A 55,089-nucleotide genomic window follows, 5' to 3' on the forward strand; every position below is an offset into this window, starting at 1 on the left:
TGCTCGTCGGCGCGGCGGCCGCCGCGGTCGCGCTGGTCGCGGGCGGCGGCTCGCTGCTGTGGCTGAACGGCGGCGCCCCGTCCGCCCTGGACCGGCGCACGCCCACCACCTCGACCGCCTCCGTCTCCCCCGTCTCCCCCGTCTCTCCCGGGGACCCGGGCGCGGGCCTCACGGAACTCCTCCCCGAGCTGTCCGTGGGCACCGGCAGGCCCAGCGACACCGTCGACGTCCCCGCCGAGTTCGCGGGCACCTGGACGGGCACGGTCGACGGCGAGGCCGCAGGCAAGCAGTTCGAGAACGAGCCGGTCACCCTGATCCTGCGCGCGGGCGAGCCCACGGGCGTCTGGGACTCCCCCGGCGACGCGCAGAGCGACCCCGGCTGCGGCAAGGGCACCCTGTACGCGACCGAGGTCAAGGACTCCACCCTGCACCTCACGCTCGCCGACCTCGGCGGCGTGTGCGCGTACCTGGGCGGCACCGGCAGCGTCAAGGTCACCCTGGAGCTCAAGGACGACGACCAGGCCGACTACGAGCTCACGATGCCCGTGGGAAGGAGCGAGGGCGAGCTGACGAAGACCGGCTGAAAACGCAAACCCTTCGACAACCCGCCCCGCAAACTGTGATCATTGGAGCCATGTCTGTGATCAGGGAGGTGCCGTTCCCCAGCCAGGATGCCACCGAGCTCCCCATGAACATCTGGATCGACGACTCCGACTCCGCCGTCGACGTGATCGACGCGCTGGCGCTGTCGCCGTTCGCCACGGGGGTGCAGCCGTGGTCGCGCCTGGTCAACCTGGAGCGCGTACGCCCCGACGCCCCGCTGCGCCCGGCGCACGGCAGCGTCGTGCGGACGGCGCAGGTGGAGGACGGTTCGGAGTCGCGGCTGATCTGCGGCGACGGCTGGACGCTGCGGGTGATCCGGCACCGCAACCGGTCGGCGACGGTCAGCGTGACGGCCACCAGCGAGGAGCTGGCCCGGTCGGTGCTGAAGGAGACCGTCGACGGCGCCGAGGAGCCCGAGCCGGAGACCGACCACGTCGACATGGGCTTCTGGTGGCGCGGCTCGCACGGCGGCACCCGTTCGGAGAAGCCGATCACCGCGCAGCCGTGGCCCGAGATCAGCGGCAACTACTCGGCGGAGGCGCGCCGCTCGCTCGACTCCCTGATGGCCGTCACCCCGGCCGACGTGAACGGCCGTCTCATCCTGCTGCACGGCCCGCCCGGCACCGGCAAGACGACGCTGCTGCGCTCGCTGGCCAAGCAGTGGCAGGACTGGTGCCAGGTCGACTGCGTGCTCGATCCGGAGCGGCTGTTCGACGAGCCCGGCTACCTCATGGAGGTGGCGGTCGGCTACGACCACGACGAGGACGAGCAGCAGCGCTGGCGGCTGCTCGTGCTGGAGGACTGCGACGAGCTGATCAGCGCCTCGGCCAAGTCGCAGGCCGGCCAGGGCCTGTCCAGGCTGCTCAACCTGACCGACGGCCTGCTCGGCCAGGGCCGTGACGTGCTGGTCGCGATCACCACGAACGAGGACCTGGCCCGCCTGCACCCGGCCGTCGTCCGGCCCGGCCGCTGCCTGGCGCAGCTGGAGATCGGCCCGCTGTCGCGGGACGAGGCGGTCGCCTGGCTCGGCTCGCCCCAGGGCGTCGGCCCGTCGGGGGCGACGCTGGCCGAGCTGTACGCGCTCCGCGCCGGGCGGTCGCTGACCCGCACGGCGAGCACCGAGGGGACGGGCCTCTACCTGTAGGCCCTCACCCGCCGAGGACGCCAGGGCGGCAGCGCCAGACGAACTCCAGCCACGGCGGCGCCACCGACGTGAAGTGCTCCCAGCTCCCCGGCTCCAGGCCGGGCCGGTCGCTGCGCACCTCGGCCAGGCGCTCCAGCAGGAACCCCGCCCCGGTCAGGCCGTTGACGATCCGGCTCATCGTCTGCCGGTATTCGCGGGGCCCGCTGATCTCCCGGCCGGGCCGCCGCTCGTACACCCACGCCTCGACGAGCGCCTCCCAGCGGGCCTGGTTGTAGTGGTAGGCGTCGTCACGCATGACGATCACCCTGGCGGCCGGGGGCGCCCCGGCCGCCAGGGCTCAGGCGAGGAGGGCGTGCAGGCGGCGGGCCTCACGGACGAAGCCGCTCGTCGCCTTCCTGGCCGCGATCCGCGCCACGCACGGCAGCTCGCCCCCGGCCCGCGCCCATCCCGCCGCCCGGACCGCGAACGTCAGCATCTGCGTGTGCCCCGAGTGCGCCCGCTCACCCGGCCCCGGCAGGTAGACGGGCAGGAACCCGGTCAGCACCCGCCACACCTCCGCGTGGGCGCCGCGCCGGGCCGCCGTCTCCAGCGCCTCGCGCATGGCCGCCGGCTGATGCCAGGTGCGCCGCAGCAGGAGCCCGAGCTGCCGCCCGGTCTCCTCGGCGGGCAGCTCCCCCCGCGCGGCCAGCTCCAGCAGCGGACGCACCCCGTCGTCGCGCCGCCACCACTCGCGGTGCAGCAGGAAGTACGCCACCAGCAGCGCCACCGCCTCCCCCGGGGGCCCGCCGGCCGACGCCACCGCCTGCACCTCGGCCAGCCGCACGTGCGACCCGTGGGTGCGGCAGAGCAGCCGCGGCAGCAGGTGCAGCGCCGCGACCTCCCGGTCGTGCGGAAGCACGGCGGGCCAGTCGACGGGATCGTCGCCGTCGGCCTGCCAGCGCGACGCCCGCGGATCGGACAGCAGCCGGTCGACCAGCTCCAGCCCGGTCGCCTCCCCCCGGATCCGCGGAACCAGCGACGGCTCCCGCCCCTCCCCCGTCCCTCCGCTCGCCTTCCGCGCCCCGGACGCGGCCTCCGCTCCGGGGGCCGCGCGGTCGCTCGCGTACGGGACCCCGCCGTCGATCCAGTCGATCCCGGTGCTGATCGAGGGCCTGTCGCGCATCCACGCCGCAACGGTCGCGCCCGCCCCGGAACGCAGCCGCGCCGCCCGCGCCACCACCCCGGGTTCGATGTCGCGCGGCAGCCGGAGCAGCGCCTGCTGCAGATCGGCGTCCAGCGCCTCGGCCCCGGCCCGCTCGTACCCCGCCACCCTCTCCACCAGCTCGGCCGCGCCGACCCCGCCGTCGCCGGTGGTCGGCGTGGCCAGCAGGTACGGCGGCAGCGCCCCGGACCCGGCGGCGGCATGCACCTCGGCCAGCCGGCGCAGCAGCATCCAGTGCGGCGCCGTCACCCGCGACGCGTCCGGCAACCGCCCCCGCCGCCGCCCATGCTGCTCAGCCCCGAGCACCGGCCCAGATGCGGGTCCGGCTGCGGGTCCGGCTGCGGGTCCGAACGCTGGGCCGGGCGCTGGGTCGGATGCGGGCGCGGGCTCGACCGACGCGCCCCCGAGAACGGGAAGCACCCCGAGAGCGGCGGGAAGCAGAGCGGGCCCCGGCCGGGGCGGCGGCTCGGCCCCCGGGTCGACGAGCCGCCGCGCGATCGCCTCGGCCCACTGGCCCGGATGCTCCCACTCGCGCTCCTTGTACAGCCGCGACGGCTCCCCGGTCAGCGACTTGAGCACCACCCGGAGCGCCTCAGGATCCTCCGCGTGCAGCCGCACCACACCGTCCAGCCACCGCTCCAGCTCCTGCCACCCGACCCGGTAGGGCAACGCGGTCAACTCACCGGGCGCACCGACCGGCGGCGGCAACGCCCCCGCCCGCGCTACCCGAGGCAACGCCCGGCGCACGAACCCGTCCCCCTGCCTGAGCTCCGAGCCCGCCCCAGACGCGGAGACGCCCCCAGCACGCCCCGCCCCAGCTTCGGAGGTGTCCCCCACTGCACCAAGCCCGGAGACGTCCCCCGCCGTCCCAGGCCCGGAGGCGGCCCCCGGCGTCCCAGGCCCGGGCACGCCCTCCGCCACGCCAACCCGGGAAACGTCCCCCGGCGTCCCCGGCCCGGAGGTCACGGGCACACGTCCGAGTCCCCTCGACCCGGCACCAAAGGCGCCCGCCACCGGATCCAGCCCGGCCGTCCCAGGTCCCGCAGGGGTCGCCGCCGTATGGACCGCTTCCGCCTCCCCAGCGCCGGCGGGCACCGGCGCGCGGGCCACGTCCGTCTCCCCGCCCTGGTACGCGGTCCCGCTCGTGGAGGTCGTCGGGCCCGGGAAGGCCGTGTTGAGGCGGGCGGCGAGGTCCGGGGGAAGCTGTGCGGCGGCCTCCCGCAGGGTCGTCGCGCCTGCCGCGCCGAAGCGGTCGGCGTGGCGCAGGGCGAGGCGTACGGCACGGGCCTGGACGTCGTACGACCGGCAGGAGAAGGCCTGGGCGAGCGCCGGCGCGAACTCGTCCAGAGGGCCGCGCCGCCCCCGTACCGCCTGGTCGAGCCAGCCGAGCCCGCCGTCGACGAGCTTGCGCTCCGGCCGGAACAGGGCGGCGTGCAGCCCTTCCACCAGGTCGTCGTGGCCGAGCCGGCCCGCTCGGCGCAGGTGGCGCAGCGCCAGGTCGGCCACCGAGGTGGGCGCGGCCGGGAGCAGCCTCAGGTAGTCGGCGGCCCGCCGGGCGGACTCGGCGTCGGCAGGGTCGAGCAGGTCGTGCAGGCGTACGAAGAAGCGCAGGTCAGGGCCGGAGCCGCCGCGCAGGAACCGGCGTACGCACCCGTCGAGCAGCAGGTCGCGCGACACCCGCCCGGTGTCGGCGAGATCCTTCAGGGCGGCGAGCCAGGTCGGCGGCCGGGGCTCGTGCCCGGCACGGCCGCCGTCCGGGGGCTGCTCGTGGCGGAGGACGCGGCCGACGCCGTCCGCCTCGAACAGGCGCGGGAGCAGATGGTCGAGCAGCGGGTCGCCGCCCAGGCCCGCAGGCGATCCTGCGGCCCAGGCGACGGTCAGCGGGTCGTGGCCGGGCGGGGTCGCGCCGGTGCGGCGCAGCATGGCCAGGGCCAGGGCGCCGGAGACGCGGGCGTCGCGCTGCGTGCGCAGGCGCAGGGCGGCGCGTACGGCGAAGTCCACCTGCCAGCGGTGCGGCCGGGCGGCGAGGACGCGTTCGACGAGCCCGGTGTGGTCGAGGCCGCCCCAGCCCTGGAAGTCGCGCCGGTGCAGCCAGGCCACCACCGCCGCGGCGCCGCCGATCGTGCCCGCGCCCGCCACCCGCATCGGCCCCACCCACGCGTCGACCCGCGCATGCTCCCACCCCGGGCCGCCCGCCTGGCTGCCGCCCGCCGCCACCCCGTAACGGCCGGCGCCACCGTGACCGCCGACGCCACCTTGGCTCTCGGCACCGCCTGGGGCGTTGGTGCCGACCTGGGCGGCTGTGCTGCCGGTGGGTGTCACGCGCTCCTGCGTGCGGCGGGCCTGGCGGCGGCGTCGCTCCCGGTCCCACGCCCGGTTGCGCGCCACGGGGATGTGGCCGGGCAGGGCGGCGGCCACCTCGCGCCGCCCCGCCTCGTCCAGGGCGAGCACCAGCTCGGCCACCCGGAGCTCGTCCCCCGCGTCGATCGCCGCCTCGACCTCCGCCCAGGCAGTCCCCTCCCCCACACCATCCCCTCGTTCGGGAGTCCCCCTGGAGGCCCCTGCGCCGCTGCCGGGCCCACCCGACGCTCCTGTGGACGACCGACCGGGAGGCTGCCGTGCGGAAGTGCCGCCTGATGCCGGGGCGGCGCTGTCGCGGGCGTCGGACGCGACGGAGGGGCCGCCACCGGAGGCGCGCGGGACGACGGCGCGCTCGGTGGGCGTCCGCTCCCGGGCATCGGCAGACGTCCGCCCGGAACCTTCGCCGGGCAACCGGCCAGGGCCTCCGCCGACCACCCGTACGGGGCCGTCCGCCGCCCGTACGGGACCGTTGCCGGATGGCCGGGAGGGGCCGCCGCCGGGCATCCGGTCCGGGCCGCCGTCGGGTCCTGCCCCACGGGCGGGGGCGGGAGCGTGGACGGAGGCGGTGGACCGGACGCCCGGGTCGGCCCGCCGGGAGCCCGGGCCCGCGGGCCAGGCACCCGGGTCGATGGGCCAGGGGCCCGGGTCGGCGGGCCGGGAGCCCGGGTCGGTGGGCCAGGGGGTGGGGGGTGGGGTGGGGGTCATAGGAGGGCGTCCGCGGTGTGGCGGGAGGCGATGCGGGCGGCGAGGACGTGCTTGCAGGGGCCGCGGGAGCCGCGGTGGTCGAACCACCACTCGCACGTGCAGCTCCCGTCGGCGATGCCGACCTGGCGGGTGCCGCCGGAGGTGGTGACGCGGGCGTGGTCGCCGTCGAGGGTGACGGCGCCCGCTTCGACGAGCGCCCGGGCGGCCGTGAGGCGCGGGTTGAGCTGCGCCACCTGGTCGCGGTCGTAGGGCAGCTCGCGGTGGAAGTGGCCCGCCTCGTACAGGTCGTAGCCGACGCGCCCGGCGGTGCCGAGCTGGGTGAGCGCGGCGCGTACGCGGTCGACGGGGAGCCCGGAGCGGTCGGCGAGCAGGCCGATCTCGACGGCGGGCTCGAAGTTGAGCAGCATCCCGATCACGTCGGCGTCGCCGGCGGCCTCGTCGGTGGCGAGGTCGTCGAGGACGGCGCCTTCGCCGGAGAAGCCGCGCCACGGCTGGGGCGAGACGGCGAGCGTGTAGCGCATGCCGGGCAGTTCGAGCTCCCAGGCGCTGGCCTGGTGGCCGGCGTCGGCGCCGGCGGGCGGACCGTAGACGCGCAGGGCCTTGGCGAAGCGCAGCAGCGGCATGAGGGTGGCGACGCGGCCGGCGCCGGACAGGCAGACGGAGCCACGGCCGGGCCCGGCGGCCAGGCGCAGGTCGCCGCCGGCGGGAACGGCCCACACGGTGGCGGACGCCTTGCGCGGCAGGGAGCGCAGGAAGCGGACGGCCTGCGGCCCCTTGAGCTCGGCGCGCAGGTCGAAGCCGGCGGCGATCACCTGGACCTCGGCGAAGCCGCGCAGCCACCGGCTGGGCAGCGGCACCTTCTTCTCGACGACGGCGCCGTCGAGGGTGGTGACGGTGAGCTCGTCGGGGCCGACGCCGAGGTGGAGGGGGTCGCGTCCGCCGACGCGGGCGAGCGACTCGCGCAGCGGCCCGTTGACGTCGACGTTGGTGGTGCCCCGGTCGAGCACGTCGCCGTCGAGGGCGAGCACGTCGAGGCGGGCGTAGACGCCGCCGCAGGCGGAGAACGACTCGAACCTGAGCCGGTCGCCGTCGCAGGTCACCACCGGGTCGCGGGTCCAGCCGGGGCGGGGCTGGTGGTAGCGGGCCATGGCCACGTCGGCGACGGCCAGCAGGCCGGCGGCGGCGGGGGCGGCCTGGGTGAGGAGCCCGCTGAAGAACCGGGGATGGGTCTGGGGGCCCGACAGGGCCGTGCCGCCGGAGGTGGACAGGCCGAGCCGGCCGTCGGCGAGCACGGAGGGCCCGGCGTAGGAGTACGCCTGCACCGCTTGAGTCATGGCCCGGACGATAGTGATCACCACCGACACAATCGGGTCCGGTACGTAAAACCTCCGATGCGCGGGGCGGGAGAGGGTTCCACAATGAGCCTGGTGCTCACCGTCGACCTGGCCCGTGTCTGTTTCGCCCGCTTCTCCGTGCCGGCGGGCCAGGCGTCGTGGACCAGTGCCGAGCACCCGATCGGCTTCGCGGCGACGCAGCTCGTGGCCTCGTGGACGGCGCGGACGCCGCCGGGCTCGTGGATCGAGGTGGAGCTTCAGGCGACGACGGCGGCGGGTTCGCGGACCAGGTGGTACGTGATGGGCCGCTGGTCGGAGCACGGCGAGCCGCGCACGTCGGTCCCGGGGCAGGGGGACGAGGACGGGGACGTGGCGGTCGACACGTTCGTGGCGCGGCGGCCGGTGACGGCGTTCCGGGTGCGGGTGACGGCGCACGGCGCGGGGGCGCGCGTGCACGGGCTGGGCGTGATGGCCTCGGCGCTGCCGGCCCGGCCCGCGCCGAGCGCGCCGGGGCCGGGCGGGGCGTTCCATCTGGTGGTGCCGGCGCATTCGCAGCACGAGCACGCCGGGCACCACCCGCAGTGGGACGGCGGCGGCGCGAACTGGTGCGGCCCGGCGGCGGTGGCCATGGTGCTCGCCTACTGGGGCCGTGGCCCGGCGGCTGACGAGCTGGGCTGGGTGGGCGCGGGCGACCCGTGCCCGGCGGTGGACCACGCGGCGCGCGGCGCCTACGACACCAGCTACCAGGGCACCGGCAACTGGCCGTTCAACGTGGCGTACGCGGGCACGTACGGGCTGGCCGGGCTCGTGACGAGGCTGCGGTCGGCGGCGGAGCTGGAAGTGCTGGTGCGCGCCGGGATCCCGGTGATCACGTCGCAGTCGTTCAAGGAGCACGAGCTGCCGGGCTCCGGCTATTCCACGGGCGGGCACATCATGGTCGTCACGGGGTTCACGGCCGCGGGCGACGTCATGGTCAACGATCCGGCCGCGCCGGGCGACGCGCAGGTGCGCCGGGTCTATCCGCGTGCCGCGTTCGAGCGGGTGTGGCTGCGGAGCTCCGGCAGCGGCGGGATCGCGTACGTGCTGCACCCACCCGAGATGTCCTTGCCCCCGTCAAATGGCAATTGGTGAAATATGAGTATTCGACCGATCGATGTGGCCCGGACCGACGGCGGCCCCCAGTGGGTTGAGGCGGTGGCCACGCCGGAAGGCGTCGAGGTGTGGTGGGACGAGCCGCGCCCGCACGAGGGCGGCCGGCGTTGCGTGGTGCGGCGCCTGCCGGGCGGCGAGCGGGTGGACGCCCTGCCGGACGGCTGGAACGCGCGCAACCGGGTGATCGAGTACGGCGGCCGTTCGTGGCGCCCGCTGCCCGGTGGCGGCCTGGTGTTCACGAACTGGGCCGACCAGCGCGTCTACCGGATCGGCGGCGGCGACCCGGTGGCGCTGACGCCGGCGGGCCCGGCCCGTTACGCCGACCTCTACCTGCCGCCGGGCCGCGACGAGGTGTGGGCGGTGCGGGAGCGCGCGGACGTGCGCGACCTGGTGGCGATCCCGCTGGACGGCGGGCCGCTGACGGTGATCGCCGAGGCGCAGCGTTTCCTGATGAATCCGCGTTTGTCGCCCGACGGGCGGCATGTCGCCTGGATCGGCTGGGACCATCCGGCGATGCCGTGGGACGGCACCGAGCTGTGCGTGGCGCCGCTCGGCCCCGGCGGGCAGGCGGGGCCGTACGAGGTGGTCGCGGGCGGGCCGGACGAGTCGGTGGTGCAGGCGGAGTGGCGCGACGACGACACGCTGTACGCGATCACCGACCCGACGGGCTGGTGGAACGTGCACCTGATCGGCAGGGACGGCACGCAAATCCGCAACCTGACGCCGGTCGAGGCGGAGTTCGGCCACGCGGCGTGGAAACCGGGCTCGGGCTGCCTGGCGGTGGCCGGTGACCGGCTGGCGGTCGTGTACGGCACGCCGGACCGGCGCAGGCTGGCCGTGCTGGACCCGGGCGGCGGCGAGCTGCGCGACATCGGCGGGGAGGCCACCTACTGGGCCTCGACGGTGTCGGCGGCCGGGGGCAAGGTCGCGGCGGTGTCGGCGACCCCGTACACGCCTCTGGAGGTGATGCTCGTCGACCTCGACGGCGGCGGGCACGAGGTGGTGTCGGCGCCCAAGGAGCTGCCGGAGCGGGACCTGCTGCCGGTGCCGGAGGCGGTGACGGTCGAGGGCGTGCACGCGCACCTGTATCCGCCGGCGGGGACGCGCGGCCCGGCCCCGTACGTGATCTTCGTGCACGGCGGGCCGACCGGCAACCACCCGGTGATGCTGGACCTGGAGATCGCCTACTTCACCAGCCGGGGGCTGGGCGTGGCGGTGGTCAACTACGGCGGCTCCACCGGCTACGGCCGCGCCTACCGCGAGCGGCTGCGGCACCAGTGGGGCGTGGTCGACGTGCAGGACTGCGCCAAGGTGGCGCGCGGGCTGGTGGAGCTGGGCCGGGCCGACGCGGCGCGGATCGCGATCCGGGGCGGCAGCGCGGGCGGCTGGACGACGGTGGCGGCGCTGGTGCACAGCGACGTGTTCGCGGGCGGCGTCGCCCATTACGCGATCACCGACCCGGAGAGCTGGGCGGCCGAGACGCACGACTTCGAGTCGCGTTACCTGGACGGCCTGATCGGCCCGCTGCCGGAGACGCGGCAGCGCTACAGCGAGCGCTCGCCGCTGCTGCACGCGCACCGGGCGTCGGGGCCGTGCCTGATGCTGCACGGGCTGGAGGACGCGATCGTGGACGTCGGCCAGGCCGAGCGGTTCGTCGCGGAGCTGGACAGGAACGGCAAAGAGTGGGCCCTGCTGACCTTCGAGGGCGAGCAGCACGGCTGGCGCAGGGAAGAGACGATCGTGGCGGTGCTGGAGGCCGAGCTGGCCTTCTACGGACTGATCTTCGGGTTCGAGACGCCCGAGGTGGCGCCGCTGAAGCTGGAGGGCAGGAAGTGAAGAGCGTCGCCGAGATCTGCTCGGACCTGATCAGGTTCGACACCACCAATCCGGGCTCCGGGGAGCGGCCGGCCGCCGAGTACGTGGCCACGCTGCTGGCCGACGCCGGGCTGGAGCCGGAGGTGTTCGAGTCCGCGCCGCGCCGCACCACGGTGGTGGCGCGGATGGCGGGCGACTCCCCGGACGCGCTGCTGGTGCACGGGCACCTGGACGTGGTCCCGGCCGACCCGGCCGAGTGGCGGATGCACCCGTTCTCGGGCGAGATCGTCGACGGGTGCGTCTACGGCAGGGGCGCGGTCGACATGAAGGGCTCGTGCGCGATGACCCTGTCGGCGGTGCTGGGCATGCGGGCGCTGGGCGTGCGGCCCCGGCGGGACGTGGTGCTGGCGTTCCTGGCCGACGAGGAGGCGACCGGCGACTTCGGCTCGCGGCACGCGGTGACCGAGCACCGGGAGCTGTTCGACGGGGTCACGCAGGCGATCAGCGAGTCGGGCGGGTTCAGCGTCGACTCCGGCGGCCACCGCGTCTACCCGGTGGCGGTGGGCGAGCGCGGCACCGCGTGGATGAAGCTCACCGCGCACGGCGTGGCCGGGCACGGCTCCCGGCCCGCGGTGGACAACCCGGTCGCGACGCTGGTGCACGCGCTGTCGCGCATCGCCTCCTACCAGTGGCCGGTACGGGTCACGCCGTCGATCGCGGCGCTGCTCGACAGCCTGTCGGAGATCACCGGGCAGCCGATCGACCTGGACCGGCTGGACGCCGAGGCGCGGCGGCTCGGCTCGCTCGGCAAGCTGTTCGAGGGGCAGATCCGCAACTCGGCCAACCCGACGATGCTGGAGGCCGGCTACAAGGTGAACGTGGTGCCCTCGACCGCCGAGGCGCACGTGGACGGCCGCTACCTGCCGGGGCTGCAGGAGGAGTTCCTGGCGACGATCGACGAGCTGCTCGGGCCGAAGATCACCCGGGAGTTCGTCAACCTGGAGGACGCCCCGGCCGCGCCGTACCCGTCGTCGTTCTTCGACGAGCTGGCCGCCAGCCTCGTGGCCGAGGACCCGCTGGCCAGGCCCGTGCCGTACGTGATGAGCGGCGGCACGGACGCCAAGTCGTTCGCCAGGATCGGGATCGAGGGGTACGGGTTCGCGCCGCTCATGCTGCGGCCGGATCTGGACTACTTCGGGATGTTCCACGGCAAGGACGAGCGGGTGCCGGTGGAGGGACTGGAGTTCGGCGTCCGGGTGCTGACGCGGCTGCTGTCGTGAGCCCCCGGTAGCCGGGTGCCGCCCGCCGTGCGGCGCAGCGTGATCCGCACGGCCAGGCCGCCCAGGACGGCCGACGCCAGCAGGAGGATTCCCGCCTCGGTCCACTGGAAGCGCCAGAACATCGACGGCGGGTGGTAGGTCACCGCGTAGCGGTAGCCCGCGTCGAACAGGCACTTGTGCCAGGAGTCGGTGTTGCGGCCGGCGCGCCCGACGTCCAGCCGCCGCTCGCAGGCCGCGGGCGTGTCCGCCGTGCCGACCTCGCGCCCGGCCGGGTCCACCCAGGTGCCGCCGCCGACGAGCCGGGCGTCGGGGTCGCCGAGCACCACGCTGCCGGTCAGCTCGGTGCGCTGCGGGGTGGCGTAGTGGTCGCTGAGCGCGAACAGCGCGAACATGGTCGCCGCCACCCCGGCCACGACCAGCGCCATCGCCGGGAGCGTCCGCTTGAGCACCGCCCCGGCCAGCGTCCCCAGCGCGAACGCGTACAGCCACCAGGCGGCCGGGGCCACCCCGGTCATGTTGAAGATCCCGATGTTGCCGAACCCGGAGTCGATCCCCTCCCGGAACACCGGCCGCCACAGGCTGACCATCAGCGACAGCAACAGCCCGCCGGCCACCACCGCGCCGCCGAGCACGGCCAGCTTGACCGCCAGCCACCGCCGCACCGGGACCCGCTGGGTCCAGGCCAGCAGGTGGGTGCCGCGCTCGTACTCCCTGCCGAGCAGCGGCGCCCCCCAGAACGCGCCGACCAGCGCGGGCAGCACGAGCGGCATCCAGCCGAACACCGAGTAGACGGCGTCGTAGCGCTCCCCGAGGCCGACGGCCGCCTCCAGCGACCCGCAGAACGCGGTGCCCCCCGGGCAGCCGCCGGGCACGTGCGCGGCCACGAACGACCGTGCTTCGAGCGCGGAGCCGAGCAGCAGCAGGCCGAGCGCGGCCAGGAAGCCGGCGGTGACGAGGATCTGCGCCCGGTGCTGGCGCCAGGTGACCCAGATCATCCGGCCACCTCCGCGGGCGCGGGCAGCGCCGCCGACGCGGGGCTGCGCAGGTAGCCCATGACGAGCTCGTCCAGGCCCGGCCGCCGGGCGTTCCAGCGCGGGTCGGGCGGCGGCCCGCCGCGCACGAGCAGGCTCACCTGCCTGCCGGTGCGGCTCTCCCCGACGACGTCGCACCCGGCGGCGGAGGCGCCGGCCGGGCCGGTCAGCACGCTGTGCCCGCCGAGCAGGTCCTCGATGTCGCCGCTGACCTGGAGCCGCCCGCCGTTGAGCACGATCAGCCAGTCGCAGGTGTCCTCCAGGTCGGAGACGACGTGCGAGGACAGCAGCACGGTCAGCCCGCGCTCGGCCACCTCGGCCATGATCGAGCGCATCACGTCGTGCCGGGCGACCGGGTCGAGGTTGGCCAGCGGCTCGTCCAGCACCAGCAGGTCGGGCAGCCGGGCCAGCGCGAGGGTCAGCGCGACCTGCGCCCGCTGCCCGCCGGACAGCCGGCCGACCCTGCCGCCGAGCGGGATGCCGAGCCGGTCCAGCCGTCTCCTGGCCGCCTCCTCGTCCCAGCGGTCGTTGGTGCGGCGGCCGAAGCGCAGCGTCTCCGCGACCGTGAACGTCTCGTACAGCGGCTTGTCCTGGGCCACGAACGCGGCCTGCCCGCGCACGGTGACGCCGCCCCGGGCGGGGGCGAGCAGGCCGACGGCGGCGTGCATGAGCGTGGTCTTGCCGGCGCCGTTGGGGCCGACCAGCGCGGCCACGCGCCCGGCCGGGACCGCCAGCGAGCAGTCGCGCAGCACCCAGGACCGGCGGCGGCGCACGGCCAGCCCGGTGACCTCCAGCGCGTTCACGCGACGCCCTCACGCGCGGAGCCGGCCAGCACCGCGCCGAACAGCGCCCGCAGGTCCTCCTCGTCCAGCCCGGCGGCACGCGCCTGGCGCACCCACTCCTCCAGCCCGCGCCGCAGCCGGTGGTGGTCGGCCAGCGTCGGCCCGGCGATCCCCTGCTCGACGAACGTGCCCAGCCCCGGCCGGCCCGCCACCAGGCCCTCGCGCTCCAGCTCCCGGTAGGCCTTGAGCACGGTGTTGGGGTTGATGGCCAGGCTCTCGACGACCTCGCGCGCGGTGGGCAGCTGGTCGCCGGGCCGCAGGGTGCCGAGCCGCAGCGCCTGTTTGACCTGGTGGACGAGCTGGAGGTAGGTCGCCACCCCCGATCCCCGGTCGAGCTGGAACTCGATCACGAAACCACCCTTTCACTATTCGAATAGTGAAAGGGTGGTGGATCGGGGTGGCGGCTGTCAACCGGCCCTGTCCTCCAGCACGCCGTCGACGTAGACGTCGAGCTTCTCGTTGTAGAAGGCGATCAGGCCCGCGACGCGCTCGCTCTCCGGCAGCGGCGTGCGGTAGGACCAGGCCAGGTCCTCGTGGCCGTTGACCGACCAGTATTCGGCCGTGCCCTTGTACGGGCAGCGCGTGACCGTGGCGGTGGGCTCCAGCAGGTCGAGCCGGACGTCGGTCTTCGGCAGGTAGTAGCGGGGCCGCAGGCCGGTCTCGAACAGGACCCGGGCGTTGCGCGAGTCGGCCACCGTCACCCCGTCGACCTCCACCCGCACGTGCCGCGAGCTGGGCAGGATGTCGACGCGCGTGTACGGGTCGCGCGCGTGCACGTACACCTCCTCGTCCTCCTCGAACCAGGCGTCCATCGCGTCCCAGTCGAAGCGGACGTGACCCCGTACCGGCTCCAGGGGCACGTCGTCGCCGTAGACGAGCGCCTCGCCGCCGCCCGGGGCGAGCGTGTGGACGGCGGCCTCGCCCCGGCTCGGCGAGCGGCGGGTCTCGCCCGTGGGCTTGAGCGCGTCCCGCTCGACGTCCTCCAGCGGGAAGTAGTAGGTCGGGTAGTGCGGGCTCTCCCACACCATCAGGGCGCGGGTGGTGTCGGCGACCGCGCGGCCGCCCAGATAGGTCCTGACTCGCTTGGCCGTGCGCTCGACGCGCACCCGGCCCCGGCTCGTGGCGTCCATGCCCGCCGCAACCGCGCGGCAGGCTCCCCTATTCCGGTGTCACGCGCCCGCTATCCGATGCCGAACGCCGCCAGCGTGCCCCACGTGACGAGCGTCCCGACGAGCGCCCCGGCGGCCACCTGGGCCCACGTGTGGTGCGTCAGCCGCACCCGGGCCCAGCACACCAGCGCCACCACCGCCGCCCCCGCCGCCAGCGTCGGCGCCGCGGGCAGCACGTGGGCCAGCACCACCACCGTGCCCGCCGACACCGCCGCGTGGAAGGAGATCTTCCAGCGCAGCGTCACCGGGATCGTCACGGCCAGCGCGGCCAGCATCGCCGTCACCGTCGCCACCAGCAGCGTCGGCGCGCCGAGCACCCCCAGCAGCAGCAGCGCGAACAGCACCGCGCCGACGGCGGCCAGCAGCGGGCCGGTGCGGCGGGCCCGGTCGACGATGTGGTGGGAGTCGAGCCGCCCCGAGCGCACGCCCACGGCGATCACCGCGGCGGGCACGCCGCCGCACAGCACGGAGGCCACCAGCCCCCACACCGCCCCCGCCCAGCCCTCCGCGATGAGCCCCACGGCGGGCGGCATGGCGATCACCAGCACCTGCGGCGCCAGCAGGTCCGTCACCCTCCGCGCCAGGAGATCGGCCGTCATGTGACGGAAGATTACGCGATCATGGGAGCGGGGCCGCGTCAGCCCTTGCCCGCGGCGTTGACGATGCGCGTCGTCGACCGGTCGGGGATGGCCTCCAGCTCCCAGCACTCGGCGCCGAGCAGCGCCGCCGCCGCGCACCGGCCGCCCGCGTGCGGGTCGCCCGCGGTGTGCGCGAGCGCGCCGGGCCGCATCGGGGTGAGCAGGTCGATGTAGTCCTCGGGCCCGTGCGCCTCCGGCGGCCCCGTCACGATGAACACCCCCGTCACGAACCGCAGCGCCGCCAGCAGCTCGGCGCGCTCGGCCGCCGGGTTGAACGGCCGCGAGGGGCCCTTCCACGCGCGCACCCGCGGGTCGTCCTCCACGCCGACGACGAGCGGCAGCCCTCGCGCGGCCACCGCGCCCAGGTAGCGCACGTGGCCCACGTGCAGGATGTCGAAGACTCCGGTCACGACCGCTGCCCCCGGGTGGTCGTACCGCTGCACCCAGACGGCCTCCAGGCTGCTCACGCAGGCACTCCTCCTAGTCGACTCGTCGATCGCAGCGTACTAGGCGCTCGCGCCTCGTGACCTGCCGGGGACGCGCTACCCCGCCTGTCCCGCAGGACATCGGGCCTGGTGCCGCGCGGGCAAGGGCATTCGCACCTTTTCGCGACCATCCTCCGCCCCGGCGTGGCGCGTCTCATGACGTCGCCGCATTCAGGGGGGTTCCACCGTGGCCACGCCGGACTCGCAACACGATCTCGCGCTCCGATTCCCGGGGGTGCCGTCGCAGGTCGCGGGGGCGCGCGGCCTGGTGACGGCCGTGCTCGGCCGCGACCATCCGCTGCACGACGACTGCGCGCTGCTGACCAGCGAGCTGGCCACCAACGCGATCCTGCACTCGCGCTCGGGCGACGGCGGCTCGTTCACGGTGGCGGTGCGGGTCTGCGGGGAACTGGTGCGCGTGTGGGTGGAGGACGGCGGCTCGGAGGCGCCGCCGTGCGTGTGCCGGGCCGACCCGTACGCGACGGGCGGGCGGGGGCTGCCGCTGCTGGAGGCGCTCAGCCACCGCTGGGGCTTCACCCGGCACGACGGCGCCACCCGCGTGTGGTTCGAGCTGCTGCTGGTGACCGTGCCCGCCGGGTGGACCGCCCGGAGCCGTACCGGGACCGGCTGAGCCCCGGGCCGCCCGCGTCAGTGGTGGGAGCCCTCGCGGCCGAGGGTCTTCTCGGGGGTGGCGCCGGGGCGGGTCCACTGCGGCACCGGGCGGCTGTCCGGCCCCCAGGTGGCGGCGCCGTCCACGTCGGAGCGCCAGTACCAGCACGGGTGACGGCCCTCCGGGCGGCCCTCCGGGTTGTCCTCCCACGCCTCGCCGCGCCCGTACGGCGTCATGTCGAGCAGCCCGAAGCAGCCGTTGGCCGGCTCGTTGCCCCGGCCGGTCGTGGAGTAGGTCAGGAACACCCGCTCGCCCTCGCGCAGGAAGCAGGAGAGGGCGGCCATGCCGCCGCCGAGCGGCTCGTCCAGGCCGCGCACCGAGTACCACGGCTGGGTGTAGCCCATGAACGCGGTGAAGGCGGCCACCTCGTCCCAGCGGCCCGGGGTCAGCACGGCGAACGAGACGCCCCGCGTGCCGAGGTAGACGACGGAGTCCTTCAGATGCCAGGCCATCGTGGTGCAGCCCTCGCACTGGCCCTGGTGCGGCGCGCCGTCGTACCACATGTGCTTGTAGACCACGAGCTCCTCGCGCCCCTGGAACAGGTCCAGGAACGGCACCGGCCCGTCGGCGCCGACGACCTCGGCCGTCCCGTCGAACTCCACCATCGGCAGCCGGCGGCGCGCCGCCGCGATGGCGTCGCCCTCACGGGTGTGGGCCTTCTCCCGGACCAGCAGCTCGTCCCTGGCCACCTGCCAGGTCGCCAGGTCGACGACGGGCGGGCGGCCGGGCAGCGCCCCGGCCGGGTCGCTGGGCGTGGTCGTCATCATGTCCTCCGTGGTGTCTCGTGCCCGGACGGCGGCGGTCGCCGTCCTGATCAGCAGACTTCCCCGAAAACAACGAGCGGTGTTCAGACGTCCAGCCGGCACAGGCCCTCGGCCAGCGCCTTGGTGCTGAGCCGGGTGCGGCTGTCGCAGCCCAGCTTGGCGAAGATGTGCTCCAGGTGCGTGGTGACCGTGCGGACGCTGAGCACCAGCGCGGCGGCGATCTGCGGGTTGGAGTCACCGGCCGCGACCCGGGTGAGCACGTCCACCTCGCGCCCGGTCAGCTCGTACGGCAGCGCGCAGGGCCGTTCGGCCACCACGGCGCCCTGCAGCCCGCCCTGGAAGCCGACCCCGGCCCGCAGCAGCCGCATCTCGTGCCAGCGGCCCTGCCCGTCGAGCCAGAGGCCGTGCCGGTTGAGCTCGCGCGAGTCGATGAACGCCCGCGCGTAGGCGGCGATCGCCGGGTCGTCCCACAGCTCCGGCGAGGTCTCCAGGCCGGGCACGCCGCGCCGGACGCCGCGCCGGTCGAACGCCACCGCCCGGAACCCGCCCGGCAGCCCCACCGGGTCGATCACGCACCGGGTCAGGTCGGTGACGTGCGCCAGCATGGGGCTCACCGCGCCGACCAGCGCGGCGGTCAGCTCGGGGAAGGCGTCGCGGGTGGCCAGGTGCAGCAGCCCGGTGTAGCGGCCCCCGGCCAGGAACAGTGGCGCCGTCAGCCCGGCCCGCCAGCCGTACGGGGCCAGGTGGCGGCGGAAGTAGCGCTCGGTGCCCGGCTCGGGCATCGCGACCGGCGCCCGGGTGGCCATCGCCCTGCGGTACGCCTCCAGCGCCGCGTACTCCTCGGCCGCGTCGCCGTCGATGCGCCGGTGGCCGTCGGAGACGACGCTGTGGTGGCGGCCGGTGGCGGGGTCGAAGGCGACGAACTCGTAGGCGTCCAGCGGCACGACCTCGCGCAGCGCCGCCATCGCGCCGTGCGCTCCGCTCCCCCCGGCGACCTGGTAGCCGACCTCGGCGAACGCCCGCAACTGGCGCACGGGCAGGGTGATCTCGGCCACGGTTCTTTATATCATTTGCCGTTTTTGGCAGGGCCTTGGCGAGGCCACCGGTGTTAGGGTGCCCGTATGCAGCGCGCTTCCGTCACGACGACGCCGGACCCAGTCCCGGCGCGCTGACTTCTGTCTCCCGGGCGAATGCCCGGGATCGGATCGGTCGTTCGCCCTTTCACCGCAAAGGACGATCATGAACGACCACCGCAGGCTCGGCCGTGAGCTGGGCATCTTCGACACCGACCCGCTGATCGGCTCCGGGCTGCCGTTCCTGCTGCCCGCCGGGGCCGCCGTGCGCAAGGCCGTCGAGGACTACGTGCACGAGCTCGAACGCCGCAACGGCTACCAGCACGTCCACTCGCCCGTGCTCGGCAAACGCGAGCTGTACGAGCGGTCCGGGCACTGGGCGCACTACGCCGAGGACATGTTCCCGCCGATGCGCGTCGGCGGCGAGGAGTACGTGCTGCGGCCCAGCCTGTGCCCGCACCACGCGCTCGTCTACCGCTCCCGCCAGCGCAGCCACCGCGACCTGCCGCTGCGCCTCGCCGAGCTCGGCGGCATGTACCGCTCGGAGCTGTCGGGCGTGCTCGGCGGCCTCACCCGGGTGCGCGCCATCCAGCTCAACGACGGGCACGTGTTCTGCCGCCCCGAGCAGGCGGCCGGCGAGGTGTCGGCGGCGCTCGACCTGATCGAGGCCGCGCACGCCCAGCTCGGCATCCGGGCCGCCCGCTACCGGCTGTCGCTGCGCGGCGACGGCGCCAAGTTCGTCGACGACCCGGAGCTGTGGGCGCGCTCGGAGGCCGTGCTGCGCGAGGTGCTCCAGCGGCGCGGGCGCCCGTACGACGAGGAACGCGGCGAGGGCGCCTTCTACGGGCCGAAGATCGACATCCAGATCGCCGACCCGGCCGGCCGCGAGTCCACCCTGTCCACCGTGCAGGTCGACTACTTCCAGCCGGAGCGCTTCGAGCTGTCCTACGCCGGCGGCGGGCGTCCCGTCATGGTGCACCGCAGTGTCGTCGGCGGCCTGGAACGGCTGCTCGCCCACCTCGTCGAGGTGCACGCCGGCGCGTTCCCCGCCTGGCTCGCGCCCGTGCAGGCCGTCGTCCTGCCGCTGTCGGACGCCGAGCAGCCCGCCGCCGAGGACCTGGTACGGCGGGCCGTCGCCGAAGGGCTGCGGGCCGAGCTGGCCCCCGCGGCCAAGGGCAGCCTCGGCGCCCGCATCCGGGCCCACCGGCTGGTGCCGTACCAGCTCGTGGTGGGCCCGCGTGAGGCGGCGAGCGGGGCGGCGTCGGTGCGGCTGCGGGACGGCAGCCAGGCGGGCGCGGTGCCGCTCGCCGAATTGGCCGCTCGGGCCAGGCCACGGTTTTCAGGCGGACAATAATCCCATAAAGGTAACGGAGTCTTCCCACGGCCTGTAAACCCCTCGTAAATTGCCCCCAGTGCCGTGTCGGGAGGAATCGTTGTGACCGAGCTGAGCGACCGAGAGGCCGACCTGGTTTCGGCGCACGAACAAGAACGGCCCGCCCGGCGGCTCGGCGGAATCCTGCGGCTCGCCGTGTGGATCGTCGGCGCCCTGCTGTCGGCCTACTCGATCGCGGTGGTCTTCTGGCCGGTCGAGGCGTTGCAGCATCGGATGACGTTCCTGGCGGTGGCGCTGCCGCTGGTGTTCCTGGCCTACCGCTCCGGGCTGGGACCCGCGCTCCACCGCCTGCGCCGCCGCCGGCCGCCGCCGGCCCCGGACGGGGCGGCCGCGCCGACGCTCCCGGAGTTCGCCGCGCCCGACGACGCCACCGTGGAGGTCCCCACCGCCGCCCCCGCCGTCGCCCCCACCGTCGAGCTGCCCGCGGGCTCGGGCGCGGCGGCCACCGTGGAGACGGTCACGCCCACGGAGACGCTCCCCGCGGCGACGGCGGCCGCACCGGACGAGCCGGCGTCCGGCGGGGGCGCGGGATCGGAGGCGAGCTCGAAGGCGGGCCCGGAGTGGCCGACCGTCGGCGACTGGGTGCTGGCGGTGCTCTCGGTGGCGGTGCTGGTCTATCCGCTGGCCGACATCGACGCCTTCCGGGACCGGGGCTCCGGGGCGGCGCTGACCGGGCTGGACGTGGTGGCGGGGCTGGCGCTGACCGGGCTGCTGCTGGAGGCGGTACGGCGCACCGTCGGCTGGGCCCTGGCCGCCATATGCGCATTTTTCCTGGCTTATGCCTATTTCGGGGTGTATTTGCCCATTGACTGGACCATCGGTCACCGCGGATTCGACCTGGCCCAGATCGTCTCGCAGCTCTATACGGGCACCGAAGGCTTTTTCGGCGTCCCTTTGCAGGTCGCCGCCAGCTACATCATCCTTTTCACCGTCTACGGCGCCGTCCTCGACTTCTCCGGGGCCAGCAAGTTCTTCATCGACCTGAGCTTCGCCGCCTTCCGCAGGTCGCGCGCCGCCCCCGGCCGGACGGTCACCACGGCGGGCTTCCTGCTCGGCACCGTGTCGGGCTCGGGCGTGGCCACGACCGTGAGCCTCGGCAGCGTCGCCTGGCCGGTGCTGCGCCGGGCCGGCTACCCGAGGGAGCCCGCGGCCGGGATCCTGGCGGCGAGCGGCATCGGCGCGATCCTGTCGCCGCCGACGCTGGGCGCGGCGGCGTTCATCATCGCCGAGCGCCTCAACGTCGGCTACCTGGAGGTGCTGATCTACGCGACGGTCCCGACGATCCTGTACTACCTGGGGATCTTCCTGGCCATCGAGATCGACTCGCGCCGGTTCGGGACCCGCGCGGTGCCGGTGGACGCGCCGCCCGTCGGCAGGCTGCTGCTGCGCTTCGGCTACCACTTCAGCTCGCTGCTGATCATCGTGGTGCTGATGGCGCTGGACTACTCGGCCTTCCTGTCGGTGGTGATCGCCACCGTGGTGGCGTTCGGGCTGTCGTTCCTGGACCCGGCGCACCGGATGGGCCCGCAGCGGGTCTGGCACGCGCTGGCCAAGGGCACGCTGGAGGTGCTGCCGGTCACGGCGGTGTGCGCGGCGGCGGGCATCATCGTGGGCGTCATCACGCAGACCGGGCTCGGACTCAACCTGAGCAAGATCATCGTGGACTTCGCCGCGGGCAGCCTGGTGCTCACCACGCTGCTGGCGGCCGGGGCGGTCATGCTGCTCGGCCTGGCGGTGCCGGTGACCGCGAGCTTCATCATCGCCGCGGTCATCATCAGCCCGGCGCTCATGACGCTGGGCGTGACCGAGCCCGAGGCGTACATGTTCGTCTTCTACTACGCGGTCCTGTCGGAGGTGAGCCCGCCGACGGCGCTGTCGGCGGTGGCGGCGTCGGCGATCACGGGCGGCAACACGTACCGGACGATGCTGCTGACCTGGCGCTACACGCTGCCGGCGTTCCTGGTTCCGTTCGCGTTCGTGCTGACGCCCAACGGGCAGGCCCTGCTCGGCCAGGGGCCGATCGGCACGGTGCTGGCGATGACGGCGGTCTCGGCGGTCGCGGTGGCGGCGCTGGCGATGGCCACCGGCGGGCTGAGCGGCGTGCCCGAGCGGCTGCTGGCCGCCTGCGCCGCCGTGCTGCTGCTGTTCCTCGAACCCGTCCCGATCGCGGCCGGCCTGGCCGTCCTGGCGGTCGCGGCTGCCGTACACCTCATCAGGAGAAGGAGAACCCCAGCGTGAAGCGGATCTTTGCGGTGCTCGCCGCGCTCGCCCTGATCGCGGGCTGCGGCGGTTCGGGGAACCGGCTGTCCGTCGCCACCGGCGGCACCACGGGCGTCTACTACGTCTACGGCGGCGGCCTGGCCGCGCAGCTGTCGAACAACATCGCCAACACCCAGGCCACCGCGTCCGTCACCTCGGCCTCGATCGAGAACATCAAGCTGCTGGCCACCGGCAAGGCCGACATCGGCTTCTCCCAGTCCGACACGGCGGCCGACGCGGTCGCGGGCACCGGCTCGTTCACCGGGAAGCAGCCGGTCAAGGCGCTGGCCCGGATCTACGACAACTACTCGCACGTGGTGGTGGCGCCCGGCGTCGCGGCGGAGAAGGTCGCCGACCTCAAGGGCAAGACGGTCTCGCTCGGCCCGCCCAACTCCGGCACCCAGGTCGTGGCCCGCCGCATGCTGGAGGCCGCCGGGCTGAACCCCGACAGCGACATCACCAAGCAGCAGCTGTCGATCAACGAGTCGGTGCAGGCGATCAAGGACGGCACCATCGACGCGTTCGTGTGGGTCGGCGGCCTGCCCACGGCCGGGGTGGTCGACCTGGCCACCACCAAGCCCGACATGAAGATGCTCGACACCAGCGACGTGCTGGCCGGGATGCAGGCCAAGTACGGCAAGCAGTACGTGGGGCTCGACATCGACATGAGCGTCTACAAGCTCCAGGGCACGGTCAGGACGGTCGGCATCGCCAACGTGCTGCTGGTGCCCGACGCGATGCCCGAACAGCTCGCCTACGACATCACCCGGACCCTGTTCGAGAAGAAGGCCGAGCTGGTCAAGGTGCACCCGGAGGCCGAGAAGCTCGACCGAGCGCTGGCCCAGCAGGTGGAGCCGGTCGCGCTGCACCCGGGCGCGGCCCGCTACTACAAGGAGAAGGGCTGAGCAGGGCGGCCCTCGCGCTCGCCGCGCTCGTGCTGGCGGCCGGCTCCGGCGACGGGGCCGGCCGCCCGGCGGTCAACGGGCTGCCGCTGCCCGCCTCCGGCGTGTTCGCGCTCGGCTACGTGCACAGCGTCTACCGGGCGCCGTCGGCCGAGGTGTTCACGGCCGAGGGCCGCCGGTTCACCATGCGGGCGGTTGTCTCGACCGGCGGCGGCGTGCTCGACTACTACGCGCTGGAGGGCGAGCGCCGCCGCCTGCCCGGCGGCGGGTGGCTGCTGGTCCTGGCCGAGCCCGTCACGTACGAGGAGCTGCCGCTGCTGGCCACCCCGATCGGCCGGCGGACGCTGCTGGCCGGGGGCCGCTGCCTGCCGCTGCACCCGGAGCGGGGCGCGCGGGCGGTGCGCGTCGCGGTGGGGGCCGCCAGGGCCGGGCGGGGCGGCCCGTGCCCGCCGCCCTACAACCAGTCCCTCTTCTTGAACGCCGCGTACAGCGCCACCGAGGCCAGCGCCACCAGCAACAGCGACATCCAGAAGCCCCACGGCTGGCCCTCGCCGGGGTAGGGCACGTTCTGGCCGTAGAAGCCGGTGATCATGGTGGGGACGGCGATGATGGCGGCCCAGCCGGTCAGCCGCTTCATGATCTCGTTCAGCCGGAAGCCCTGCTGGGCCAGCCGCGTCTCGCGCATGTTGGCCACCAGGTCGCGCAGCGACTCCACCCATTCGGCGGTGCGCAGCACGTGGTCGTAGACGTCCTCGTAGTAGGGGGCCATGCCGGTGCCGGCGATCAGCTCCTGGTCGCGGCGGAGCAGCGTGGAGACGATCTCCCGCATCGGCACCGCGATCTTGCGGAACCTGACGGTGGTCTTGCGCAGCTCGTACATCCTGCGCTGGAGCTCGCGGCCGTCGGCGAGCCGCTCCTCGAACAGCTCGTCCTCCAGGTCCTCGGCCTGCTGGTCGAGCTCCTGCACGAGCGCGAAGTGCCCGTCGACGACGGTGTCGAGCAGCCCGTGCAGCAGGAACGCCACGCCGTGGGAGGCCAGGTGGGCGGCCTTGTCCCAGCGCCTGACGACCTCGCCGATGTCGAAGGCGGCGCTCTGCCGGACGGTCACCAGCGCGTTCGGGGTGATGAACACGTCGATCTCGACCGGCGCGAACCGCCCGCCGTCGAAGTGCACCGCGTGCACGGTGATGAACAGGTGGTTGTCGTAGATGTCCAGCTTGGGGCGCTGGTACTCGTGGAGCACGTCCTCGACGGCCAGCTCGTGCAGCCCGAGCTCCTCGCCGATCGCCGCGACCTCCTCCTCCGTCGGCGCGCAGAGGTCGAACCAGACGACGTTGCCCCGGTCGGCCACGTGGTCGGAGACCTCCGCGATGGGGAAGCCCTCCTTCACCAGACGGCCGTTCCTGTACAGACGGGTGCGCATTCAAAGGAGTCTGGCAAACCGCGCGGCGTTCCGCACCGCCGCGCCGCCCGGATCGTTGTTGAAGTAGACGTACGCGTCCCGCCAGCCGGACTCGCGGACCCGCCTGGCCCACGTCTTCAGGGACGTGTCGCCGTACGCGAAACCGGCCCGCCCCTCGTGCAGCCGCACGTAGCCCCAGCCGGCGGTGTCCCAGAACGGGTTGCGCGGGCGGCCGAGCCGGTCGGCCCAGCACAGCGCCGCCCCGCGCGCCTCCAGGACGGCGCGCGTCCCGTCCGTCCACCAGGACGGGTGCCGGAACTCCACCGCCACCCGCGTCCCGGCCGGGAAGCAGCGCAGGCACCGGTCCAGGCGGCCGAGGTCGGCCCGCAGCGTGGGCGGGAGCTGCAGCAGGATCGGCCCGAGCTTGCCGCCGAGCCCGGCGACGGCCGCCATCAGCCGGGCGACCGGCTCCTCCGGCTCGGCCAGCCGCCGGATGTGGGTGAGGAACCGGCTGGCCTTGACCGCCATCACGAAGCCGTCCGGGGTCCGCTCGCGCCAAGCGGCGAACGTGCGCGGCGGCGGCAGCCGGTAGAAGGCGTTGTTGCTCTCGACGGTGGCGAACTCGGCAGCGTACGTCTCCAGCCACAGCCGCTGCGGGACGCCCTCGGGGTAGAGCACGCCGCGCCAGTCGCGATACTGCCATCCGGAGGTGCCCACCAACGTGCCCATGCACACGGGCTACCCCATCCGCGCGGGTGCAGTACTGTCGCACTTCGGAGTCCTGAGGAGGCCTTGGGGGATGGGCGCTGACCACGCGCACGGCACACGGGTGCGCACGTCGCGGCGGGCCGTCGTGGCGACCCTGGCGGTGCTGGTGCCGCTGGCTCTGGCCACGCTCGTGGCGCTGGTGTGGCTGTGGCCCGAGGGGCGGCAGGAGGCGGCCCAGCAGCACGCGGGCTTCGAGCGGCTCACCGGCACGGTCACCGCCGTCGTGCTGGAACCGTGCCCGGAGGACGCGCCCGAGGCACCCCGGCCCGACCCGGCGACCTGCGGCAAGGCGAGCGTGATGCTCGACGACGGCAAGACCGTGACGATGGCGCTGCCGAGCGCGCCGGGCTCGCAGCGGTTCGCGGCGGGCGACGCGGTCGTGCTCCTGCACCACGCCGAGGCGGAGCCGGGCACGCCCGCCTACCAGCTGTCCGACCACGACAGGACGAGCCCGCTGTGGCTGCTGGGCGTGGCGTTCACGCTGGCGGTCATCGCCTTCGGCCGATGGCGCGGGCTGACGGCGCTGGCCGGGCTGGGCATCACGTTCGTGCTGCTGCTGACGTTCGTGATCCCGGGCATCCTGGAGGGCAAGCCGCCCATGCTGGTGGCCATCGCGGGCGCGGCGGCCATCATGCTGACGGTCCTCTACCTGACCCACGGCTTCACCGCCGCCACCTCGATGGCGGTGCTCGGCACGCTGGCCAGCCTCACCCTGACCGGCGTGCTGTCCTACCTGGTGATCGGGTTCGCCAGGCTCAACGGCGTCACCGACGACAGCGCGTTCACGCTGGGCATGAGCCTGTCGATCGACACGCAGGGGCTGCTGCTGGCCAGCATCATCATCGGCGCGCTCGGCGTGCTCGACGACGTGACCGTCACGCAGGCCGTCACCGTCGCGGAGCTGGCCGCCGCCAACCCCTCCTACGGCTTCCGCCGCCTCTACCGGGCGGGCAGCCGGGTGGGGCGGGCGCACATCGCCTCCGTCATCAACACGATCATCCTGGCGTACGCGGGCGCGTCGCTGCCGTTGCTGCTGCTGTTCAGCGTCGGCGAGCAGCCGCTCGGCGAGGTGCTGACGACGCCCGTCATCACGCAGGAGATCGCCCGCAGCGTGGTCGGCACGCTCGGCCTGATCGCCGCCGTGCCGATCACCACGGCGCTGGCCGCGCTGGTCTCCAGCCGCCGCGACCCGCACGAGCACGACGAGCCGCCCGGCGACCCGCACCACCACCCGCCCGCGCCCGGCCACGCGCCGCCGCCCTCACGGGCACGGCACCGCCGGGCGGCGGATCAGAGCGCCTCCGCGCTCCCGCCGACGCGCAGCTTGCGCCGGGCGCGCTCGTAGAAGGTGGTGCCGAGCCGCACCACCTTGGCCGCGCCGGGCACCGCCGACACCGTGACGGTGTCACCCGGGCACAGGTGGCCGACCACCGCGCCGTCGAGCTCGACGGCCAGCCGCCCGCTGGAGGGCAGCACCTCCAGCGTGACCTCCTCGTCGGCGGGCAGCACGAGCGCCCGGTTGAACGCCGAGTGCGCCGCCGCCGGCACCACCAGCACGGCCTCCACCCGGGGCGAGACCACCGGCCCGCCGGCCGAGAAGCTGTAGGCGGTCGAGCCGGTGGAGGTCGCCACGATCACCGCGTCGGCGGTGTAGCTGACGAACGGGTGACCCGACGGCTTGACCGTGACCGCCGCCAGCCCCTCCCCCGGGATGCGGGCCAGCGCGATGTCGTTGAACGCGGTCAGCTCCGGCTCCCCCGCCAGCCGGGTGCGGATCGCCATGCGCGGCTCGACCGAGTAGTGGTGGCCGTCGATGGCCGACAGCGTCGCGGCCAGCTCGGCCACGTCGATCTCGGCCAGGAAGCCCAGCCGCCCCAGGTTCACCCCCAGCACCGGGGTGTCCCGCCCGGCGATGAGCCGCATGGTGCGCAGCATCGTGCCGTCGCCGCCGAGGCTCACCAGCAGGTCGGACCGCCCGGCCAGCGTCGCCGCGTCGACCGCGACCGCGCTGCAGTCGATCCGCCCCACCTCGTCGGGCAGCCCGAGCACGGTGGCGTCACGCGCGCCCGCCCAGCGCAGGATGGTGTCGATCGCCTGCTTGGAGTCGCGCCTGGGGTGCAGCACCAGCCCAACCGTCCCGACCATGCCCATGGGGCAAGCCTAGAGCCCGGCCTCCGGCCGCCCGCGGCGAGGCACCCGAGGGCGGCGGGGCCGTCACCGGATCGGGGCGCGTACGGGGGAATCCGTGCGGTTCGCCCCCGGGCGGGCCCGGTAAAGGTGGCGCTGAGAGGTGCGCCGCCCGTGGTAGTGTTTTCCCCGCAAGGCCACGCAGGACCGGCACAAAAGGTTCAGCTCAGCGGCCTGGCGGGACGTAGCGCAGCTTGGTAGCGCACCTGACTGGGGGTCAGGGGGTCGCAGGTTCAAATCCTGTCGTCCCGACGCTTTTCTCACCCGATCATCGCCTGGCGATGATCGGGTGATTCCATGTCCGGGGAGGTGCCGGGTGGGGCGCAGGCCGACGATCGACCGGGCGGAGCTGGCCAGGCTCGTCGCCGAAGGGCTGAGCGTGCAGGAGCTGGCCGCCCGCTTCGGAGTGAGCGAGTCCGGGGTGCTCCAGGCCAAACGGGCCGCAGGGCTGGCCAAGCCGATGCTCGACCACAGCGCCGCGCTGCCGTGGAAGCTGGCCCGCGCACACGCCCAGTCGGGCCCCGCCACCAACCTGCGCAACCTGTCGGCCGCCGCGCAGGGCAGGCCGCCGGCCGCCGAACGGCTCAACACGGCGCTGCGCTGGGCGCACAGGCTCGTCGACGCCGGGCTGGACGTGACCTACGACCCGGCCACCGGGTTCGCGGAGACCCCGGCCGCCCCTGAGGGCTCACACGTCGCATCGGTGCTGGCAGCGGCCCTGGAGGGCCTCGAAGAGCGCTGACATACGGGTTTCGCGAGCCCGTTCGAGGGCAGTCGCCGGTCCCCGACAAAAGACCGGAGGCGAACATCATGTCCACCTGGATCTGGGTGGCCGTCGTCGTGCTCGCGGTCGTGGCGCTCGCCGCGGTGGCCTATGTCGCGCTGCAGCAGCAGCGCCGGGGCCGGCTCCGCGAGCGCTTCGGCCCCGAATACGAGCGCATGATGGCCGAGCACGACAACAAACGGGACGTCGAGCAGGAGCTGCTCGCCCGTGAGCAGCGGCACGCCGAGCTCGACATCCGGCCGCTGCCGGAGGAGTCCCGCGAGACCTACGCCACGCGCTGGACGGAGGTCCAGGAGCGCTTCGTCGACGCCCCCGGCTTCGCCGTGACGGAGGCTGACCAGCTCGTCACCGCCGTCATGGCCGAGCGCGGCTACCCGACGGAGAACTTCGAGCAGCGGCTGTCCGACCTGTCGGTCGGGCACGCGGCGACGCTCGACCACTACCGCAAGGCGCACGAGATCAGCGGGCGGGCGGCCCGCAAGGAGGCGTCCACCGAGGAGCTGCGGCAGGCGATGGTGCACTACCGCTCGCTCTTCGAGGAGCTGCTTCACGAGACATCCCGAGGACGGTGACGACAGATGAACCGCGATGAGCTGAAGGTGCCGTCGCAGCGGGCCGACCGGCCCGGCGACGACCGCTCCCCCACGGACCACGAGACACCCGACCGCGACACGCACGACCGTGACCCGCACGACCGTGACCCTCTCGGCCACGACCCGCTCGACCGGGACGCCGATGGCCGCGCCGACCAGGGGGCGGACGTGCTCGCCGACGAGCCGTACCGCGACCCGTACGCCAGGACCGGCGAGGACGTGATCGCCGACCCGGATCCGGCGCACCGGCCGGAGGACGTCCACGTGGCCGGGCCCGTCCCCGAGACGGAGCCCGCCCGCCGGACGCCCGAGCCGGTGCCCGCGACCGCGGTGGCCGGCGAGCCGCCCGCGCACGCGGCCCCGCAGGAGCGGGCCCTGTTCGACCAGGACCCGGCCGAGGTGCAGGCGCGCTGGCGCGACCTGCAGACGGCGTTCGTCGACGACCCCGGAGAGGCGGTCCAGCGGGCCGACGGGCTGGTCGGCGAGGTCGTCGAGACGCTGACGAGCACGCTCAACGCCCGCACCGGCGAGCTGCGCGAGCGCTGGAAGGGCGCCGGCGACGGCGACACCGAACAGCTCCGGCTGGCGCTGCGCGAGTACCGCGGCATGCTGGAGCAGCTGCTCGCCCTGACCGGCTCCGGATCGAGGTGAGGTGACATGCTCGCCATCGTCGCGGCCATCGTCTTCGGCCTCGGATTCCTGCTCGACCTGCTGAACGCCCGCATCGCCGCGGGCATCTCCGGCACCACGTTCATGCTGCTCGGCCTGACGCTGCTGGCGCTGCACCAGGCCGGCATCGGCACCGCGAGCATCAAGAGCTACGGCGGCTGGCGCGGCGGACGCACCCGCCGGTGACCTGCGCGCACACCGCGCCCGGCGTGCTCGAAGGCGAGCACGCCGGGCGCGCCGGACGCGTCAGTTCTTACCCGGGAAGCGCATGATGACCGTGCTTCCCCCGCTCCCGATCCGCAGCGTGAGATCGCTGGACAGCAGCCGGGCCACCCACAGCCCCATGCCGCCCACCGCGCCGGGCATCGGGCCGGGCTTCCACGAGCCGTCGTCGTGCACCTCGACGACCAGGTCGCCGCTGTCGGGCCAGGCACGCACGTGCGCGTGGTCGTCGCCGTGGGTCACCGCGTTGGTGGCGACCTCGTTCACGGCGATGACCACGTCGTTGACGGCCTCGTCGGGCATGCCGAAGCCACGGGCCTCGGACTCGGCGAACTCCCGGACCCGCGGCAGGTCCGCGAGCCGGAACGGCAGCTTGCGCACGGGCGCACCGGGTGGCGGGCCCGTGGAGCCCGCCCGAGGATCTGTGTCCTCCGTCATCACCCGGTGACCGCCTTCTCAACCGACCAGCAGCTCTGCGCGGAGCTGGTCGAGTACCTTACGCAGAATCCTGGACACGTGCATCTGCGATATGCCGAACTCCGCCGCGATCTCGGCCTGCGTCATGTTGCCGAAGAACCGCAGCAGGAGGATGTGCTTCTCCCGCGAGGGGAGCGCGTCGATGAGCGGTTTGACGGCCTCCCGGTCGACCATCGTGCTCAGCGTGTCGTCGTCCTCGGGGATGACGTCCCCGAGCGAGGCGGCGTCGTCGTCGGTGCCCAGCGGCGCGTCCAGAGACAGCGTGCTGTAGGCGGCGGAGGCGTCGAGCGTGAGCAGCACGTCCTCCTCCGAGATGTTCATCTTCGCCGCCAGCTCGGCCACGGTCGGCGAGCGGCCGAGGTCCTGGCTGAGGTCGGCGACGAGCCGGTTCAGCTCGGAACGGCGCTCCTGGTAGAGGCGCGGCACCCGGATGGCCCAGGTGCGGTCGCGGAAGTGGCGCTTGACCTCACCGGTCATGGTCACCACCGCGTAGCCCCTGAAGGCGTGGCCGAGGGTCGGGTCGAAACCGTTGACCGCCTTCATGAGGCCAACGTACGCGGCCTGGAGCAGGTCCTCCAGCGGTTCGCCCCGATAACGGTAGCGCCGGGCGATTTCCATGGCGAGCGGCCGGTGCATCTCCACGATGCGCTCGCGCAGCCGTTCCCGCAGACCGTCGGGGGTGTCTTCGCGGACCATCTCGGCCAGGAGTTCTTCCGCGGTCATGTCTTCGAGGACGAGGTCCTGCACAGCCATGGCTGCTCCTCATATGGGTTGCAGGCGCCCTCCGCAACGGGAAAAAGCCCATGCAGAGGCACGCCTCGCTCGTTCGAGACGGAAGCCCTCTGCTGGACTTCGGACTCCAGTATCCCCCACTCCGGTGGAAGTATTCCTCTCCACTTGAGTGACAGTAAAGTTGCCCCGTGACAATGCCCGAAAACGGCAGCGGGTCCGTCGCGGCCCTCAGCCTGACATCGTCGACCGTGGACGACATCGCGGTCATCAAGGTCGACGGTGTCCTCGACGCCACCACCCGCGAGCAGTTCGCCGACTACCTGGCGCTCGCCGGCCCGGACCTCATCCTGGACCTCGGCGGGGTGACGTTCATGGACTCGCGGGCGCTCGGGCTGATCGTCCACCACTGGCAGACGAGCCTCGGCGCGGGCGCGAAGTTCGCCCTCATCGGGGTCGAATACTCCAAGTCCAAGGTGATGTGGATCACCGGGCTGGCCCAGCGCCTGCCCATCTACGACACGCTCGACGAAGCGCTGGCGGCGATCGGCTAGCGGCGGTTCTTGCGCTGGTGTTCCTCGACCAGGAGCCGGGCCAGGTCGGCCACCTTGACCTGGTGGTGCTGGGAGATCCGGCGCAGCTCCTCGAAGGCCGCCTCGGCGGTGCAGCCGCTGGTCTGCATGATGATGCCCTTGGCCTGATCGATGAGCGCCCGGCCGGCCAGGGCCTCCTGGAGCTGCGCGGCGTCGGTGCGCACCTCCTCGAAGTCCCACATGTTGGCCAGGGCCACGCCGACCTGCTCGGTCAGCATGTCGGCCAGGGCGTGCGAGCCCTGCGGGGAGAACGCGCCGCGCCGTACCGAGTACAGGCCCACGACCAGCAGGGCCGGCGGGATGCGGATGGGGACGGCGAGCACCGAACGGACGCCGCTGCGGGTGGCGAGCGCCGCGTAACGCGGCCAGCGGGTGTCGGTGAGCACGTCGCCGACGGCGATGCGGGCGCCGGTCTTCCTGGCCTCGGTCGACGGGCCCTCGCCGAGCGCGCGCTCCCCCTCGACGAGCATGATGAGCTCGCTGTGCGAACCCGACACCAGGACGCGGTGCTCGTGCCAGTGCTCGGCCGAGCCGCCCGAGCAGCCGGGCACGCCGTCGGCCAGCGCGGTCGTCAGGCCGCGCAGCACGCTTTCGGTCGAGGTGTCCTCGCCGAGCCTGCCCAGTGCCGCCAGGTTGCGGGCGAGCCCGGGAGTGATCATCACGGTCGATTCCATAGCTATTCTGCCCCTACCCCTTATGGCTGCCATTATCCCGTGTGGCGTAGCGTCGGAGGATGACCATGCCGGACCTCGAACACGCCCTCGACGCACTGGCCGGGCGTGTCTCGTCGTTGCGGGAGGCGCGTGCGGCCTACCCCGCCGACCTCGCGCCGACGCTCGACGCCGCGCTGGCGGAGCTCGACACCGCCGCCGAGCTGCTGGCCGAGGCCCGCGAGCAGTTGCGCAGGTCGCCGAAGCGGGCGGCGGGCAAGAAGGACGGCTCCCAGCGGGAGCTGAAGCTGCTGCGCCAGGTGTTCCGGGCGTTCCCGGTGCCGGTCGTCGTGCTCGACGGCGGCGGCGTGGTCCGGCGGATCAACCCGGAGACCTCCCGGGTGCTGGGCAGCCCCGACGGCTACCTGGTGGGACGCTCGTTCCCGCTGCTGGTGGACGTGTCGCGGCGGGCGGCGTTCCGCTCGCACCTGACGGCGGTGCTGCGGACCGGGCAGCCGGCGGCGTTCGAGACGCGGCTGGCCCACCAGGGCCGCACGCACACGGTGCAGCTCGCGCTGACCAGGCTGACGATGCCGGGCGAGCCGCAGCAGATGGTGGCCGTGGTGGCGCTGCCGACGGAGACGCAGCTGCCGGAGCCGGGGACCGGCGGGCCGCAGGACGACGACGGCGCGCTGCTGCTGGCGGCGGCCCGGCGGCAGGACCTGCTGGCCAGGATGGCGACGCTGCTGCTGGACGAGGAGGCGATGCGCCAGCCGGTGGCGCTGCCCCGGGCGACGCGGCTGCTGGCCGCCGGGTGGGCCGACTGGGTGGTGGCCGACCAGCTGCGTGACGGGCTGCCGCGCCGCTCTGCGGTGGTGGCGCCGAAGAACGTGCCGCTCGGCGGCCTGGTCCGCCAGGTGGAGGCGAGCGACCCGGCGGGCGCGCAGGTGGTGGCGCAGGTGCTGGAGCGCGGCTCGGGCGTGGTGCACGAGATGGTCGACGACGAGACGCTGCTCGGCTTCTGCCCGGAGGGGCCGCTGCTGACGGCGATGGGCGCGGGCTCGCTGCTGTGCGTGCCGATCGGGGCCGGTGACGGGGCGCTGACGCTGGTGCGGGGGCATGACCGGCCGCCGTTCACGCTGGCCGACCTGAGCGTGATGGAGGAGGTCGGGGTGCAGCTCGGGCTGGCGCTGCGGGCGCAGACGAGCTTCCAGAGCCGGTCGCGGGCCGCCGACGCGCTGTCGGCGAGCGTGGCCCCGCGCAGCCTGCCGGACGTGCCCGGCTACGAGGCGGCGGCGATCTACCATCCGGGCTCGTCGGTCGGCGCCGAGTTCTACGACGTGTTCCCGATGGCGGGCGGCTGGGGCTTCGCGATGGGCGGCGCGGCCGGCAAGGGCGAGGAGGCCGCCTCGGTCAGCGCGATGGTACGCGGCGGGCTGCGGGTGCTCGGCACCTGGGAGTCCGACCCGGACGCGGTGGTGCGCAAGGTGAACGAGGCGCTGGTGGAGCAGGGCACCGGCATGTTCGTCATGGCCGTGGCCGGGCTCGTCAAGGGGCGGCGGATCCGCATGTCGTCGGCCGGGCACCATCCGGCGGCGCTGGTGCAGCCCGACGGGCACGTGCGCTTCGCGGCGGGCGGCGGGGTGCCGCTGGGCATCGCGCCGGAGGCGGAGACCAGCACCGAGGAGATCACACTGGCGGCCGGGGAGACGCTGGTGCTGTATTCGGAGGGCCTCATCTCCTCCAGGAACGAGGTGGGCGAGCCCTACGGCGAGGAGCGGCTGGCCGACGTGCTCGGCAGATCCGCAGGTCAGGCCCCTTCGACGGTGGTCAAGGCGATCGAGGCCGACCGCAACGCCTTCTCCGGCGGGCAGGTGTGGGACGAGATCGTGATCCTAGCGCTCCGCGGCGTGTGATCACCTGACTCATGAGGCATGGTTTGCGATTCGCGGGAAAGTGGGTATGGTCGTCCGTAGTTAGATCGTGCCTAAGACGCAGGCACACCTTGAAGGCTTTTTTCACGCTGAGGTGTGCCATGAATATCGCGATCGTCGCTTCCGGCTCGGGCAGCAAGCGCCACCACATCCTCTCCGTGGCGCGCGAACTCGGCCGCGACCACCACGTCACCATTTACTCCCGCCGCGAGAGCGCCGACGGCAAGCCCAGGACGCGGGTGGCCCCGGGCGTCACGGTGGAGTACATCGACGTGGGCCCGGCCCGCAGCCTGACCCCCGATGACGTCGCCCCCTACCTGAACGACGTGGGCGGCTACCTGATGCGCCGCTGGCAGCAGGAGCGGCCGGACGTGATCCACGCGCACTCGTGGACCTGCGGCCTGGCCGCCGTCTCCGGCGCCAAGGGCTTGGACGTGCCCGTCACGCACACCTTCCACACCGTCGACCCCGCGCACGTGAAGCTGGAGCGGGCGCTGGGCCGCCGGGCCAACGCGGTCATCGCGGGCTCGGGCGACGAGGAGTCGGCGCTGATCCGCATCGGCGTCCCCCGCACCAGCATCGCGATCGTCCCCTACGGCGTCGACACCGAGCGCTTCCACCGCCAGGGCATGGCCGTCTCGCGCGGCACCCGCAAGCGGCTGCTGCACGTCGGCCCGCTCTCCCCCGACCGGGGCGCGCACACGATCGTGCGGGCGCTGCCGGGGCTGGCGGACGTGGAGCTCGTGGTGGCCGGCGGCCCCGCCCCCGAGGACCTCGGCGACGACAGGGACGCGCGGCGGCTGCGCGCCCTGGCCGAGCAGCTCGGCGTGGCCGACCGGGTGACGCTGCTGGGCCAGGTGAAGCGGGCGGCGGTGCCCAAGCTGATGCGCGGCGCGGACGCCGTCGTGTCGGTGCCGCGCGAGACGACGAGCGGCATCGTCGCGCTGGAGGCGATGGCCTGCGGCGTGCCGGTGATCGCCTCGGCCGTGGGCGCGCACCTGGACTCCGTGATCGACGGCGTCACCGGGCTGCTGGTGCCGCCGGACCGGCCCGCCAGGACCGCGCGGCTGGCCAGGGAGCTGCTGACCGACCCGACGCTGCGCACCGCGCTCGGCTACGCCGGCGCGGACCGGGCGCGCTCCCGCTACTCGTGGGAGCGGGTCAGCCAGGAGCTGCTGCGGGTGTACGAGGCGGCCTGCGCCTAGACACCCCCCTATATCGTCATCCCATGCTGATCCACCCTTGGGATGCCGGTTCCGGCGAGCAGTCGCTCGCCTATCTCCGGGAGAACGCGTTCGGGCACCTCATCGCCTCGGGCAGGGGGCGTGAGGTGCCCGTCGTCGTGCCCACCCAGTTCCTGCTCGTGGACGAGCGCACGATCTGGCTGCACCTGGCCAGGCCGAACCCGATCTGGGCGGCCGTCGAGGAGAACCCGAAGGTGCTGCTGTCGGTCGCCGGGCCGTGGTCGTACATCCCGGGAGCCTGGCGGGCCGAGCCCGGCACGGACCCGTCGCTGGGCGTGCCGACCACCTACTACTCCTCGGTCCAGGTGACCTGCCGGGCCGAGATCGTCGCCGACGAGGCGGGCAAGCTGGAGATCCTGCGCGCCCAGCTCGGCGACCTGGAGCCGGGTCACGGCGACCCGGCGGAGATGCCCCGGCTGCTGTCCGGCCTCCAGGGGCTGCGGCTGGCGGTGGAGGAGATCCGCGGCAAGTTCAAGTACGACGGCCACAAGGACGCGGCGCTGCGCGGCCAGGTCGCCAAGGGCCTGGCCGGCCGGGGCGGCCCCGGCGACGAGAGCGCCCTGCGCCACCTGGCCTGAGCCCGCCGGCCCGCCCTACGCGCGCAGCCGGGCGGCCTTCAGCCCCAGGTGGACGGTGAGCCGGTCGTCGCCGTCGGTCAGGTCGCGGTGCGTCAGCCGTTCGGCCTTGCCCAGCCGGTAGTAGAGCGTCTGGCGGTGGATGCCGAGCGCGGCGGCGGCCTGCTGGGCGTGGCCGCCCAGGTCCAGGTACGTCTCGACGGTCTGGGCCAGCTCGGGGTCCAGCACGGCGACCTCGCCGGCGAGCTCGCGCAGGTCGCCCTGGCCGAGCCTGGCCAGCAGCCGGTGCGCGCCCAGGTCCTCCCAGCGGGCGACGGGCGCGAAGCGCGGGAAGTGCTCGGCGACGCGCAGCGCGTGGCGGGCCTCGCGCCAGCTCTGCCAGGCGTCGGCCGGATCGGCGCGGGTGCCGCCGACGCCCGCCGCCGTCCCGTACGCGCCGAGGACGGTCTGCGCGACCTCGGCGGCCAGGTGCGCCGGGGCGAGCAGCGCCACCGGCGAGCCGGCGCGGGCGAGCACGCCGCGCGGCAGCGTCCACAGGGCGGCCACGCGCTCCGGCGACTCGCGCACCGCGATCGCGGTCACCGGTCCCGGCATCTCGATGGAGGCGCCGGCGCGCTCCTCCGGGTCGTCCGACAGCAGCGCGCGCAGCCCGTAGCCGAGGTCGCGGCGGCTCCTGGCCTCCTGGGCGAGCGCGGCGGCGGCGCGGGCGACCAGCGGCGCGACCCGGTCCAGGGCGGCGTCGGTGAGGCTGCCGGAGTCGAGCAGCCACAGGTAGCCGTAGACGACCTCGCCGTGGCGCAGCGGCCAGCACACGCGGGCCAGCACACCCAGGTCGGCGTCGGCCGGGATGCGGACCCGGCCGTGCGCGCGGGCGATGCCGTAGCGTTCGAAGTAGTCGCGCACCTCGCCGGTGGCGCGGCGGCGCAGGATCGACTCCTGGCGGACGGTGTCGATGTCGCCGTGCTGCGCGCCGTAGGCGAGCAGCCGGAACGAGCGGTCCTCCAGCGTGGCCGACGCGCCGAGCAGGCCCGCGACCTCGTCGACGATCTCCTGCAGATCCGTGGTGTTGTGCATTTGTATGACAGCCTGCCACACCCGCCGTTACGCCCGTTCATGGCCCCGTTTGAGCTGCGGTTTTAGGCTGGAAGCATGTTGGGTCAACTGCTGCTCGCCACATCCCGGAGCGCGCTCGTGCGCCGCTCCGTGTCAGGCTTCCCGCTCACGCGCAAGGTGGTCGACCGCTTCGTCGCCGGCGAGACGGTCCAGGAGGCCCGCGACGCGATCGAACGACTGCGCGACACCGGGCTCGCGGTGACCGTCGACCATCTCGGCGAGGAGACCCGCGACGCCGGCGCCGCCGCCGCCACCGCGAAGGCGTACATCACGCTGCTGGAGCAGCTGCGCCCGCTGGAGCTGGGCCGCCGCGGCGAGGTGTCGGTCAAGCTGTCGGCCGTCGGCCAGGAGCTCGACGACGCGATGGCGCTGGAGCACGCCCGCGAGATCTGCGCCGCCGCCGACGCCATCGGCGCCACCGTCACGCTCGACATGGAGGACCACACCACGGTCGACTCCACGCTCGGCATCCTGCGCGCGCTGCGCGAGGACTACCCGTCGACCGGCGTGGCCATCCAGGCGTACCTGTTCCGCAGCGAGGACGACTGCCGCGCGCTGTCCGGCGAGGGCTCGCGCGTCCGGCTGGTCAAGGGCGCCTACCGGGAGCCCGCCTCCGTCGCCCACCAGGGCAAGTCCGCCGTGGACAAGGCGTACGTGCGATGCCTGCGCATCCTCATGGCGGGGAAGGGGTACCCCATGGTGGCCACCCACGACGACCGCCTGATCTCCATCACCGAGCTGCTCGCCGACCGGTTCGGGCGCTCCAGGGGCGACTACGAGTATCAGATGCTGTACGGGATCCGCACCGACCGGCAGGAGGCCCTGGCCGGGGCCGGTCACACGATGCGCGTCTACGTCCCCTACGGCGACGACTGGTACGGCTACTTCATGCGCCGGCTGGCCGAGCGCCCCGCCAATGTCGCCTTCTTCCTTCGTGCCCTTGGGGGTAAGTGAACATGGATGCCATCAGCAACGTGCCCGTTCCCGCCAACGAGCGGGTCTACGGCTACGCGCCGGGCAGCGCCGAGCGCGCCGCCCTGGAGAACCGGATCAAGGAGCTGGCCGGCGCCTCGATCGACCTGACGATGACGATCGACGGCGAGCAGCGGCTCGGCGGCGGCGCGCCCATCGACGTGGTGCAGCCGCACAACAAGACCGCCGTCCTGGGGCGTACCAACGACGCTACGGCCCAGGACGTGCAGGACGCGATCGGGAGCGCGCTGCGGGCGGCCCCCGCCTGGCGGGCGCTCTCCTTCGACGAGCGGGCGGCGATCTTCCTCAAGGCCGCCGACCTGCTGGCGGGGCCGTGGCGGGCGACGCTCAACGCGGCGACGATGCTCGGCCAGTCGAAGTCGGTGCAGCAGGCGGAGATCGACGCCGCCTGTGAGCTGATCGACTTCCTGCGCTTCAACGTCTCCTACGCCCGCCAGCTCTACTCCGACCAGCCGATCTCCTCGCCGGGCGTGTGGAACCGGATGGAGTACCGGCCGCTCGAGGGCTTCGTGCTGGCGATCACGCCGTTCAACTTCACCGCCATCGCCGGCAACCTGCCGACGTCGGCCGCGCTCATGGGCAACGTCGTGGTGTGGAAGCCGTCGCCGACGCAGCAGTTCGCGGCGCACTTCACCATGCGCCTGCTGGAGGCGGCCGGGCTGCCTCCCGGCGTCATCAACCTGGTGACGGGCAACGGCCAGGCGATCTCCGAGGTGGCGCTGACGCATCCGGAGCTCGCGGGCATCCACTTCACCGGCTCGACGGCGACCTTCCAGCACCTGTGGGGCACGGTGGGCGCCAACATCGCCGGCTACCGGAGCTACCCGCGCCTCGTCGGCGAGACCGGCGGCAAGGACTTCGTCCTGGCCCACCCGTCGGCCGACCCGGGCGTGCTCGCCACGGCCCTGGTCCGGGGCGCGTTCGAGTACCAGGGGCAGAAGTGCTCGGCGGCCTCGCGGGCGTACGTGCCGCGCTCGGTGTGGAGCCGGATGCGCGACGACCTCGTGGGCGTGGCCGAGTCGCTGACCGTGGGCGACGTGACCGCCGACCTGTCGACGTTCATGGGCGCCGTCATCGACGAGCGGGCCTTCGCCAAGCACAAGGAGGCCATCGACCGGGCGCGTGCCGCGTCGAACATCGACGTGCTGACGGGCTCGTACGACGACTCCGCCGGATACTTCGTGAAGCCGACCATCCTGGAGTGCGCGGACCCGGCCGACGAGATCTTCGTCAAGGAGTACTTCGGCCCGATCCTGGGCGTGCACGTCTACGACGACGCCGACTTCGATGCCGTCCTGGACCAGATGGAGGGCATCGCCCCGTACGCGCTGACCGGGTCGATCATCGCCCAGGACCGCTACGCGATCGCCTCGGCGTCGGAGCGGCTGCGCTTCGCGGCCGGCAACTTCTACGTCAACGACAAGCCGACCGGCGCCGTGGTCGGGCAGCAGCCGTTCGGCGGCGCCCGCGCCTCCGGCACCAACGACAAGGCGGGCTCGATCTTCAACCTGATCCGGTGGGTGAACTCCCGCACGATCAAGGAGACGTTCGTGCCGCCGACGGATCACCGCTACCCGCACATGGGCTGATCCCCGCGAGCAGCGCCCCCGGTTCCAGCAGGAGCCGGGGGCGTTTTCAACGCTGTGCTCCGTGATCGTGCCGATCTTCCGGCGTTCCCGTGTGCCCTCCTCCGCGCCGCCCTCCCCAGCACCGCCCTCCCCCGCGCAGGCGTGCGGCACCGTGGGGGCGCTGATCCGCGTCGACCTCGGCGCACTGCCGCGCACCACCGCAGGGGACGCCGGCCTCGGGCTGCACGCCTCCGTCGTGTGGCGGGGCGACGGCTCCACGGGCGACCTGGCCTGGTGAGGATCCGGCTCACCGGGCCGCGCGGAAACTGTCGGCGGGGCCCGTTACCGTCCGCGACATGGATCACTGGGGCGAGATCAGGAAGCTGATCGAGGCGCGGCGGCCCGACCGGGTCGCCGAGAAGGTCGCGGCGCTCGACGGCGCGGCGCGCCAGGACGTGGCGGCGCGGCTGCCGGGGCTGCTGAAGGAGCTGCGCGGCCGCTTCGACCGCTGGGACGACGGCCTGATCGGCTACGCGGCGGCGCTGCGCGTGGCGGGCGCGGCCACGATCGGCGGCGCGGCAGCCGTGGCGGCCTGGCTGCTCCGGCGCGACTTCACGCCCCGGTGGGGCCGCGCGGAGCCCGGCACGCGCCTGGTCCTGGCGGTGCTCGCCGACCGGCCGGCCGCCTGGCGGGCCGACCTGGCCGAGCGCCTGGCGCTGCGCGTGCGCGCCGGCGACGAGGCCGGCGCCGCGCTCGCCCTCGCCGTGCTGGGCGAGACCGGCATCGAGCCGCCGCACCACGATCCGCTGGTCGCCGCCTGGGTGACGCGCGGGGCCGACGGCCTGGCGGACGACCCGCTGCTCGACCACCTGCTGCCGCGCCTGTTCGAGGCCACGGGCGTGGGCCGGGCGCTCCAGTGGGACAGCACGCCCGGCGCGGGCTGGCTGGGCGCGCTGACGGCGCTGGCCGAGGCCGGGCGGATCAAGCGCGAGGCGCTGATCGAGGGCTGCGTGCGCCGGTTCCTGCTCGGCGGCTCGGCCGTCGACCTGCGGTTCTTCGTCCGCCTGCACGAGGCGCTCGACCCGGCTCCCGCCGAGACGGCCCCGCACGCCCGCGACTACCGGTGCCTGCTGGCGTCCGCGCCCGGCCCGGTCGCCGAGCTGGCGATGAAGCGGCTGCGCCGGGTCACCGGCCTGTCCGCCGACGACCTGGGCGAGGCGTGGGAGTCGCTGCTGTTCAGGGCGGAGCGCAAGCTGGTGCGCGGCGGGCTGTCGTGGCTCGAACGCTCGGTCCGTCACGAGCCGTCGCTGGCCGCCGTGGCCGCCGCGCCGCTGGCCCGCGCGTTCGCCGCCGACTCCGCCGAGCTGCGGGAGAAGGCCGTCGAGCTCGTCCTGGCCTGCGCGGGCGGCATGGACGAGGAGGGGCGCGCCGCCGTCCGCGAGGCGGTCGGGCTGCTGCCCGCCGGCCTCGGACGGCAGGTGGCCGAGACCGTGGGCGGCGGGGAGGTGGCGCAGGCCGAGCCCGTGTTCACGCCGCCGCCGCTGCCGTCCGCGCCCGCGCGCTCCCAGGAGGCCGAGCCTCCGATCGAGACGGTGGAGGAGCTCGGGCGGCTGCTCATGGCGGGCGCGCCGCGGTCCTGGCAGGCGTGGGAGCGGCTGCTCGCCGGGTTCGTCACGCTCGCCTACCACGACCGCGCGGGCGTGGCGGCGGAGATGTATCCCCGCCTCTTCTCCTCGTCCGTGGACGACTACCGCTCGGGCGAGTGGACGCGGCCCGGCCAGTGGCTGCTCGGCGCCGCCCGCTCCCTCTCGGGCACCGCCCCGGCGCGGGGCGTCTGGCAGGCCTTTCTGCCGCGGCGGGTCGCCGTGCCGCACCTGCTGCTGCTCCACCGCGGCGCCGAGGTGCTGCGGGCCGTCGAGGACGACACGCTGCCGCCGCTGCTGCTGGCCACGCCGACGCACACCACCGGGCACGTGGCGGCGGCCGAGCTGGTCCGCCGCATGGAGGTGCTGGAGGCGGCCGGGGCCCGGCCGCCGGCCGCCGACCTGCAGCAGGCGCTGCTGCGCCTGCCCCGCACCCCCGACCCGGACGCGGCGGAGCGGGCGTCCCGCCTGACGTCGGCCGCCGGCCGGATGGTGGCCGCGTGGACCTGCCCGGAGGCCGAGGTCGGGCTGGCGTGGGAGTGCGGCAGCGCGAACGGCGACCACGACTGCCACCGGCGCCACGGCCACACCCTGCGCCCGGTGGTCTCGATCGACGCGACCGCCACGGGGCTCCCGCTGGTCGACGCGATGCTCAGCCTCCCCTGGCCGCATTCGCAGGCCGAGCACTGCGCCTGGTGGCCCTCGACGCTGCCCTCGCACCGCGAGGTCGCCGCCGCCCACCTCATGCCGCACCTGCTCACCCGGGGCTGGGGGCCGCTCCACGTCGGGGCGGAGCAGGCCCGGCAGCTCGCCCGGGCCGAGGGGCCCGCCGGGGAGGCGTGCGCGGCGGTGCTCGCCCGCGTCCTGGGCGACCCGGAGCTGCCCGAGTCCGTCGGCGTGCTGCTGGAGGCGGCCGCGCGGGACGAGCTGCCCGCCGCCGGGATCGGCCGCCAGGCCGGGCTCATGGCGGCCCAGGGCACGATCCGGCTGACCGACCTCACCGCCGCGCTCGACGCCGCCGCCTCGCAGGGCGCCCACGCGCACGTGTGGCGGATCGCCGCCGCCGCGCTGCCCCTGCTGCTGCCCAGGCCGGGCGAGCGCCCGCGCCACGGCCTGGCCGCGTTCGTGGCGCTCGCCGGAGCCGCCGCCGGCTGGTCCGGCGCTCGCGGCGAGATCCCCGAGGTACGCGACCTGGCGGCCCGCAAGGGCGCCGGCGACCTGCTCCGCGCGATCCGCGCCCTGCACGACCGGCTCACCGCCCAGGAAGGATGACCATGAGAACGAAGCGGATCCGGGGCCGGCGGCACACCCGCTACGACGAGGGGCACGACCTGTGCCTGACGATCGGCGAGCTGGCCCGCGCCGCCGCCGCGCCCGGCTGGTCGCGGCTGGCCGTCCACCACGCCCAGGTCGGCGCGCACGCGCGGACCCGGCTCACGTGCGACGGGCGGGAGCTGGCCGCCGAGGGCCTGGACGAGCCGTTCCGGCGGCTGCGCGAGCTGTCCTACCGGGCGGGCGACGGCACCTGGTTCACCTGCGAGCTGGAGTACACGCCCGGCAGCCGGGCCTACCACGGCCGCGTCGACGCCGCCGGGCCGCCGTTCGCCGACGTGCCGCCCGCCGCCGGGCCGCCGTTCGCCGACGTGCCGCCCGCCGCCGCGCTGGTGGAGCTGACCGCGTTCCCCCGCGCGGAGCCGCCCGGGTGGCTGCTGGACGCGCTGCCGACGGCCGCGCCGCTCGGGCTGCCCGTCACCTACGGCGAGCGCTACGACCGGCTCCACAGCCACCGAGGCGGGCAGGAGCCCGGGCCCCTGCTGCCGATCGGCGGGGAGCTGGCCTACCGGCCGCCGTCCGCCCTGACCGCGCGCGTGTTGGAGCACCGGCAGAGGGTGGGCGAGCACCTGCTCTACCTGGGCGAGCACGGGGGCGACCGGAAGGCCGGGCATCTGCTGGTGCTGCGGCGCGGCGCCGAGTGGTTCGTGAGCCGCGCCGACCAAGGCACGACCGGCGACGGGGTCCGCGCCATCACGCTGGACGGCGCCGTCCTCCGGCTGGAGCTGACCCCCGAGGCCGCCGACGACCTGGGCACGGAGGCCGGCTACGAGGTCCGGCTCGACCTGCCGCCCGCCACGGTCGACGAGCTGCGCACCGTGCTGCCCGGCGTCCTGCGGCCCGTCAGGGACCACCCGGAGCTGACCGGCTTCTGACCGCTCCCCCCGGGCACGGCCGCTCCCCGGCGCGACGGCTCCCCCGGCGCGACGGCTCCCCGTGCCCGGGCGGCTCCCCGGGTACGGGCGGCTACGGGCGGCGGTCGCCCGGGGTGACGACGCCCGACTCGTAGGCCAGGACCACCGCCTGCACCCGGTCACGCAGCCCGAACTTCGTCAGGATGCGGCCGACGTGCGTCTTGACCGTGGCCTCCGACAGGAACAGCTCGGCGCCGATCTCGGCGTTGGAGGCGCCCCTGGCCAGGCCGAGGAAGACCTCGCGCTCGCGCTGCGTGAGGGCGCCCAGCAGGGCCTCGGGATCGCCGCCGCCCGGGGCGACCAGCCTGCCGACGAGGCGCCGGGTCGTGGCGGGCGCGATGATCGCGTCGCCCCGGTGCACGTGCCGGATGGCCGCGATGATCTCCTCGCCGGGGGCGTCCTTCAGCATGAACCCGCTCGCGCCCGCCCGCAGCGCGGCCAGCGCGTGCTCGTCGAGGTCGAACGTGGTCAGCGCCAGCACCCTGGGCGGGTCGGCCAGCCGCTGGATCTCCCGGGTGGCGGTGACGCCGTCCATGCGGGGCATCCGGATGTCCATCACCACCACGTCGACGCGCAGCGCCTTCAGCCTCTCCAGGGCTTCCGCGCCGTCGGCCGCCTCGGCGACCACCTCCATGTCGGGCTGGGAGCGCACCACCATGGTGACGCCGTGGCGCAGCAGCTCCTGGTCGTCGACGATCATGATGCGGATGATGGGAGGCTCCTCGGCTCGTAGGGGACGACGGCCGACAGCTCGAAGCCGCCGCCGGGCCGCGCGCCGGTTTCCAGGGCACCGCCGACCATGCGGAGGCGTTCGCGCATCCCGGTCAGCCCGGCGCCCAGCTCCCCGCCGTCCGGGCCACCGTCCGGCCCGGCGCCCGGCCCGGCGCCCGATCCGCCGCCCGGCCCGGCGCCCGATCCGCCGTCCCGCCCGCCGCCGGCGTTCCGGACGGTGATGCGCAGCGCGCCGGGGCTCCACGCCAGCGCCAGCTCCGCCGTGGCCTCGGGCCCGGCGTGCTTGATGACGTTGGTCAGCGCCTCCTGCACGACGCGGTAGGCGGTCAGGTCGGCGGCGGGCCGCAGCGGGCGCGGCTCGCCGCTCTCCGCCACGGACAGCCGTACGCCGGTCGTGCGCACGTGGTCGAGCAGGGCGGGCAGGTCGCCGAGGCCGGGCTGCGGCGCGGTGCCGCCGTCGGCGCGCAGCACGCCCAGCAGGCCGCGCATGTCACGCAGGGCATCGCGGCCGACACCGGCGATGGTGGCGAACACGGCGGCCCCGGGCGAGCCCGGATCGGACAGCCGGCCGCCCTCGGCCTGGCTGACCATGACGGCGAGCGAATGGGACACCACGTCGTGCATCTCGCGGCTGATCCGGTCGCGTTCGGCCCGTGCCGCCTCGGCCCGCTCCCGCGCGCGGTCGGCCTCGGCGCGCTCGGCCTTGGCCCGGAGCTCGGCCACGTACAGCGCGCGCACGCGGCTGAGGCGGCCCAGCCACCACAGGCACGCGGTCACGGCGGCCAGGCCCGCCGACAGCCCGGTCCGCCAGGCGGCCAGGCCGTAGCCGCCCGACGAGCCGCCCCACGAGGCCGGGGCCCACACCCGCGCCAGGACCACGACCACCCCGGCCAGGGCGACGCCCAGGCAGGCCAGCCCGAGCCGCAGGCCGAGCCGGGCCGACGCCGTGTAGAGGAGCAGCCCGAAGACGAGCGAGCTGGGCAGCATCACCGCCGGGTAGTAGGCGCCGGCCGGGTCGTGCAGGGGCGGCAGCAGCCCCAGCAGCAGCATCGCCGCGGCGGCCACGCCGTACGCGGCGAGCGGGCGGACGCGGCGCGGGATCACGCACGCGTGCACCACCAGCACCGCCGCGCCCGCCAGCAGGCGCTGGGAGAGCGGGCTGTCGGAGGCCCGGAGCAGGCCGGAGGAGACGAGGCCGAGCGGCACGGCCAGCAGCACGGCGAGCACGGCGTCGACGCTCAGCCGGTGCCGGCCGAGGAACGAGTCCACCGCGGCCTCGGCCTGGGACAGGGACGCGCGCACACCCGCCATTATGGTCGGCGGCGCGGCCGGATCGCGGTGGCGGGGTCGCGGCGCCGGGCCAGGTAGGCGAGCCCGGCGACGGCCAGGGCGGCGCCCCACAGCGGCCACAGCATCTCCGGCAGCCAGGCGCCCAGCTCGTCGACGGCTCCCGGCGGGCCGGCCTGCTCACCCGTGAGCTTCTTGCGTACGTACATCAGCCCGGCGGACGTGATGGGCACGGCGACGATCAGCGCCGCGTACGCGGGAAGGCGGGCCGGGACCGGACGGCCGCGCAGGAACGGCACCCAGCGCGGCCAGATCTCGCCCCACGGCCGGACCAGGCCGAGCGTGAGGACCGCGCCGAGCAGGCCGAGCGTGGCGAGCCCCGCGCCGATCGGGGTGATCGAGGCGATGCTCGCGAGGAAGTCGTCGCTGATGCCGACGGGGATCCCCAGCAGCCAGCCGACGCGGGTGATCGCGTAGACGACGGGGACGGCGACCGCGACGGCGACGGCCCACCGCCCGGCCCGCAGCGCCCCATCCGCGCCACCGGCGCGCTGGGCCCCCGCGAGCAGGGTGCGCGTTCCCAGCGCCATCAGGGCGACGCCGGCCGCCATCAGGATCAGCAGGTTGACCGTCGGCCAGGTCAGCATGGACACGATCAGCGAGAACTCGGCCTGCCCGGCGAGCACGGCCACGAGCATCACCGGCAGGTAGCCGGCGGTCATCATGATGCGCACGTCGGGCAGGAGCACCGCCAGCGCGGCGCCCGCCACGACGGCCACGACGGCGGCGGACCGGGCGAGCGGCCCCCGGGCGGCGAGCGCGGCGACGACGCCCGCCACGAGCGCCGCCCCCGCCAGCGCGCCGCCCCCGGCCGCCGCCGGGAGGGGGTCGAGCACCGTGTTGCCCACGCCCTCCCCGCCCGCGTCGAAGGGGTATCCCGGCCCGCCGGACGCCCAGAGGAGGCCGAGGACCAGGTAGCTCACCGACCAGGCGGCGACGATCACGAGGGGCACGGCGGAACGCCGGTGTCCTGGTTGAGAGGTGTTCACCGGCCCAGAGTGCCGCCCCGCCGCCCCCGCGCACATCGTCACCAGGTCGCGCCGGGGTCATCCTCAGGTCGCGCCCCCGCGGCCGGCGGCGGCTACCAGGCGACCGGGAGCCGCCGCACCCCGTACACCAGCGCCGTGTCCCGCATCGGCACCTCGTCCGGCGCGACCGCGAGGCGCAGCCCCGGGAAGCGGTCGAACAGCGCGCGGAAGCCGATGCGCATCTCGATGCGGGCGAGCTGCTGGCCCAGGCACTGGTGGACGCCGTGCCCGAAGGCCAGGTGGTGGCGGGCCTCGGCGCGGTCCAGGCGCAGGACGGCGGGGTCGGGGAAGCGGGCCGGGTCGCGGTTGACGGCGGGCAGGGCGAGCACGACGGTCTCGCCCGCGCGGACCGTCCGGCCGCCCACCTCGGCGTCCTCCAGGGCCACCCGGCCGGGGGCACCCAGGTGGACCACGGTCAGGTAGCGCAGCAGCTCCTCGACGGCGGTCTCGGTGAGCGACGGGTCGCGGCGGAACGCGTCGAGCCGGTCGGGGTGCCGCAGGAGGGCGAAGACGCCGAGGGCGAGCATGCCGGCGGTGGTCTCGTGCCCGGCGACCAGGAGCGTCAGGGCGATGTTGGTGAGCTCCTCGTCGGTCAGGTCGCTCCGGGTGACGAGCTCGCCGAGCAGGTCGTCACCGGGGCGGGCGCGGTGGCGGCGGACGAGCCCGGCCAGGTAGCCGGCGAGCTCGCCGACCGACGCCGTGGCCCGCTCCTCGGAGCTGGCCAGGTCCAGGGCGACGGCTGAGTGCTCCTGGAAGAAGGCGTGGTCGTCGTAAGGGACGCCGAGCAGCTCGCAGATGACCAGGGACGGGATCGGCAGCGCGTACGCCTGGACGAGGTCGGCGGGCGGGCCTTCGGCGGCCATGGCGTCGAGGCGGCGGGCGGCGATCTCGGCGACGCGCGGCTCCAGGCGCCGCATCCGCTGGACGGTGAAGCTGCCGGCGAGCAGTCGCCGGTAGCGGCTGTGGGCGGGCGGGTCCATGCCGCCGAACCAGCCGGGCGGGGCGGTGCCGTCGGCGCTCCGGGGCCGGACGTTGGGGCGGGGCAGCGGCGAGTGCCTGAGGTCGGCGCGCACGCTGAAGCGCGGGTCGGCCAGGACGGCGCGGGCGGGCTCGTACGCGGTCACCAGCCAGCCCCGGTGGCCGTCGGGGAAGGTGAGGGGGCCGACGGCGGGCCGGTCGGAGAGGGCGGCGGGCGGGTCGAACGGGCATCCAGGGGTGCGGCGGGTGGGCAGATCGGTCATGACGGCTCCTTGTGAGTGCAGTCTCTTAATTGAGAGTCTACTTTCACAATCGAGCGGGCGGTGGCCGTTCAGACGGGCGGGGGGCTGGGGAAGGACTCGGGGCCGGTCAGGCCGGTGCTCTCCAGCAGGCGCTGGTGGTTGAGCACCGCCGCGTTGCAGGTCTCGGCGAACTTGCGGACGAGCGTGTTCTGGGTGCTGCCGCGTACGGCGCCGATGAGCCCGAAGATCTGCCCGTGCGCCAGCCGCAGCCACTTCACGAACGTGACGTCGTAGTCGCGGCCCGACCTGCCGGAGATGTCGGCCATCCAGCGCTGCTGCGTCTCGGTCGGCTCCACCGGCAGCCGGATGTCGAACCGCTTGGCCAGCTCCCTGGCCTCGACGTCGAGCCCGTGGTGCTGTTCGGCGATCTCGGCGCTGATCGTGCGCACCTTGGCGCTGGCGCCGCGCTGGACGGCCTCCTGCGCGATCGTCATCTCCCAGAGCGTGGCCAGCCGTACCTTCTTGATCAGGTCGCGGTCGGCGGGCGACAGCGGGCCGGACTCGGTGGGCCAGGTGAGGTCGTCACGCCGGCCGGGCGCGGGCGAGGCGGCGGGGGCGCCGGTGGGAGCGCCGGTGGGGGCGGGAGCGCCGGTGGGGTCGGTGAGGCTGGTGGCGGGCGGGGCCAGGCTCTCCTCCGGGATGTCGGTCTCCAGGAGGTCCGCCACCCGGGCCGTGTCGGCGCTGGGCAGGGCCGCCTGCCCGCCGCAGCCGGTCAGCAGCGCGGCGGCACACCAGGCGGCACAGCAGGCGGCGAGCAGGGTACGGCCGCGTCGGGGTCGCACGTGCCCTCATCCCCTTCCGGTTCTCGCTGGTCGGCAGGAGGTACGCAGGCCGTCCCCGGCGCGTTCACCGGTATGCGCGGAAGTGATGAGGGCGGCCCCTAGGAGTCCGTCATGCCTGTGGGCAGGACGTCGAAGTGGATGACGACGTGCCCGGTGCCGGGGGCGTCGTGGGAGCGGCTGTCGGAGCGGGCCCGGTAGCGTTCCATCACCTCGAACACCTCGTCGCGCAGGTCGCGCGTCTCGTCGGGGGTCAGGCGCAGGGAGCGGCGGCCGAGGACGCTGGCCTCTACCCACTCCTTGGGGGTGCGCGGCTCCTCCTCGCGCCACCGGGCCAGCTCGGCGCCGCGCCGCCGGACGAGGTCGTCGAGGAGGAACTCCAGCGCGCCGGCCGTCTCGGGGTCGCCGGGCGGGTCGCCGTAGGAGAAGCCGCCGGGCACCACCCGCCAGTACTTCTCCTTGCCTCGGCCCAGCTCGGGGGCGATCTCGATCATCCCGTGCCTGGCCAGCTCGCGCAGGTGGTAGCTGGTGGCGCCGGTGTTCTGCGTCACGAGGGCGGCGAGCCGGGTGGCGGTGGAGGGGCCGTGCTCGTCCAGCAGCTCGTACAGGCGCAGGCGGAGGGGATGGGCGAAGGACTTGAGCGCGCTCGCGTCGAGTTTCCGCGCGGAAGGGCTCTTGCGGGACATCACTGTGCACACCTATCTTTGCAAAGGTTCATTTGCACACTTTTCCTTACACACTATCGGAGTGCCCCGGTGAATCGATCGTTCGGCTTCCTGTTGTCGTCGGCCACGCTGTCGAACCTGGCCGACGGCGTGCTGAAGGTGGGCGCGCCGCTGCTGGCGGTGTCGTTCACCCGCTCCCCCGCGCAGGTGGCGCTCGTCGGCGCGGCCACCACGCTGCCGTGGCTGCTGTTCGCGCTGCCCGCCGGGGCGCTGGCCGACCGGCTGGACCGGCGGCGGATCATGGTGACGGCGAACGCGCTGCGCGCGGGCGTCCTCGTGGCCGCCGGCGCGCTGGCCGTGCTCGGGCTGATGAACCTCTGGGTCATGCTGGCCGCCGTGCTGCTGGCGAGCGTGGCCGAGGTGCTCGCCGACACCTCCGCGCAGTCCGTGCTGCCGATGGCGGTCGAGCCCCAGGCCCTCACGCGGGCCAACGGGCGGCTGCAGAGCGCCCAGATGATCGGCAACGAGTTCGCCGGCTCCCCGCTCGCGGGCGTCCTCGTCACCCTCCTGCCCGCCGCCGTCTTCGGCGGGCCCGGCCTCCTGTACGCCGCGGCCGGGCTGCTCCTGCTGGGCATGCGGGGCTCCTACCAGCCGGCGGGCGCCCGGCGGCCCATGGCCGGGGAGATCGCCGAGGCGCTGCGCTGGCTGTGGTCGCAGCGGTTCCTGCGGGCGCTGGCCCTGACCGCCGGGACGCTGAACTTCGCCACCGCCGCCTACTGGGGGGTGTTCGTGCTGTGGCTGGTCGGCGAGGAGTCGCGGTTCGGGCTGGAGCCGAGCGGCTACGGGCTCATGCTGACCGTGTTCGCCGCCGGGGCGGCGGCCGGGGCACTGGTGTCGGAGCGGATCTCCGGGGTGCTCGGCGAGGGCCGGACGCTGATCGGCATGTGGCTGCTCAACACCCTGCTGCACCTGGTGCCGCTGTTCGTGCCCGTCACCTGGCTGCTCTACCCGACGGCGCTGCTGTGGGGCATCTCCAGCGCGGTGTCCAACGTGCTCGTCATCTCCACCCGGCAGCGGCTGATCCCCACCGAGCTGCTGGGCCGGGTGAACGCCGCCTACCGGCTGATCGGCATGGGCGGGATGCCCGTCGGGGCCGCGCTCGGCGGCGTCCTGGGCGAGGCGGCCGGGCTGCCCGCGGTGTTCGGCGGGTCCGTCGTGCTGTCGCTCGTGGCCGTCGGCCTGCTCTGGCGTGTCGTTCGCGGGCGAATTTCCGCGCCGTTGACCAGCCAAGCTACGATTCCCGACATATCCAGATCACGTTAGGCACCCAAAGCTGCGCGCAGAGATGACATGATTACCCCTGTCAAAGAGGGGATGGTATGCGGCGGGAGATCGGCGGACGGTACCTCCTGAACGAGGAGGCCGGTCGTGGGGGCATGGGCGTCGTCTGGCGCGCGTTCGATCAGCTTCTGCACCGTGAGGTGGCGCTCAAGGAGCTGACGCTCGCCGGCGAGGCCGAGATGGTGCGCCGTCGTGTCCTTCGCGAGGCGAGGATGGCGGCCCGGCTCAGCCACCCCAACATCGTCACGGTCCACGACCTCATGGAAGAGGGCGGCAAGCTCTGGATCGTGATGGAGTACCTCGACGGGCTGTCGCTGCACCAGCTCCTGTCGCAGGTCGGCACGCTGCCGGCGCAGTCGGTGGCGGCCATCGGCCAGCACCTGCTCGCCGCGCTGCGCACCGCGCACCAGGCCGGCGTGCTGCACCGTGACGTCAAGCCCGCCAACGTCATGCTGACGGGCGAGCGGGTCGTGCTGAGCGACTTCGGCATAGCGACCGCCGAGGGTGACATCCGCATGACGACCTCGCGGCGGCTGCGCGGCACCCCCGCGTTCATGGCCCCCGAGCGGCTCTACGGCGGCCCGGCCAGCAAGGAGGCCGACATGTGGTCGTTCGGCGCCACCCTCTACAGCGCCATCGAGGGCCAGCCGCCCTACCCGGGGCAGGACGCCGCGACCGTGCTCGGCATGGCCCGCAGCGGCCGGTTCCCGCCGCCGCGCCGGGCCGGCGTGATGCGCCCGCTCATCGAGGGCCTGCTGCACCACGACCCCGTGCGCCGCTTCACCCCGGAGCAGACCGCGGGGCTGCTGGCGGGCATGCGCGCCAGCAGCTATCAGGCGGCGATCTAGTCCTCCCGCTTGGCGGCCCTGGCCTCGGCCTCGGCGGCGTCCATCGCGGCGGCCTCCTCCGGGGTCGGCGCGGTGCCGCCCAGGTGCGCCGGCTGCCACCACACGCCCGGCGGGATCTCCGGGTAGGTGCGCTGCGCCCGGTCGACCAGCGCCGTCAGCCGCTCGCGCAGGTCGGCCGCGTGCTCGTTGACGTCCTCGCCGCGCTTGGGGTGCATCGGCTCGCCCACCAGGATCGTGATCGGCACGTGCCGCTGGAGGAGCTGCTTCTTCCTGCCCTTGGTCCACAGCCGCTGGCTGCCCCACAGCGCCACCGGGATCACCGGGACCTTGGTCGCCTGCGCCATCCGGATCGCGCCGTTCTTGATCTCCTTGACGGTGAACGACCGGCTGATCGTGGCCTCGGCGAACACGCCCACCACCTCGCCGGCCTTCAGCATGCGCAGCGCCGTCGCGTAGGAGCCCGCGCCCGCCCCCCGGTCGACCGGGATGTGGTGCATGCCGCGCATCAGCGGCCCGGAGATCCGGTGGTCGAACACGTCCTGCTTGGCCATGAACCGCACCAGCCGCTTGGACGGCAGCGCGCCGAACCCGGCGAAGATGAAGTCCAGATAGCTGATGTGGTTGCTCACCAGCACCGCGCCGCCGGAACGCGGCACGTTGTCGGTGCCCTCCAAGTGGAAGCGGTAGTCGAGCACGCGAAAGAGGGTCCGCGCGGCGGCGATCACCGGCGGGTACACGATCTCAGCCATGTGCAGACGGTAGCCTACCCGGCCGGCCCTCCACGCCGGGGTGCTTGCCAGGGCGTCATAACGGGCAGATGTTCTCACCATGAAGAAGCTCATCAACACGGCCGAGTCCGTGGTTGAGGACGCGCTGAACGGCCTGGCCGCGGCCCACCCGTCCCTGCGGGTGCGCGACCGCGTGGTCTACCGGGCCGACGCGCCGAGGCCGGGGAAGGTGGCGCTGGTCTCCGGCGGCGGCTCCGGCCACGAGCCGCTGCACGCCGGCTTCGTCGGCCACGGCATGCTGGACGCCGCCTGCCCCGGCGACGTCTTCACCTCGCCGGTGCCCGACCAGATCCTCGACGCCACCAGGGCCGTCGACGGCGGCGCCGGGGTGCTCCACGTCGTCAAGAACTACACCGGCGACGTGCTCAACTTCGAGATGGCCGCCGAGCTGTGCGCGGGCGTCGAGGTGGCGAAGGTGATCGTCGACGACGACGTGGCCGTGCAGGACTCCCTCTACACCGCCGGGCGGCGCGGCACCGGGGCCACGGTGTTCGTGGAGAAGATCGCCGGGGCGCTGGCCGAGGAGGGCGCGCCGCTGGCCGAGGTGGCCCGGGTGGCCGCCGAGGTGGACGGGCGCAGCCGTTCGTTCGGGATCGCGCTCACCTCCTGCACCTCCCCCGCCGCCGGCAAGCCCACCTTCGACCTGCCCGGCGACGAGGTGGAGCTCGGCATCGGCATCCACGGCGAGCCCGGCCGCGCCCGCGTCCCGCTGGTGTCGGCGCGCGAGCTGGCCGCGATCGCGATGGAGGCGATCCACGGCGACCTGCCGCTGCGCGGCGACCTGCTCGTCATGGTCAACGGCATGGGCTCGACCCCGCTGATGGAGCTGTACGTGGTCTTCGCCGAGGCGGAGTCGTTCGTGCGGGGCAAGGGGGCACGGGTGACGCGCTCGCTGGTGGGTAACTACGTGACGAGCCTGGACATGCAGGGCTTCTCGGTGACCGTGTGCCGGCTCGACGACGACCTGACGCGCCTTTGGGACGCACCGGTCGAGACTCCGGGGCTGCGCTGGGGGCGCTGATGGGCGGGATGGGCGAGCTGATGGACCGCGGGACGGGCGAGGGGATGGACACGGCGTTCTTCCTGGCCTGGTTCGAGGACGCGGGCCGGCTGGTGCGGCTGCAGCGCGACCGGCTCACCGCGCTCGACGCCGCCATCGGCGACGCCGACCACGGCGCGAACCTCGACCGCGGCTTCACCGAGGTGCGGCAGGCGTTCGCCGAGTGGCCGCCCGCCACGCCCGTGCAGGCGCTGGTGTCCGCCGGCACGACACTGATCCGCCGCGTCGGCGGGGCCTCGGGTCCCCTGTACGGGTCGGCGTTCCGGCAGATGGGCAAGAGCATGGACTCGCCGGTCACGCTGGCCGTGTTCGCCGCGGCGTTCGAGTCGGGGGTGCGGGCGGTGGAACGGCTGGGCAAGGCGGCGCAGGGCGACAAGACGATGCTGGACGCGCTGGTGCCCGCCTCCCGGGAGCTGACCCGGGCCGTACAGGAGGAGATCGCGGCGCGGGAGGCGTTCGAGCGGGCGGCCCGCGCGGCCGAGGAGGGGGCGCGGGCGACGATCCCGCTGCGGGCCCGCCGGGGCCGCGCCAGCTATCTCGGCGAGCGCAGCGTCGGCCACGAGGACCCCGGGGCGGCCTCGGCGGCGATCATCATGGCGGCGCTGGCGGCGGTGGCGTCCTGATGGTCGGGCTCATCCTCATCTCGCACAGCGCCGGGCTGGCCGCCGAGGTGGCCTCGCTGGCCCGGTGCATCGCCGGCGACCGGGTGCGGGTCGCCGCGTGCGGCGGCACCGGCGACGGCCGCACCGGCACCAGCGTGGACCTCATCGACCAGGCCGTCGAGCAGGTCGACGAGGGCGACGGCGTGGTGCTCATCCCGGACCTCGGCAGCTCGGTGCTGACCGCCAGGCTGCTGGTGGAGCCGGGCCGGGTGGTGCTGGCCGACGTGCCGTTCGTGGAGGGCGCGATCGCCGCCGCCGTCGCGGCGGGCGGCGGCGCGCCGCTGGCCACCGTGCTGTCGGCCGCCGAGGAGGCCCGCACCCAGCGCAAGCTCTAGTGGCCCCGGAACGCCTCCTCCAGCCACCAGGAGGCGCGCTCCCGGGTGACCTGGGCGTGCACCAGCAGCGGCCGGTCGCGCGGCCCCTTCAGCCAGTCGGCCACCCCGGCCAGGTCCGCCGCCGCGCCCACGGTCACCGCCGCGAACCCGTGCCCGCGCGCCACCGCCGCCAGGTCGGCCGGCGGGAACCGCACGGTGTCGAGCGGGTCGCCGCCCGGCCCGAAGTGGTGCACCTCCGCGCCGTAGGCCTCGTCGTCGTACACCACGACCACCATCGGCAGGCCGAGCCGCACGACGGTCTCCAGCTCGGCCGCGCCCATCCAGGCGCCGCCGTCGCCGAGCGCCGCCACCGTCAGCCGGTCCGGGCGTGCCACGGCCGCGCCGATCGCGCCGGCCAGGCCCAGCCCGACGGCCTGGAACGCCTGGGTGAAGCAGAACCCGGCCTCGTCGGGGACATCCATGAACATCGCCGGATATCCCATGAAATTTCCGGAATCGGTGACCACGGTGCGCTCGGCGGGCAGCAGGTCGTCCAGGCCGATGCTGAGCGTCCTCGGGTCGATCCGGCCGCCGCCGCTCTCGTCCCGGTACGGCACGTCCCGCCACCGGCCCTCCTCCCGGATCCGCCGCGCCACGTCCGCCGACCGGTAGCCCGCGGACGGCTGCCCGGCCGCGAGGGCGTCCCCGGCCGCGCGCGCCACCACGGCCACGTCCCCGACGACCCCCAGGTCCGCGCGGACGTGCCTGCCGACGGCCTCGGGCTCCAGGTCCACCTGCACGACCGTGGCGTCCGGGCCGATGAGCGCGCCGTGGCGGGTGGTCCACATGTTCAGCGCGCACCCCCAGCCCACCACCAGGTCGGCGTCGCGGATCAGCTCGGCGGCCAGCGGCGTGGCGAACCCGCCGCTCACGTCCAGGTCCCACGGGCTGCCCCGGAACAGGCCCCGGGCGACCGCCGAGGTCGCCAGCAGCGCCCCGGCCCGCCCGGCCAGCGCCTCCACCTCGGCCCGCGC

At 74.5% G+C, this 55,089-nt stretch carries 55 protein-coding genes and 1 tRNA gene (1 of these 56 only partly in view); 30 read left to right on the forward strand and 26 right to left on the reverse strand.

Going from position 1 to position 55,089, the window contains the following annotated elements:
- Both AB0G11_RS34205 and AB0G11_RS34210 read left to right on the forward strand, forming a co-directional pair.
- Positions 1-584, forward strand: a 584-nt coding sequence (locus AB0G11_RS34205) for a hypothetical protein (protein WP_357590861.1), incomplete at its 5' end; no start/stop codon positions are given.
- 50 nt (positions 585-634) lie between these two features.
- The gene (locus AB0G11_RS34210; protein ID WP_357590863.1) at positions 635-1,747 is read left to right on the forward strand and encodes a DUF5925 domain-containing protein; all 1,113 of its coding nucleotides are present in this window, start codon (positions 635-637) and stop codon (positions 1,745-1,747) included.
- Positions 1,748-1,751: 4 nt separating this feature from the next.
- Here the strand turns inward: AB0G11_RS34210 and AB0G11_RS34215 are convergent, their stop codons facing one another.
- The 3 genes from AB0G11_RS34215 to AB0G11_RS34225 all read right to left on the reverse strand — a co-directional run bounded on the left by AB0G11_RS34215 (position 1,752) and on the right by AB0G11_RS34225 (position 7,348).
- A complete protein-coding gene (locus AB0G11_RS34215) occupies positions 1,752-2,042 on the reverse strand; it encodes a hypothetical protein (RefSeq protein ID WP_357590865.1) in 291 nt (96 codons plus the stop codon).
- Between the two features lie 42 nt (positions 2,043-2,084).
- On the reverse strand, positions 2,085-5,474 hold the full coding sequence (locus AB0G11_RS34220; protein WP_357590867.1) for a DUF6493 family protein: 3,390 nt from the start codon (positions 5,472-5,474) through the stop codon (positions 2,085-2,087).
- A 536-nt stretch (positions 5,475-6,010) separates the two neighbouring features.
- Positions 6,011-7,348: an SWIM zinc finger family protein gene (locus AB0G11_RS34225; protein ID WP_219517825.1), complete on the reverse strand. Its 1,338-nt coding sequence runs from the start codon at positions 7,346-7,348 to the stop codon at positions 6,011-6,013.
- 84 nt (positions 7,349-7,432) lie between these two features.
- Here AB0G11_RS34225 and AB0G11_RS34230 point away from each other — a divergent pair, with 84 nt between their 5' ends.
- Genes AB0G11_RS34230 through AB0G11_RS34240 form a run of 3 tightly spaced genes read left to right on the forward strand, consistent with a single transcriptional unit; the run spans position 7,433 to position 11,595 of the window.
- Entirely contained in the window at positions 7,433-8,479 is a 1,047-nt protein-coding gene (locus tag AB0G11_RS34230) for a C39 family peptidase (RefSeq protein WP_357590869.1), read from the forward strand.
- Positions 8,480-8,482: 3 nt separating this feature from the next.
- Complete coding sequence (locus AB0G11_RS34235) at positions 8,483-10,336, forward strand: prolyl oligopeptidase family serine peptidase (protein WP_357590871.1); 1,854 nt, start codon at positions 8,483-8,485, stop codon at positions 10,334-10,336.
- Positions 10,333-11,595 (forward strand): M20/M25/M40 family metallo-hydrolase, encoded by a 1,263-nt coding sequence (locus AB0G11_RS34240; RefSeq protein ID WP_357590873.1) that lies wholly within the window; start codon positions 10,333-10,335, stop codon positions 11,593-11,595. Before AB0G11_RS34235 ends, AB0G11_RS34240 begins: the two co-directional genes overlap by 4 nt.
- Here the strand turns inward: AB0G11_RS34240 and AB0G11_RS34245 are convergent.
- The 6 genes from AB0G11_RS34245 to AB0G11_RS34270 are packed head-to-tail and all read right to left on the reverse strand — an operon-like array spanning position 11,505 to position 15,742.
- Positions 11,505-12,590 (reverse strand): hypothetical protein, encoded by a 1,086-nt coding sequence (locus tag AB0G11_RS34245; protein ID WP_357590875.1) that lies wholly within the window; start codon positions 12,588-12,590, stop codon positions 11,505-11,507. The two genes, AB0G11_RS34240 and AB0G11_RS34245, sit on opposite strands and share 91 nt — an antisense overlap.
- Positions 12,587-13,429 carry an ABC transporter ATP-binding protein gene (locus AB0G11_RS34250; protein ID WP_219517816.1) on the reverse strand — a complete coding sequence of 281 codons (843 nt, stop codon included), beginning with the start codon at positions 13,427-13,429 and terminating at the stop codon, positions 12,587-12,589. The genes AB0G11_RS34245 and AB0G11_RS34250 overlap by 4 nt, the downstream gene beginning before the upstream one ends.
- Positions 13,426-13,818 (reverse strand): GntR family transcriptional regulator, encoded by a 393-nt coding sequence (locus AB0G11_RS34255; protein ID WP_219517814.1) that lies wholly within the window; start codon positions 13,816-13,818, stop codon positions 13,426-13,428. The genes AB0G11_RS34250 and AB0G11_RS34255 overlap by 4 nt, the downstream gene beginning before the upstream one ends.
- Positions 13,819-13,875: 57 nt before the next feature.
- Positions 13,876-14,598, reverse strand: coding sequence for a DUF427 domain-containing protein (locus AB0G11_RS34260; RefSeq protein WP_219517812.1), 723 nt, complete (start codon positions 14,596-14,598; stop codon positions 13,876-13,878).
- Between the two features lie 50 nt (positions 14,599-14,648).
- Complete coding sequence (locus AB0G11_RS34265) at positions 14,649-15,236, reverse strand: hypothetical protein (RefSeq protein WP_219517810.1); 588 nt, start codon at positions 15,234-15,236, stop codon at positions 14,649-14,651.
- A 38-nt stretch (positions 15,237-15,274) separates the two neighbouring features.
- Positions 15,275-15,742 (reverse strand): adenylyltransferase/cytidyltransferase family protein, encoded by a 468-nt coding sequence (locus tag AB0G11_RS34270; RefSeq protein WP_219517809.1) that lies wholly within the window; start codon positions 15,740-15,742, stop codon positions 15,275-15,277.
- A 205-nt stretch (positions 15,743-15,947) separates the two neighbouring features.
- Here AB0G11_RS34270 and AB0G11_RS34275 point away from each other — a divergent pair, with 205 nt between their 5' ends.
- Positions 15,948-16,391 (forward strand): ATP-binding protein, encoded by a 444-nt coding sequence (locus AB0G11_RS34275; RefSeq protein WP_219517808.1) that lies wholly within the window; start codon positions 15,948-15,950, stop codon positions 16,389-16,391.
- 17 nt (positions 16,392-16,408) lie between these two features.
- Here the strand turns inward: AB0G11_RS34275 and AB0G11_RS34280 are convergent, their stop codons facing one another.
- The gene (locus AB0G11_RS34280) at positions 16,409-17,197 is read right to left on the reverse strand and encodes a DUF899 family protein (RefSeq protein WP_246646784.1); all 789 of its coding nucleotides are present in this window, start codon (positions 17,195-17,197) and stop codon (positions 16,409-16,411) included.
- Between the two features lie 80 nt (positions 17,198-17,277).
- Entirely contained in the window at positions 17,278-18,249 is a 972-nt protein-coding gene (locus AB0G11_RS34285; RefSeq protein ID WP_219517807.1) for a helix-turn-helix transcriptional regulator, read from the reverse strand.
- 184 nt (positions 18,250-18,433) lie between these two features.
- Here AB0G11_RS34285 and thrS point away from each other — a divergent pair, with 184 nt between their 5' ends.
- The 4 genes from thrS to AB0G11_RS34305 all read left to right on the forward strand — a co-directional run bounded on the left by thrS (position 18,434) and on the right by AB0G11_RS34305 (position 23,381).
- Positions 18,434-19,621, forward strand: a complete 1,188-nt coding sequence (gene thrS, locus AB0G11_RS34290) for a threonine--tRNA ligase (protein ID WP_357590877.1) — start codon at positions 18,434-18,436, stop codon at positions 19,619-19,621.
- A gap of 81 nt (positions 19,622-19,702) precedes the next feature.
- Positions 19,703-21,898 (forward strand): TRAP transporter fused permease subunit, encoded by a 2,196-nt coding sequence (locus tag AB0G11_RS34295; protein ID WP_357590879.1) that lies wholly within the window; start codon positions 19,703-19,705, stop codon positions 21,896-21,898.
- Positions 21,895-22,824, forward strand: a complete 930-nt coding sequence (locus AB0G11_RS34300) for a TAXI family TRAP transporter solute-binding subunit (protein WP_357590881.1) — start codon at positions 21,895-21,897, stop codon at positions 22,822-22,824. Before AB0G11_RS34295 ends, AB0G11_RS34300 begins: the two co-directional genes overlap by 4 nt.
- A gap of 29 nt (positions 22,825-22,853) precedes the next feature.
- Positions 22,854-23,381: a DUF1850 domain-containing protein gene (locus AB0G11_RS34305; RefSeq protein WP_219517803.1), complete on the forward strand. Its 528-nt coding sequence runs from the start codon at positions 22,854-22,856 to the stop codon at positions 23,379-23,381.
- Here AB0G11_RS34305 and AB0G11_RS34310 read toward each other — a convergent pair.
- A complete protein-coding gene (locus AB0G11_RS34310; RefSeq protein ID WP_219517802.1) occupies positions 23,276-24,244 on the reverse strand; it encodes a magnesium transporter CorA family protein in 969 nt (322 codons plus the stop codon). The genes AB0G11_RS34305 and AB0G11_RS34310 overlap by 106 nt on opposite strands.
- Positions 24,245-24,952, reverse strand: coding sequence for a DUF72 domain-containing protein (locus tag AB0G11_RS34315; protein ID WP_219517800.1), 708 nt, complete (start codon positions 24,950-24,952; stop codon positions 24,245-24,247). It abuts the gene before it with no gap.
- Positions 24,953-25,022: 70 nt separating this feature from the next.
- On the opposite strand from AB0G11_RS34315, the gene AB0G11_RS34320 reads away from it, so the two are divergent.
- Positions 25,023-26,336 (forward strand): YibE/F family protein, encoded by a 1,314-nt coding sequence (locus AB0G11_RS34320; protein WP_219517799.1) that lies wholly within the window; start codon positions 25,023-25,025, stop codon positions 26,334-26,336.
- On the opposite strand, the gene AB0G11_RS34325 is transcribed toward AB0G11_RS34320, so the two are convergent.
- Positions 26,282-27,142: an NAD(+)/NADH kinase gene (locus tag AB0G11_RS34325; RefSeq protein ID WP_357590883.1), complete on the reverse strand. Its 861-nt coding sequence runs from the start codon at positions 27,140-27,142 to the stop codon at positions 26,282-26,284. The two genes, AB0G11_RS34320 and AB0G11_RS34325, sit on opposite strands and share 55 nt — an antisense overlap.
- Before the next feature lie 214 nt (positions 27,143-27,356).
- On the opposite strand from AB0G11_RS34325, the gene AB0G11_RS34330 reads away from it, so the two are divergent.
- The 5 genes from AB0G11_RS34330 (at position 27,357) to AB0G11_RS34350 (ending at position 29,410) form a co-directional block, all read left to right on the forward strand.
- A tRNA-Pro gene (locus AB0G11_RS34330) sits at positions 27,357-27,430 on the forward strand.
- 64 nt (positions 27,431-27,494) lie between these two features.
- Positions 27,495-27,920, forward strand: coding sequence for a helix-turn-helix domain-containing protein (locus AB0G11_RS34335; RefSeq protein WP_219519915.1), 426 nt, complete (start codon positions 27,495-27,497; stop codon positions 27,918-27,920).
- A 68-nt stretch (positions 27,921-27,988) separates the two neighbouring features.
- Positions 27,989-28,534 (forward strand): hypothetical protein, encoded by a 546-nt coding sequence (locus AB0G11_RS34340; protein ID WP_219519912.1) that lies wholly within the window; start codon positions 27,989-27,991, stop codon positions 28,532-28,534.
- Positions 28,535-28,540: 6 nt separating this feature from the next.
- Entirely contained in the window at positions 28,541-29,206 is a 666-nt protein-coding gene (locus tag AB0G11_RS34345) for a hypothetical protein (RefSeq protein WP_357590885.1), read from the forward strand.
- Positions 29,207-29,212: 6 nt separating this feature from the next.
- A complete protein-coding gene (locus AB0G11_RS34350; RefSeq protein ID WP_219519906.1) occupies positions 29,213-29,410 on the forward strand; it encodes a hypothetical protein in 198 nt (65 codons plus the stop codon).
- Positions 29,411-29,470: 60 nt separating this feature from the next.
- Here AB0G11_RS34350 and AB0G11_RS34355 read toward each other — a convergent pair whose 3' ends face one another.
- Complete coding sequence (locus tag AB0G11_RS34355; RefSeq protein WP_308126270.1) at positions 29,471-29,827, reverse strand: ATP-binding protein; 357 nt, start codon at positions 29,825-29,827, stop codon at positions 29,471-29,473.
- A gap of 75 nt (positions 29,828-29,902) precedes the next feature.
- The gene (locus AB0G11_RS34360) at positions 29,903-30,676 is read right to left on the reverse strand and encodes a SigB/SigF/SigG family RNA polymerase sigma factor (protein ID WP_219519899.1); all 774 of its coding nucleotides are present in this window, start codon (positions 30,674-30,676) and stop codon (positions 29,903-29,905) included.
- 173 nt (positions 30,677-30,849) lie between these two features.
- On the opposite strand from AB0G11_RS34360, the gene AB0G11_RS34365 reads away from it, so the two are divergent.
- Complete coding sequence (locus tag AB0G11_RS34365; protein ID WP_219519923.1) at positions 30,850-31,206, forward strand: STAS domain-containing protein; 357 nt, start codon at positions 30,850-30,852, stop codon at positions 31,204-31,206.
- Here AB0G11_RS34365 and AB0G11_RS34370 read toward each other — a convergent pair.
- A complete protein-coding gene (locus AB0G11_RS34370) occupies positions 31,203-31,919 on the reverse strand; it encodes a GAF and ANTAR domain-containing protein (RefSeq protein WP_219513273.1) in 717 nt (238 codons plus the stop codon). The two genes, AB0G11_RS34365 and AB0G11_RS34370, sit on opposite strands and share 4 nt — an antisense overlap.
- A gap of 59 nt (positions 31,920-31,978) precedes the next feature.
- Here AB0G11_RS34370 and AB0G11_RS34375 point away from each other — a divergent pair, with 59 nt between their 5' ends.
- The 3 genes from AB0G11_RS34375 (at position 31,979) to AB0G11_RS34385 (ending at position 35,651) form a co-directional block, all read left to right on the forward strand.
- Entirely contained in the window at positions 31,979-33,811 is a 1,833-nt protein-coding gene (locus tag AB0G11_RS34375) for a GAF domain-containing SpoIIE family protein phosphatase (protein ID WP_246646436.1), read from the forward strand.
- A gap of 119 nt (positions 33,812-33,930) precedes the next feature.
- On the forward strand, positions 33,931-35,034 hold the full coding sequence (locus tag AB0G11_RS34380; RefSeq protein ID WP_219513274.1) for a glycosyltransferase: 1,104 nt from the start codon (positions 33,931-33,933) through the stop codon (positions 35,032-35,034).
- A 23-nt stretch (positions 35,035-35,057) separates the two neighbouring features.
- Entirely contained in the window at positions 35,058-35,651 is a 594-nt protein-coding gene (locus AB0G11_RS34385) for an FMN-binding negative transcriptional regulator (protein ID WP_357590887.1), read from the forward strand.
- A 15-nt stretch (positions 35,652-35,666) separates the two neighbouring features.
- Here the strand turns inward: AB0G11_RS34385 and AB0G11_RS34390 are convergent, their stop codons facing one another.
- Positions 35,667-36,722, reverse strand: a complete 1,056-nt coding sequence (locus AB0G11_RS34390) for a helix-turn-helix domain-containing protein (RefSeq protein ID WP_357590889.1) — start codon at positions 36,720-36,722, stop codon at positions 35,667-35,669.
- A gap of 75 nt (positions 36,723-36,797) precedes the next feature.
- On the opposite strand from AB0G11_RS34390, the gene AB0G11_RS34395 reads away from it, so the two are divergent.
- The 5 genes from AB0G11_RS34395 to AB0G11_RS34415 all read left to right on the forward strand — a co-directional run bounded on the left by AB0G11_RS34395 (position 36,798) and on the right by AB0G11_RS34415 (position 43,172).
- Positions 36,798-37,715, forward strand: a complete 918-nt coding sequence (locus AB0G11_RS34395) for a proline dehydrogenase family protein (protein ID WP_219513279.1) — start codon at positions 36,798-36,800, stop codon at positions 37,713-37,715.
- A 2-nt stretch (positions 37,716-37,717) separates the two neighbouring features.
- Positions 37,718-39,343 (forward strand): L-glutamate gamma-semialdehyde dehydrogenase, encoded by a 1,626-nt coding sequence (gene pruA / locus AB0G11_RS34400; protein WP_219513284.1) that lies wholly within the window; start codon positions 37,718-37,720, stop codon positions 39,341-39,343.
- Between the two features lie 61 nt (positions 39,344-39,404).
- Positions 39,405-39,620: a hypothetical protein gene (locus AB0G11_RS34405; RefSeq protein WP_219513286.1), complete on the forward strand. Its 216-nt coding sequence runs from the start codon at positions 39,405-39,407 to the stop codon at positions 39,618-39,620.
- A gap of 58 nt (positions 39,621-39,678) precedes the next feature.
- A complete protein-coding gene (locus AB0G11_RS34410) occupies positions 39,679-42,237 on the forward strand; it encodes a DUF6493 family protein (RefSeq protein WP_357590890.1) in 2,559 nt (852 codons plus the stop codon).
- Between the two features lie 2 nt (positions 42,238-42,239).
- Positions 42,240-43,172 (forward strand): hypothetical protein, encoded by a 933-nt coding sequence (locus AB0G11_RS34415; protein WP_357590892.1) that lies wholly within the window; start codon positions 42,240-42,242, stop codon positions 43,170-43,172.
- Positions 43,173-43,263: 91 nt separating this feature from the next.
- On the opposite strand, the gene AB0G11_RS34420 is transcribed toward AB0G11_RS34415, so the two are convergent.
- The 6 genes from AB0G11_RS34420 to AB0G11_RS34445 form a co-directional block, all read right to left on the reverse strand.
- Positions 43,264-43,911: a response regulator transcription factor gene (locus AB0G11_RS34420; protein WP_219513319.1), complete on the reverse strand. Its 648-nt coding sequence runs from the start codon at positions 43,909-43,911 to the stop codon at positions 43,264-43,266.
- Positions 43,908-45,245 carry a histidine kinase gene (locus tag AB0G11_RS34425; RefSeq protein ID WP_357590894.1) on the reverse strand — a complete coding sequence of 446 codons (1,338 nt, stop codon included), beginning with the start codon at positions 45,243-45,245 and terminating at the stop codon, positions 43,908-43,910. Before AB0G11_RS34425 ends, AB0G11_RS34420 begins: the two co-directional genes overlap by 4 nt.
- Before the next feature lie 8 nt (positions 45,246-45,253).
- Positions 45,254-46,243, reverse strand: a complete 990-nt coding sequence (locus AB0G11_RS34430) for a hypothetical protein (RefSeq protein ID WP_357590896.1) — start codon at positions 46,241-46,243, stop codon at positions 45,254-45,256.
- Positions 46,244-46,371: 128 nt separating this feature from the next.
- Positions 46,372-47,559 (reverse strand): cytochrome P450, encoded by a 1,188-nt coding sequence (locus AB0G11_RS34435; RefSeq protein WP_357590898.1) that lies wholly within the window; start codon positions 47,557-47,559, stop codon positions 46,372-46,374.
- Between the two features lie 68 nt (positions 47,560-47,627).
- A complete protein-coding gene (locus AB0G11_RS34440) occupies positions 47,628-48,380 on the reverse strand; it encodes a DUF4142 domain-containing protein (protein ID WP_357590900.1) in 753 nt (250 codons plus the stop codon).
- A gap of 98 nt (positions 48,381-48,478) precedes the next feature.
- Positions 48,479-49,063 (reverse strand): helix-turn-helix domain-containing protein, encoded by a 585-nt coding sequence (locus AB0G11_RS34445; protein ID WP_219513349.1) that lies wholly within the window; start codon positions 49,061-49,063, stop codon positions 48,479-48,481.
- A gap of 69 nt (positions 49,064-49,132) precedes the next feature.
- Here AB0G11_RS34445 and AB0G11_RS34450 point away from each other — a divergent pair, with 69 nt between their 5' ends.
- Together AB0G11_RS34450 and AB0G11_RS34455 are read left to right on the forward strand one after the other, a co-directional pair.
- On the forward strand, positions 49,133-50,365 hold the full coding sequence (locus AB0G11_RS34450) for an MFS transporter (RefSeq protein ID WP_219513350.1): 1,233 nt from the start codon (positions 49,133-49,135) through the stop codon (positions 50,363-50,365).
- 56 nt (positions 50,366-50,421) lie between these two features.
- Complete coding sequence (locus tag AB0G11_RS34455; RefSeq protein ID WP_219513351.1) at positions 50,422-51,231, forward strand: serine/threonine-protein kinase; 810 nt, start codon at positions 50,422-50,424, stop codon at positions 51,229-51,231.
- Here the strand turns inward: AB0G11_RS34455 and AB0G11_RS34460 are convergent.
- Complete coding sequence (locus AB0G11_RS34460) at positions 51,228-51,980, reverse strand: lysophospholipid acyltransferase family protein (RefSeq protein WP_219513352.1); 753 nt, start codon at positions 51,978-51,980, stop codon at positions 51,228-51,230. The genes AB0G11_RS34455 and AB0G11_RS34460 overlap by 4 nt on opposite strands.
- 79 nt (positions 51,981-52,059) lie before the next feature.
- On the opposite strand from AB0G11_RS34460, the gene dhaK reads away from it, so the two are divergent.
- From dhaK to dhaM, 3 genes are read left to right on the forward strand one after another with little or no spacing between them, the layout of a single operon-like run.
- Complete coding sequence (dhaK, locus tag AB0G11_RS34465; RefSeq protein ID WP_357590902.1) at positions 52,060-53,040, forward strand: dihydroxyacetone kinase subunit DhaK; 981 nt, start codon at positions 52,060-52,062, stop codon at positions 53,038-53,040.
- The gene (dhaL, locus tag AB0G11_RS34470; RefSeq protein ID WP_357590904.1) at positions 53,040-53,702 is read left to right on the forward strand and encodes a dihydroxyacetone kinase subunit DhaL; all 663 of its coding nucleotides are present in this window, start codon (positions 53,040-53,042) and stop codon (positions 53,700-53,702) included. The genes dhaK and dhaL overlap by 1 nt, the downstream gene beginning before the upstream one ends.
- Positions 53,702-54,076: a dihydroxyacetone kinase phosphoryl donor subunit DhaM gene (gene dhaM / locus AB0G11_RS34475; RefSeq protein WP_219513355.1), complete on the forward strand. Its 375-nt coding sequence runs from the start codon at positions 53,702-53,704 to the stop codon at positions 54,074-54,076. The genes dhaL and dhaM overlap by 1 nt, the downstream gene beginning before the upstream one ends.
- Here the strand turns inward: dhaM and AB0G11_RS34480 are convergent.
- On the reverse strand, positions 54,073-55,089 hold the 3' portion of the coding sequence (locus AB0G11_RS34480) for a thiamine pyrophosphate-binding protein (RefSeq protein WP_357590906.1). It continues 663 nt past the right edge of the window; only the last 1,017 of its 1,680 coding nucleotides appear in the window; its start codon lies beyond the right edge, outside the window — the gene reads right to left on this strand; the stop codon is at positions 54,073-54,075. The genes dhaM and AB0G11_RS34480 overlap by 4 nt on opposite strands.

The organism is Nonomuraea sp. NPDC023979, assembly GCF_040639085.1.
GTDB classification, from domain to species: Bacteria; Actinomycetota; Actinomycetes; order Streptosporangiales; family Streptosporangiaceae; genus Nonomuraea; species Nonomuraea ceibae.

What these genes read in the sequence shown, in the direction of transcription:
- AB0G11_RS34210 (WP_357590863.1), top strand. Translation starts at nt 635, where the DNA reads ATGTCTGTGATCAGGGAGGTGCCGTTCCCCAGCCAGGATGCCACCGAG.
- AB0G11_RS34215 (WP_357590865.1), bottom strand. Translation starts at nt 2,042, where the DNA reads ATGCGTGACGACGCCTACCACTACAACCAGGCCCGCTGGGAGGCGCTC.
- AB0G11_RS34225 (WP_219517825.1), bottom strand. Translation starts at nt 7,348, where the DNA reads ATGACTCAAGCGGTGCAGGCGTACTCCTACGCCGGGCCCTCCGTGCTC.
- AB0G11_RS34230 (WP_357590869.1), top strand. Translation starts at nt 7,433, where the DNA reads ATGAGCCTGGTGCTCACCGTCGACCTGGCCCGTGTCTGTTTCGCCCGC.
- AB0G11_RS34235 (WP_357590871.1), top strand. Translation starts at nt 8,483, where the DNA reads ATGAGTATTCGACCGATCGATGTGGCCCGGACCGACGGCGGCCCCCAG.
- AB0G11_RS34245 (WP_357590875.1), bottom strand. Translation starts at nt 12,590, where the DNA reads ATGATCTGGGTCACCTGGCGCCAGCACCGGGCGCAGATCCTCGTCACC.
- AB0G11_RS34260 (WP_219517812.1), bottom strand. Translation starts at nt 14,598, where the DNA reads ATGGACGCCACGAGCCGGGGCCGGGTGCGCGTCGAGCGCACGGCCAAG.
- AB0G11_RS34265 (WP_219517810.1), bottom strand. Translation starts at nt 15,236, where the DNA reads ATGACGGCCGATCTCCTGGCGCGGAGGGTGACGGACCTGCTGGCGCCG.
- AB0G11_RS34280 (WP_246646784.1), bottom strand. Translation starts at nt 17,197, where the DNA reads ATGATGACGACCACGCCCAGCGACCCGGCCGGGGCGCTGCCCGGCCGC.
- thrS (WP_357590877.1), top strand. Translation starts at nt 18,434, where the DNA reads ATGAACGACCACCGCAGGCTCGGCCGTGAGCTGGGCATCTTCGACACC.
- AB0G11_RS34310 (WP_219517802.1), bottom strand. Translation starts at nt 24,244, where the DNA reads ATGCGCACCCGTCTGTACAGGAACGGCCGTCTGGTGAAGGAGGGCTTC.
- AB0G11_RS34315 (WP_219517800.1), bottom strand. Translation starts at nt 24,952, where the DNA reads ATGGGCACGTTGGTGGGCACCTCCGGATGGCAGTATCGCGACTGGCGC.
- AB0G11_RS34320 (WP_219517799.1), top strand. Translation starts at nt 25,023, where the DNA reads ATGGGCGCTGACCACGCGCACGGCACACGGGTGCGCACGTCGCGGCGG.
- AB0G11_RS34325 (WP_357590883.1), bottom strand. Translation starts at nt 27,142, where the DNA reads ATGGGCATGGTCGGGACGGTTGGGCTGGTGCTGCACCCCAGGCGCGAC.
- AB0G11_RS34340 (WP_219519912.1), top strand. Translation starts at nt 27,989, where the DNA reads ATGTCCACCTGGATCTGGGTGGCCGTCGTCGTGCTCGCGGTCGTGGCG.
- AB0G11_RS34345 (WP_357590885.1), top strand. Translation starts at nt 28,541, where the DNA reads ATGAACCGCGATGAGCTGAAGGTGCCGTCGCAGCGGGCCGACCGGCCC.
- AB0G11_RS34350 (WP_219519906.1), top strand. Translation starts at nt 29,213, where the DNA reads ATGCTCGCCATCGTCGCGGCCATCGTCTTCGGCCTCGGATTCCTGCTC.
- AB0G11_RS34360 (WP_219519899.1), bottom strand. Translation starts at nt 30,676, where the DNA reads ATGGCTGTGCAGGACCTCGTCCTCGAAGACATGACCGCGGAAGAACTC.
- AB0G11_RS34365 (WP_219519923.1), top strand. Translation starts at nt 30,850, where the DNA reads ATGCCCGAAAACGGCAGCGGGTCCGTCGCGGCCCTCAGCCTGACATCG.
- AB0G11_RS34370 (WP_219513273.1), bottom strand. Translation starts at nt 31,919, where the DNA reads ATGGAATCGACCGTGATGATCACTCCCGGGCTCGCCCGCAACCTGGCG.
- AB0G11_RS34375 (WP_246646436.1), top strand. Translation starts at nt 31,979, where the DNA reads ATGACCATGCCGGACCTCGAACACGCCCTCGACGCACTGGCCGGGCGT.
- AB0G11_RS34380 (WP_219513274.1), top strand. Translation starts at nt 33,931, where the DNA reads ATGAATATCGCGATCGTCGCTTCCGGCTCGGGCAGCAAGCGCCACCAC.
- AB0G11_RS34385 (WP_357590887.1), top strand. Translation starts at nt 35,058, where the DNA reads ATGCTGATCCACCCTTGGGATGCCGGTTCCGGCGAGCAGTCGCTCGCC.
- AB0G11_RS34390 (WP_357590889.1), bottom strand. Translation starts at nt 36,722, where the DNA reads ATGCACAACACCACGGATCTGCAGGAGATCGTCGACGAGGTCGCGGGC.
- AB0G11_RS34395 (WP_219513279.1), top strand. Translation starts at nt 36,798, where the DNA reads ATGTTGGGTCAACTGCTGCTCGCCACATCCCGGAGCGCGCTCGTGCGC.
- pruA (WP_219513284.1), top strand. Translation starts at nt 37,718, where the DNA reads ATGGATGCCATCAGCAACGTGCCCGTTCCCGCCAACGAGCGGGTCTAC.
- AB0G11_RS34410 (WP_357590890.1), top strand. Translation starts at nt 39,679, where the DNA reads ATGGATCACTGGGGCGAGATCAGGAAGCTGATCGAGGCGCGGCGGCCC.
- AB0G11_RS34415 (WP_357590892.1), top strand. Translation starts at nt 42,240, where the DNA reads ATGAGAACGAAGCGGATCCGGGGCCGGCGGCACACCCGCTACGACGAG.
- AB0G11_RS34420 (WP_219513319.1), bottom strand. Translation starts at nt 43,911, where the DNA reads ATGATCGTCGACGACCAGGAGCTGCTGCGCCACGGCGTCACCATGGTG.
- AB0G11_RS34435 (WP_357590898.1), bottom strand. Translation starts at nt 47,559, where the DNA reads ATGACCGATCTGCCCACCCGCCGCACCCCTGGATGCCCGTTCGACCCG.
- AB0G11_RS34445 (WP_219513349.1), bottom strand. Translation starts at nt 49,063, where the DNA reads ATGTCCCGCAAGAGCCCTTCCGCGCGGAAACTCGACGCGAGCGCGCTC.
- AB0G11_RS34455 (WP_219513351.1), top strand. Translation starts at nt 50,422, where the DNA reads ATGCGGCGGGAGATCGGCGGACGGTACCTCCTGAACGAGGAGGCCGGT.
- AB0G11_RS34460 (WP_219513352.1), bottom strand. Translation starts at nt 51,980, where the DNA reads ATGGCTGAGATCGTGTACCCGCCGGTGATCGCCGCCGCGCGGACCCTC.
- dhaK (WP_357590902.1), top strand. Translation starts at nt 52,060, where the DNA reads ATGAAGAAGCTCATCAACACGGCCGAGTCCGTGGTTGAGGACGCGCTG.
- dhaL (WP_357590904.1), top strand. Translation starts at nt 53,040, where the DNA reads ATGGGCGGGATGGGCGAGCTGATGGACCGCGGGACGGGCGAGGGGATG.
- dhaM (WP_219513355.1), top strand. Translation starts at nt 53,702, where the DNA reads ATGGTCGGGCTCATCCTCATCTCGCACAGCGCCGGGCTGGCCGCCGAG.